General features: G+C 33.0%; 56 protein-coding genes, 1 tRNA gene and 1 other annotated feature (2 of these 58 only partly in view). Of the genes, 42 read left to right on the top strand and 15 right to left on the bottom strand.

Features of this window, described 5'->3' with window-relative positions; all coding sequences use genetic code 11:
* The 4 genes in view from metE to KA867_RS07575 are tightly spaced (each overlapping or abutting the next) and all read right to left on the bottom strand, a layout consistent with a single transcriptional unit that may run on beyond the window.
* Positions 1–1,988 carry the 5' portion of a 5-methyltetrahydropteroyltriglutamate--homocysteine S-methyltransferase gene (gene metE, locus KA867_RS07590; protein WP_210137708.1) on the bottom strand. It extends 259 nt beyond the left edge of the window, so the window shows 1,988 of its 2,247 coding nt (coding positions 1–1,988); it begins with the start codon at positions 1,986–1,988; the stop codon falls past the left edge of the window.
* Positions 1,982–3,823 carry a bifunctional homocysteine S-methyltransferase/methylenetetrahydrofolate reductase gene (locus tag KA867_RS07585; RefSeq protein WP_210137594.1) on the bottom strand — a complete coding sequence of 614 codons (1,842 nt, stop codon included), beginning with the start codon at positions 3,821–3,823 and terminating at the stop codon, positions 1,982–1,984. The genes metE and KA867_RS07585 overlap by 7 nt, the downstream gene beginning before the upstream one ends.
* Positions 3,777–4,952: a cystathionine beta-lyase MetC gene (gene metC, locus KA867_RS07580; protein ID WP_210137593.1), complete on the bottom strand. Its 1,176-nt coding sequence runs from the start codon at positions 4,950–4,952 to the stop codon at positions 3,777–3,779. The genes KA867_RS07585 and metC overlap by 47 nt, the downstream gene beginning before the upstream one ends.
* The gene (locus KA867_RS07575; RefSeq protein ID WP_210137592.1) at positions 4,949–6,052 is read right to left on the bottom strand and encodes a PLP-dependent transferase; all 1,104 of its coding nucleotides are present in this window, start codon (positions 6,050–6,052) and stop codon (positions 4,949–4,951) included. The genes metC and KA867_RS07575 overlap by 4 nt, the downstream gene beginning before the upstream one ends.
* Positions 6,053–6,117: 65 nt before the next feature.
* Positions 6,118–6,491: a binding site (T-box leader), on the bottom strand.
* 170 nt (positions 6,492–6,661) lie between these two features.
* Between KA867_RS07575 and KA867_RS07570 the strand changes: the two genes are divergently transcribed.
* From KA867_RS07570 to add, 17 genes are all read left to right on the top strand, one after another.
* The gene (locus tag KA867_RS07570) at positions 6,662–7,495 is read left to right on the top strand and encodes a ParB/RepB/Spo0J family partition protein (protein WP_210137591.1); all 834 of its coding nucleotides are present in this window, start codon (positions 6,662–6,664) and stop codon (positions 7,493–7,495) included.
* Positions 7,496–7,847: 352 nt separating this feature from the next.
* Positions 7,848–8,993, top strand: a complete 1,146-nt coding sequence (locus tag KA867_RS07565) for a globin domain-containing protein (RefSeq protein ID WP_210137590.1) — start codon at positions 7,848–7,850, stop codon at positions 8,991–8,993.
* A gap of 424 nt (positions 8,994–9,417) precedes the next feature.
* Positions 9,418–10,599 (top strand): YhgE/Pip domain-containing protein, encoded by a 1,182-nt coding sequence (locus KA867_RS07560; protein ID WP_245355939.1) that lies wholly within the window; start codon positions 9,418–9,420, stop codon positions 10,597–10,599.
* A gap of 55 nt (positions 10,600–10,654) precedes the next feature.
* Positions 10,655–11,194, top strand: a complete 540-nt coding sequence (locus KA867_RS07555) for a PadR family transcriptional regulator (RefSeq protein ID WP_210137589.1) — start codon at positions 10,655–10,657, stop codon at positions 11,192–11,194.
* 176 nt (positions 11,195–11,370) lie between these two features.
* Positions 11,371–11,462, top strand: a tRNA-OTHER gene (locus KA867_RS07550).
* Between the two features lie 97 nt (positions 11,463–11,559).
* The gene (locus tag KA867_RS07545; RefSeq protein ID WP_210137588.1) at positions 11,560–12,798 is read left to right on the top strand and encodes an aminoacyltransferase; all 1,239 of its coding nucleotides are present in this window, start codon (positions 11,560–11,562) and stop codon (positions 12,796–12,798) included.
* Between the two features lie 718 nt (positions 12,799–13,516).
* Positions 13,517–14,251, top strand: coding sequence for a phosphoadenylyl-sulfate reductase (locus KA867_RS07540; protein ID WP_210137587.1), 735 nt, complete (start codon positions 13,517–13,519; stop codon positions 14,249–14,251).
* 177 nt (positions 14,252–14,428) lie between these two features.
* The gene (locus KA867_RS07535; protein WP_210137586.1) at positions 14,429–16,258 is read left to right on the top strand and encodes an assimilatory sulfite reductase (NADPH) flavoprotein subunit; all 1,830 of its coding nucleotides are present in this window, start codon (positions 14,429–14,431) and stop codon (positions 16,256–16,258) included.
* Between the two features lie 58 nt (positions 16,259–16,316).
* Entirely contained in the window at positions 16,317–17,984 is a 1,668-nt protein-coding gene (locus KA867_RS07530) for an NADPH-dependent assimilatory sulfite reductase hemoprotein subunit (RefSeq protein ID WP_245355955.1), read from the top strand.
* Between the two features lie 23 nt (positions 17,985–18,007).
* Positions 18,008–18,763 carry a uroporphyrinogen-III C-methyltransferase gene (cobA, locus tag KA867_RS07525; RefSeq protein ID WP_210137584.1) on the top strand — a complete coding sequence of 252 codons (756 nt, stop codon included), beginning with the start codon at positions 18,008–18,010 and terminating at the stop codon, positions 18,761–18,763.
* A 22-nt stretch (positions 18,764–18,785) separates the two neighbouring features.
* Complete coding sequence (locus KA867_RS07520) at positions 18,786–19,520, top strand: sirohydrochlorin chelatase (RefSeq protein ID WP_210137583.1); 735 nt, start codon at positions 18,786–18,788, stop codon at positions 19,518–19,520.
* Positions 19,521–19,564: 44 nt separating this feature from the next.
* Positions 19,565–20,176 (top strand): NAD(P)-binding protein, encoded by a 612-nt coding sequence (locus tag KA867_RS07515; protein ID WP_210137582.1) that lies wholly within the window; start codon positions 19,565–19,567, stop codon positions 20,174–20,176.
* A 23-nt stretch (positions 20,177–20,199) separates the two neighbouring features.
* A complete protein-coding gene (locus KA867_RS07510) occupies positions 20,200–21,105 on the top strand; it encodes a sulfite exporter TauE/SafE family protein (protein WP_210137581.1) in 906 nt (301 codons plus the stop codon).
* Positions 21,106–21,126: 21 nt separating this feature from the next.
* Positions 21,127–22,308: a sulfate adenylyltransferase gene (gene sat, locus KA867_RS07505; protein WP_210137580.1), complete on the top strand. Its 1,182-nt coding sequence runs from the start codon at positions 21,127–21,129 to the stop codon at positions 22,306–22,308.
* Positions 22,309–22,326: 18 nt separating this feature from the next.
* Positions 22,327–22,935, top strand: a complete 609-nt coding sequence (gene cysC, locus KA867_RS07500) for an adenylyl-sulfate kinase (protein ID WP_210137579.1) — start codon at positions 22,327–22,329, stop codon at positions 22,933–22,935.
* 32 nt (positions 22,936–22,967) lie between these two features.
* Positions 22,968–23,168, top strand: a complete 201-nt coding sequence (locus KA867_RS07495; protein ID WP_210137578.1) for a hypothetical protein — start codon at positions 22,968–22,970, stop codon at positions 23,166–23,168.
* Between the two features lie 258 nt (positions 23,169–23,426).
* The gene (add, locus tag KA867_RS07490; RefSeq protein WP_210137577.1) at positions 23,427–24,404 is read left to right on the top strand and encodes an adenosine deaminase; all 978 of its coding nucleotides are present in this window, start codon (positions 23,427–23,429) and stop codon (positions 24,402–24,404) included.
* Positions 24,405–24,489: 85 nt separating this feature from the next.
* On the opposite strand, the gene KA867_RS07485 is transcribed toward add, so the two are convergent.
* The 3 genes from KA867_RS07485 to solA form a co-directional block, all read right to left on the bottom strand.
* On the bottom strand, positions 24,490–25,350 hold the full coding sequence (locus KA867_RS07485) for a LysR family transcriptional regulator (RefSeq protein WP_210137576.1): 861 nt from the start codon (positions 25,348–25,350) through the stop codon (positions 24,490–24,492).
* Positions 25,351–25,442: 92 nt separating this feature from the next.
* A complete protein-coding gene (locus tag KA867_RS07480; protein ID WP_210137575.1) occupies positions 25,443–26,576 on the bottom strand; it encodes a M20 family metallopeptidase in 1,134 nt (377 codons plus the stop codon).
* Positions 26,577–26,578: 2 nt separating this feature from the next.
* Positions 26,579–27,763, bottom strand: a complete 1,185-nt coding sequence (gene solA, locus KA867_RS07475; protein ID WP_210137574.1) for an N-methyl-L-tryptophan oxidase — start codon at positions 27,761–27,763, stop codon at positions 26,579–26,581.
* A gap of 385 nt (positions 27,764–28,148) precedes the next feature.
* On the opposite strand from solA, the gene KA867_RS07470 reads away from it, so the two are divergent.
* Positions 28,149–28,280 carry a beta-class phenol-soluble modulin gene (locus KA867_RS07470; protein ID WP_046207113.1) on the top strand — a complete coding sequence of 44 codons (132 nt, stop codon included), beginning with the start codon at positions 28,149–28,151 and terminating at the stop codon, positions 28,278–28,280.
* 174 nt (positions 28,281–28,454) lie between these two features.
* Here KA867_RS07470 and KA867_RS07465 read toward each other — a convergent pair whose 3' ends face one another.
* On the bottom strand, positions 28,455–29,063 hold the full coding sequence (locus KA867_RS07465; protein ID WP_210137573.1) for a methyltransferase domain-containing protein: 609 nt from the start codon (positions 29,061–29,063) through the stop codon (positions 28,455–28,457).
* Between the two features lie 323 nt (positions 29,064–29,386).
* On the opposite strand from KA867_RS07465, the gene KA867_RS07460 reads away from it, so the two are divergent.
* The 5 genes from KA867_RS07460 to KA867_RS07440 all read left to right on the top strand — a co-directional run bounded on the left by KA867_RS07460 (position 29,387) and on the right by KA867_RS07440 (position 32,679).
* Positions 29,387–30,574 carry an FtsW/RodA/SpoVE family cell cycle protein gene (locus tag KA867_RS07460; protein ID WP_210137572.1) on the top strand — a complete coding sequence of 396 codons (1,188 nt, stop codon included), beginning with the start codon at positions 29,387–29,389 and terminating at the stop codon, positions 30,572–30,574.
* Complete coding sequence (locus KA867_RS07455) at positions 30,571–31,155, top strand: phosphatase PAP2 family protein (RefSeq protein ID WP_210137571.1); 585 nt, start codon at positions 30,571–30,573, stop codon at positions 31,153–31,155. Before KA867_RS07460 ends, KA867_RS07455 begins: the two co-directional genes overlap by 4 nt.
* A 72-nt stretch (positions 31,156–31,227) precedes the next feature.
* Positions 31,228–31,695, top strand: coding sequence for a nucleoside deaminase (locus KA867_RS07450; RefSeq protein WP_210137570.1), 468 nt, complete (start codon positions 31,228–31,230; stop codon positions 31,693–31,695).
* A 207-nt stretch (positions 31,696–31,902) separates the two neighbouring features.
* The gene (locus KA867_RS07445) at positions 31,903–32,301 is read left to right on the top strand and encodes a hypothetical protein (RefSeq protein WP_210137569.1); all 399 of its coding nucleotides are present in this window, start codon (positions 31,903–31,905) and stop codon (positions 32,299–32,301) included.
* 60 nt (positions 32,302–32,361) lie between these two features.
* Entirely contained in the window at positions 32,362–32,679 is a 318-nt protein-coding gene (locus tag KA867_RS07440; RefSeq protein WP_210137568.1) for a YflT domain-containing protein, read from the top strand.
* A 579-nt stretch (positions 32,680–33,258) separates the two neighbouring features.
* On the opposite strand, the gene KA867_RS07435 is transcribed toward KA867_RS07440, so the two are convergent.
* A complete protein-coding gene (locus KA867_RS07435; RefSeq protein WP_210137567.1) occupies positions 33,259–34,662 on the bottom strand; it encodes an MDR family MFS transporter in 1,404 nt (467 codons plus the stop codon).
* Between the two features lie 301 nt (positions 34,663–34,963).
* Positions 34,964–35,827, bottom strand: coding sequence for a DUF5996 family protein (locus KA867_RS07430; RefSeq protein WP_245355936.1), 864 nt, complete (start codon positions 35,825–35,827; stop codon positions 34,964–34,966).
* A gap of 267 nt (positions 35,828–36,094) precedes the next feature.
* Between KA867_RS07430 and mbcS the strand changes: the two genes are divergently transcribed.
* Positions 36,095–37,672, top strand: coding sequence for an acyl-CoA synthetase MbcS (gene mbcS, locus KA867_RS07425; protein WP_210137566.1), 1,578 nt, complete (start codon positions 36,095–36,097; stop codon positions 37,670–37,672).
* A 141-nt stretch (positions 37,673–37,813) separates the two neighbouring features.
* Here mbcS and KA867_RS07420 read toward each other — a convergent pair whose 3' ends face one another.
* The gene (locus tag KA867_RS07420; protein ID WP_210137565.1) at positions 37,814–38,425 is read right to left on the bottom strand and encodes a YIP1 family protein; all 612 of its coding nucleotides are present in this window, start codon (positions 38,423–38,425) and stop codon (positions 37,814–37,816) included.
* Between the two features lie 256 nt (positions 38,426–38,681).
* Between KA867_RS07420 and KA867_RS07415 the strand changes: the two genes are divergently transcribed.
* The 11 genes from KA867_RS07415 (at position 38,682) to ychF (ending at position 51,150) form a co-directional block, all read left to right on the top strand.
* On the top strand, positions 38,682–39,710 hold the full coding sequence (locus KA867_RS07415) for an efflux RND transporter periplasmic adaptor subunit (RefSeq protein ID WP_210137564.1): 1,029 nt from the start codon (positions 38,682–38,684) through the stop codon (positions 39,708–39,710).
* On the top strand, positions 39,707–40,387 hold the full coding sequence (locus KA867_RS07410; protein WP_040030361.1) for an ABC transporter ATP-binding protein: 681 nt from the start codon (positions 39,707–39,709) through the stop codon (positions 40,385–40,387). Before KA867_RS07415 ends, KA867_RS07410 begins: the two co-directional genes overlap by 4 nt.
* Positions 40,384–41,559, top strand: a complete 1,176-nt coding sequence (locus KA867_RS07405; RefSeq protein ID WP_210137563.1) for an ABC transporter permease — start codon at positions 40,384–40,386, stop codon at positions 41,557–41,559. The genes KA867_RS07410 and KA867_RS07405 overlap by 4 nt, the downstream gene beginning before the upstream one ends.
* 389 nt (positions 41,560–41,948) lie before the next feature.
* Entirely contained in the window at positions 41,949–42,794 is an 846-nt protein-coding gene (locus tag KA867_RS07400; RefSeq protein WP_210137562.1) for an ABC transporter ATP-binding protein, read from the top strand.
* Positions 42,791–43,417, top strand: coding sequence for an ABC-2 transporter permease (locus tag KA867_RS07395; RefSeq protein WP_210137561.1), 627 nt, complete (start codon positions 42,791–42,793; stop codon positions 43,415–43,417). Before KA867_RS07400 ends, KA867_RS07395 begins: the two co-directional genes overlap by 4 nt.
* 416 nt (positions 43,418–43,833) lie before the next feature.
* The gene (locus KA867_RS07390; RefSeq protein ID WP_210137560.1) at positions 43,834–45,363 is read left to right on the top strand and encodes an NADH dehydrogenase subunit 5; all 1,530 of its coding nucleotides are present in this window, start codon (positions 43,834–43,836) and stop codon (positions 45,361–45,363) included.
* A complete protein-coding gene (locus tag KA867_RS07385; protein WP_210137559.1) occupies positions 45,364–47,970 on the top strand; it encodes a DUF2309 domain-containing protein in 2,607 nt (868 codons plus the stop codon).
* 181 nt (positions 47,971–48,151) lie between these two features.
* On the top strand, positions 48,152–48,520 hold the full coding sequence (locus KA867_RS07380) for a Na-translocating system protein MpsC family protein (protein ID WP_026034821.1): 369 nt from the start codon (positions 48,152–48,154) through the stop codon (positions 48,518–48,520).
* A 410-nt stretch (positions 48,521–48,930) separates the two neighbouring features.
* Positions 48,931–49,815 (top strand): mechanosensitive ion channel family protein, encoded by an 885-nt coding sequence (locus tag KA867_RS07375; RefSeq protein ID WP_210137558.1) that lies wholly within the window; start codon positions 48,931–48,933, stop codon positions 49,813–49,815.
* 20 nt (positions 49,816–49,835) lie between these two features.
* Positions 49,836–50,039 carry a DUF951 domain-containing protein gene (locus KA867_RS07370; protein WP_019469840.1) on the top strand — a complete coding sequence of 68 codons (204 nt, stop codon included), beginning with the start codon at positions 49,836–49,838 and terminating at the stop codon, positions 50,037–50,039.
* A gap of 13 nt (positions 50,040–50,052) precedes the next feature.
* On the top strand, positions 50,053–51,150 hold the full coding sequence (ychF, locus tag KA867_RS07365) for a redox-regulated ATPase YchF (RefSeq protein WP_019469841.1): 1,098 nt from the start codon (positions 50,053–50,055) through the stop codon (positions 51,148–51,150).
* A gap of 285 nt (positions 51,151–51,435) precedes the next feature.
* On the opposite strand, the gene KA867_RS07360 is transcribed toward ychF, so the two are convergent.
* The gene (locus tag KA867_RS07360) at positions 51,436–52,233 is read right to left on the bottom strand and encodes a GH25 family lysozyme (RefSeq protein ID WP_210137557.1); all 798 of its coding nucleotides are present in this window, start codon (positions 52,231–52,233) and stop codon (positions 51,436–51,438) included.
* 389 nt (positions 52,234–52,622) lie between these two features.
* Between KA867_RS07360 and rpsF the strand changes: the two genes are divergently transcribed.
* The 3 genes from rpsF to rpsR are packed head-to-tail and all read left to right on the top strand — an operon-like array spanning position 52,623 to position 53,751.
* A complete protein-coding gene (rpsF, locus tag KA867_RS07355; RefSeq protein WP_019469843.1) occupies positions 52,623–52,928 on the top strand; it encodes a 30S ribosomal protein S6 in 306 nt (101 codons plus the stop codon).
* A gap of 18 nt (positions 52,929–52,946) precedes the next feature.
* Positions 52,947–53,459 (top strand): single-stranded DNA-binding protein, encoded by a 513-nt coding sequence (gene ssb / locus KA867_RS07350; protein ID WP_107385199.1) that lies wholly within the window; start codon positions 52,947–52,949, stop codon positions 53,457–53,459.
* Positions 53,460–53,508: 49 nt separating this feature from the next.
* Entirely contained in the window at positions 53,509–53,751 is a 243-nt protein-coding gene (gene rpsR, locus KA867_RS07345) for a 30S ribosomal protein S18 (RefSeq protein ID WP_002484306.1), read from the top strand.
* 481 nt (positions 53,752–54,232) lie between these two features.
* Here rpsR and KA867_RS07335 read toward each other — a convergent pair whose 3' ends face one another.
* The 3 genes from KA867_RS07335 to KA867_RS07325 all read right to left on the bottom strand — a co-directional run bounded on the left by KA867_RS07335 (position 54,233) and on the right by KA867_RS07325 (position 55,743).
* Positions 54,233–54,370, bottom strand: a complete 138-nt coding sequence (locus KA867_RS07335; RefSeq protein ID WP_210137556.1) for a hypothetical protein — start codon at positions 54,368–54,370, stop codon at positions 54,233–54,235.
* 13 nt (positions 54,371–54,383) lie between these two features.
* On the bottom strand, positions 54,384–54,773 hold the full coding sequence (locus KA867_RS07330; protein ID WP_210137555.1) for a hypothetical protein: 390 nt from the start codon (positions 54,771–54,773) through the stop codon (positions 54,384–54,386).
* Between the two features lie 754 nt (positions 54,774–55,527).
* Positions 55,528–55,743 carry a hypothetical protein gene (locus KA867_RS07325; RefSeq protein WP_210137554.1) on the bottom strand — a complete coding sequence of 72 codons (216 nt, stop codon included), beginning with the start codon at positions 55,741–55,743 and terminating at the stop codon, positions 55,528–55,530.
* Positions 55,744–56,019: 276 nt separating this feature from the next.
* Here KA867_RS07325 and KA867_RS07320 point away from each other — a divergent pair, with 276 nt between their 5' ends.
* From KA867_RS07320 to KA867_RS07305, 4 genes are all read left to right on the top strand, one after another.
* Entirely contained in the window at positions 56,020–56,565 is a 546-nt protein-coding gene (locus KA867_RS07320) for a hypothetical protein (RefSeq protein WP_210137553.1), read from the top strand.
* A 591-nt stretch (positions 56,566–57,156) separates the two neighbouring features.
* Complete coding sequence (locus tag KA867_RS07315; RefSeq protein WP_019469855.1) at positions 57,157–57,324, top strand: hypothetical protein; 168 nt, start codon at positions 57,157–57,159, stop codon at positions 57,322–57,324.
* Positions 57,321–57,461, top strand: a complete 141-nt coding sequence (locus KA867_RS07310) for a hypothetical protein (protein ID WP_019469856.1) — start codon at positions 57,321–57,323, stop codon at positions 57,459–57,461. Before KA867_RS07315 ends, KA867_RS07310 begins: the two co-directional genes overlap by 4 nt.
* A gap of 114 nt (positions 57,462–57,575) precedes the next feature.
* A protein-coding gene (locus KA867_RS07305) for a stage II sporulation protein M (protein WP_210137552.1) crosses the window boundary here: on the top strand, positions 57,576–57,671 show its 5' end (the start). It continues 519 nt past the right edge of the window; 96 of the gene's 615 nt are visible here — the first part of the coding sequence; the start codon lies at positions 57,576–57,578; its stop codon lies off the right edge, out of view.

The following is a 57,671-nucleotide window of genomic DNA, read 5'->3' as shown; positions in this document are numbered from 1 at the left end:
ATTAAGTCACCATGGCTACGAGATGTCTCTATTGAAATAACATCTGCATCTAAATCATAGATAGCATGAATGATTTGTCCAAATTGAGAATAGCACATATGTGTATGAATTTGCGTTTCATCAGCAACAGATGATGTAGCTAATTTAAATGAATGCACAGCTTTATTAAGATAATCTTCATGGTATTCTGAACGTAATGGCAAACCTTCTCTCAATGCAGGTTCATCAACTTGAATAATTTGGATACCAGCTTTTTCTAAAGCTAAAACTTCTTCATTAATCGCTAATGCAATTTGGTCCTGTACAGTTTCACGTGGTAAGTCTACACGTTCAAATGACCAATTCAAGATCGTCACTGGTCCTGTAAGCATACCTTTTACTGGTCTATCCGTTAAACTTTGTGCATAAAGCGTCTCTTTGACCGTTAAAGGCTCTGTCCATTTTACATCACCATAAATGATTGGTGGTTTTACCGCACGTGAACCGTATGATTGTACCCATCCATACTTCGTCACTAAGAAGCCTTGTAATTTTTCTCCGAAGAATTCTACCATGTCATTTCGCTCAAATTCGCCATGTACTAAGACATCTAAGCCGATATCTTCTTGGATTTTAATCCAGCGCGCAATTTCATTTTTTAAGAATGTTTTATAATCTTCATCTGTAATTCGATTATTTTTCCAATCTGCACGGAATTTTCTTACTTCTTGTGATTGCGGGAATGATCCAATCGTTGTTGTTGGTAAATCAGGTAAGTTAAGACGTGCATCTTGTGCTTTTTTACGTACTTTAAATGGTGACTGACGTGTAGTGCGTACACTGTCGAAATCATACTCTAGATTTTTGAATGATTGATTTTGGAAGCGATCATAACGTGCTTTCAATTCATCAAATTTTTGGCTGTCATTGTCATTAAATAATCGTCTTAATGCATCTAATTCATCTAATTTTTCAGTGGCAAAACTCAAGCCCTCTGCGATAGATTCATCTAATGTTTCATCGTCTAATGATACCGGCACATGTAATAGAGAAGAAGATGGTTGAATGACAAGGTTATTTGTAGCATTTTGTAATGTGTCGATTAATGATTTTTTAGCTTCAATATCTGCTGCCCACACATTACGACCATCTATAATACCTGCATAAAGTGATTTGTTTTTGTCTAAGTCTCCATCTTTAATTTGTTTTAAGTTATAGCCATTATCATGTACAAAATCTAAACCTAATCCTTTTACAGGTAAGCTGTTTAGGAATTTTAAGTTTACACGTTCAAAATAAGTTTGAATCACAAGTTGATTACTTAAGCCTGCTTCCTCAAAATAGTTATAAGCAGTACGTGTAATATCTTCAAATGACGCACTATCATCTTCCACAAGTACAGGTTCATCGATTTGAATGTATTCCGCGCCTGCATCTACTAAAGACTGTAAAACTTCTTTATATAAAGGCAATAATGTATTTACTTTTTCTTCAAATGATTGTGAACCTCCCTTAGAGAGTTTTACGAATGTTATTGGGCCCACGATTACTGGGTGTGCATTCACGTTAATAGATTGTGCATATTTGAAACGCTCTAATAATACATTGTCATTCAATTTTGGCTCTACGTTGTCCCATTCAGGTACAATATAATGATAATTTGTGTTGAACCATTTGATCAATGCACTTGCAACATGCTCTTTGTTACCTCTAGCAATGTCGAATAATAAATCATTGTCTAATGCTCTGCCTTGGAAACGTTCTGGAATAAAATTGAATAATAATGATGTATCAAGAATATGATCATAAAGAGAGAAATCTCCGACAGGGACACTTGTTAAATTATAGTTCTTTTGTAGCAATAAATTCTCTTTATGCAAGTCTGTTAATTGTTGATTTAATGTAGGGGCATCTATTTTATTAGCCCAGTAACTTTCTATTGCTTTTTTCCACTCTCTTTTTCTACCTAATCTTGGGAAACCTAAATTTGATGTTTGAATTGTCATAATATTGCCTCCTGTTTACTTGAAGTAATTGATTGTGAATATGATGCAAGTGCTAAAGTGTAATCTACTTTCTGGAACGGTGTAATTAAATATAAACCGTTAAAATATTTATGAACGGTATCTATAAGTTCCTTAGAAAGTTTAAGGCTTAATGCTTTCGTTTTTTCTTTATCATCTTTAACAGCTTCAAATTGTTCTAAAATGTCTTCGGACAGTTTAATACCAGGCACTTCGTTGTGTAAAAATAGTGCATTATTATAGCTAGTGACTGGCATAATGCCAATAAAGAATGGTACGTCTAAATGTTTGGTTGCTTCATATATTTCTTCGATTTTTTCGGTGCTATAAACTGGCTGTGTTATAAAGTAATGCGTGCCACTTTCTATTTTTTTCTCAGCACGTTTGACTGAACCTTCGAGTTTACGAACATTCGGATCAAAAGCACCTGCGATGTTGAAATTGGTTTTCTTCTTCAGCGCATCACCATCAGTGTTAATACCTTCGTTAAAGCGTAATGCAATTTCTGTTAAACCTTTGGAATTCACATCATAAACATTCGTTGCTCCTGGCAAGTGACCAATTTTTGATGGATCTCCTGTGATGGCTAATATTTCATTCACATTTAGTAAGGATAAGCCTAATAAATGTGATTGCAATCCAATGAGATTACGGTCGCGGCAAGTGATGTGAACGAGCGGTTCAATATCATATTGTTGTTTGATAATACTCGCTGCTGCAACATTACTGATACGCACAGTTGCTAAGGAGTTATCTGCTAAGGTCACCGCATCAATTTGAGCATCGTCAAGTTTTTTGATATTTCTGAAAAATGTTTCTGTATCTAAGTGCTTTGGCGTGTCTAATTCTACTATAATTGTAGGTCGTGCTTTAACTTTAGTTGTTAAATTTTGTTGCTGTGTATTGGCATGTGAAGGGCTATTGTATTTTTTTATAGGGATTACATTTTTACTGGATACCGGTTTGAGATTGGCTACTGAGGACTTAATGTATTGAATATGTTCTGGTGTAGTCCCGCAACATCCTCCGATAATCCTAACGCCTTCTTGAATCAATTGTTCCGCCACTTTACCAAAGTATTCGGCATTGTCACTATATTTAAATCGACTATTTTCAATATCTAATAAACTTGCATTGGGATAGCAAGATAGATACGCATTGTCAGGTAATTCAATATGTGAAAAAGATTGCTGCATGTGATGAGGACCATGGTGACAATTGAGTCCAACGATATCAGCACCACTATCAACAACGCGTTGTAAAGCTGTATTAATTTCCGTACCATCTCTTAAATAATTTGTGTTTAAAGCAGTTAATTGAGCAATGATAGGAATACGATGTTTCCGTTTTGTAGCTTGAATAATATTAGTAAGTTCTTCTAAATCATAATAGGTTTCGAAAAGTAAACCATCGACACCTTCTTCAATCAAAGTATCCACTTGGATTTCTGTATGATATTGAATGGCTTCTAAACCTAAATCTTCCTGTTTCACACCTCTAAACCCACCAACAGTACCTAATATAAATGTTTCATCATTAGCTGCTTTTTTGGCAATTTGTACTGCGGCTTTGTGTATTTCTTTAACTTTGTGTTCTAAACCAAATACTTTTAATTTTTCAAAGTTGGCACCATAAGTATTGGTCTGAATAATATCAGCACCAGATTCAATGTAGGAGCGGTGTATCCGTTCTATTTTGTCAGGATGGGTTAAATTATATGCTTCTGGACAAGTATCTAGACCATCAGAATATAGAATGGTTCCCATTGCACCATCAGCGACTAAAATGTTCTGTTTCAGTTTGTTGATGAGTTGACTCATTGAAAGCCTCCTTCAGTGCGTAGTTTAAATCAGCAATTAATTCGTCAGCATTTTCTAAGCCCACACTTAATCTGAATAATCCAAACGTGATATTGCGTGCTTCACGAACTTCTTTTGGTACAGCAGCATGAGACATAGTAGCAGGATGAGATAAAATAGTCTCTACACCACCCAAACTTACAGAAACAAGTGGCAGTGTGAGTGCATCTACAAAGGCTTGTGCTTTCGATTCATCTTTAAGTCTTAAACCTAAAACAGCACCACCATGTTTTGCTTGAGACAAGTGTAACTTGTCATTTCCCGGGTAATAAACTTCTGCAATTTCTTCGCGCTGCGCTAAGAAATCATAAACTTGCTGTGCATTTTCCACAGATTGATTGAAACGTACAGACAATGTTTTTAAATGTTGTGCTAATGTCCAGCAATCATGTGCAGATAGTGCAGTTCCAGTACCATTTTGTAATAGATAAAGTGCATCTGCTACTGCTTTATTGTTTGTGATAGCAGCGCCAGCAATAATGTCACTATGGCCACCCAAGAATTTTGTAGCGCTATGTACGACGATATCTGCACCTAAAGCTAAAGGTGACTGACCAAGTGGCGTCATAAATGTATTATCAACAGCGAGTAATAGTTTGTGTTGCTGTGTGATACGAGAGACGCCTTTAATATCAGTGATTTTAAATAATGGATTAGATGGCGTTTCAATATAAACTAGTTTTGTATTTGATTGAATCGCTTCCTCGATTTCTTGTAATCGTGTTGTGTCTACCGTCGTAAATTGAATATTAAAACGTGTTAAGATTTGTTCTGTTAATCTGAAAGTACCACCATAGACATCATCGGGTAGAATGACATGATCACCTGCATTTAATGTAAGTAGTACAGCTGAAATAGCTGCAATACCTGATGCGTAAGCAAATGCGTAATCGCCGCCTTCAAGTGCTGCTAATTTTTCTTCTAACAAAGCACGATTGGGGTTGCCACTTCGCGCATAATCATATTTAGCGTCGCCACCTAAAACTTTTTGATGAAATGTTGAAGAAGCATATAATGGTGGGTTAGCTGAATCGTAATCAACACCTCTTTGTGCGTCAAATATCACTTCTGTTTCTTTTGATAAACTCATATAATCACGCTTTCTTTAGATTTTTCTAATGCTTGTATAATGTCTTGTTCAATATCTTCGTAATCTTCCACACCGATGGATAATCTTAGTAAATGTTCATCAATGCCGCGTTTTTCTTTTTCTTCATCTGGCATATCAACGTGTGTTTGTGTATATGGAAATGTTATAAATGTTTCTGTTCCGCCCAAACTTTCTGCAAAAATACATACTTTTAAGTTTTCTAAAAATTTATCGGCTTTATAATTTTTATTTAAACGTAGACTCATCATTCCTGTTCGACCACAATATAAGACTTGGTCAATGCCTTTTAAGTTATAACATCGTTTGGCTAATAATTGAGCATTATATTCTGAACGATCCATTCTTAAATGCAATGTCTTTAAACCACGTTGCAGTAAGTAGCTGTCAAAAGGTGATAAAGTCGCACCAATCATATTATGAAATTCACCTAATTTTTCAGCTAAATTTGCATCTTTAACTGTCACTACACCAGCAAGTACATCATTATGACCACCTATGTATTTTGTAGCAGAATGTAGTACAATATCTGCACCATCTTCAAGTGGTGTTGAGAGATAAGGTGTTAAAAAAGTGTTGTCTATAATTGTTAATAAGTGATGTTTTTTACTTAAAATATAATATGGATCAACATCTACTTCTTGCATTTGTGGGTTTGAAATCGTTTCTATAAATAGTGCTTTGGTATTTTCTGTAATGCTTTCTTTGACTGTTTCATAGTTTAAGAAATCTACATATTTGAAATGTATACCGTATTGTTGCTCATAAAAATCAAATAGTCTAAATGTGCCACCATAAAGGTCGAATGAAACGAGTATTTCATCACCAGCTTTAAATAAATTACATATTAATTGTATGGCTGCCATGCCACTTGCAGTTGCAAATGAAGCAGTACCACGTTCTAACTTAGCAAATGATTCTTCAAAAGCTGAACGGGTAGGGTTTTTAGTTCTTGTATAATCAAAACCAGTTGATGTTCCTAAATGAGGATGCTGATATGCTGTTGATAAATAGATTGGATTTGCAATCGCTCCGGTTGCATCTTGTGTTAGTGCAATTTGTGATAACTCAGTATTTTTCATAATACAGATAACCTCCTTTAAAAAATAAAAAAAGCTTCCGTCCTTTAAACCCGATTCAATCGGATGTAAAGGACGAAAGCTTAGCTCGCGGTACCACCTTTGTTTATTACTTTATCACTAAAGTAACCTTGTCCAGTACGCCAAATTGCATTAATTACTTGTACTGAACTTGCGCTACCGTAATATGTTCAAATAAAAAACTCACTGTCACTGAAAGTGAAATGAGTATTAACGACATATACAACGCTTGGAATAATCCAGTACGCCATTAAACAAAATGTTAATACTGTATCGCTATAACGGGCGATCCCGTTGATACCTCATATTGGCATCAACACTCAAAGGCCATTTTCAAACTTTCTTTCTGTGTCTTCTTTCAGCAGGTGAAGACTCTCTGTGTCAGCAGTGTAAGTTCTACTTTCCTTATTACTGTGTGTTGCTATTTCGAATTTGTTATCACTTAGATTACACATTAAAATAGCTTTTGTCAACAACTTATCTGAAAATTTTGATTTAACCGATAATTAAAAATAATATTTTTCATTGTTACTGTGATGATATACTATGTTTAACTAAAAAATATTTTATTTAAAAAAGTAGGTGTAAAAAATGAATGATTCTATAGATGAACGACTCAAAGTAGATCACAATGCGCACGTAAAAGAAATTGCAATTAACAGCATTAAACCTAATCCTTATCAACCCAGAAAAACATTTGATCAAGAACGTTTAGAAGATTTAGCTGAGTCGATAAAACTTCATGGTATTTTACAGCCTATCGTGTTACGAAAAACAATATCTGGTTATAACATTGTAGTTGGAGAGCGACGTTATCGAGCTTCAAAGCTAGTAGGGGAAACGACAATACCAGCTATTGTTAAAGTGCTATCTGATGAAGACATGATGGAACTCGCTGTGATTGAAAATTTGCAGCGCGAAGATTTAAATGCGATTGAGGAAGCAGAAAGTTATCGTAAACTAATTGATGATTTAGAGCTGACTCAGCAAGAAGTTGCACAGCGATTAAGTAAATCTAGACCTTATATTGCCAACATGTTGCGTTTACTACAATTGCCTAAGGAAATTACTCAAATGGTTAAAGATAATAAATTATCGGGTGCACATGGACGTACGTTATTAGGGATAAAAGATAAAAGAAAGATGAAAAGCATAGCTGAGCAAGCCTTTCAGGAGTCTTGGAGTGTACGCACATTAGAACAGTATGTAAATGAAAACAATGAAGATAAACAAAAGATTACAGATAAACAACAAGCAACTAAAAAACCAAAGTTTATTCAACAGCAAGAGCGACAATTAAAAGAACAATATGGTTCAGCCGTGACGATTTCTAACAAAAATAAAAAAGGTTATATCACTTTTGAATTTAAATCCGAAACTGAGTTCAGAAGGTTGATACACCAATTGAATGAGAAATATAATTAAAACAGAATTTTTATCTGTTAATTAATAAGTGTAAAGCATTTTTAAAACATATTAATCATCGTAAATAAAAAAGTTAAAACCGCAAGCCAAGCCATTTAACAGCAGGTGCATGTGGTTTTTTAATTTTTTCTTAAAACTAATTTCCAAAAAATATATTTCATTTTAAATTATATTACAGATGAAAGTAAGCGATAATTTCCTATATGTTGTTTTTTAAAAAATTGTTAATCATAAAATAGTTACAAATTAATGAATATTGAATGTGAAAATTATGTGAAATAAAACACATTCTCTTGTAAGTAAACGAATGGCGTACAATAATGGAGGTGAAGGAATAACTAGGAGGGGTTTTATGTTAAATCAAGAAGAAATACAAACTATAAGAGAAACGGTGCCATTATTAAAAGATAAAGGACAGACAATAACATCAACATTCTATAAAAGATTATTTGAACAACATCCTGAATTGAAAAATATATTTAATCAAACTAACCAAAAAAGAGGATTACAATCTTCTGCATTGGCAATGGCAGTTTTAGCGGCAGCAGAAAATATCGAAGACTTATCACCAATTGTTCCCGCAATAATGCCTGTGGTGTACAAACATTGTGCTTTACAAGTAAAAGCTGAGCATTATCCAATTGTTGGTGAAAATTTAATTTGGGCAATTCAACAAGTGACTGGTTTAAAAGAAGAAGATCCTATTATCCAAACTTGGATTAAAGCATATGGAGAAATCGCTGATGCATTTATCGGCTTAGAAAAAGAAGTATACAGTAAAATGGCTTGGGATGGTTTTAAACCATTTACTGTAACAAATATCACTAATGAAACTGAAATAATTAAATCATTCACAGTAACTTCAGACGACATTGATTTAAGTCAATTTGTACCTGGACAATATATTACAGTAGATATATCTAGTGAGAAGTTGCCATACAGAGCTAAAAGACATTACTCTATTGTAGATGGTGACAAAGATTTCTTAACATTCGGTGTACGAAGAGACGTTACAGAAGAACATGAAGGTGAAGTATCTACAGTGCTACACGATGAAGTGAACGTTGGAGACACGCTATTGCTATCTGCACCAGTAGGTGGATTCGGATTGGCAAACAAAGATAATAAACAATTATTCTTAGGCTCTGGCGTAGGTGTTACACCTCTTGTTTCAATGTATAAAGAAGCGGTTGATGCTGGTTTAACTTCAACATTCCTTCAGTCCACATCTGATGCTCAAAATGTAGCATTTGAAGAAAATTTAGAAGCAATCACAGCACAATCTTCAGTAGCACAATTTGATAAACATTTCCGTGATCAAGACGGATTTATAGACGCTGAACAATTAAAACAATATCTTGATGGTGAAACAGAAGTTTATGTATGTGGTGGTAATTCATTCTTAAAAGCTATGATTCAAGAATTACAAAAATTAGAAGTACCAATGGAGCATATTCATTTTGAAACATTTATACCAAGATTGAGTTTTTCAGTGTAATTTAACTCGGTTTACACATTTTATATAGATTCAAAAAATAGTATAAAATAGACATAGTATTTTATTTATCTGAAGACCTTTCATTCTTATTAATTAAAACCCTCGACTAATAGCTTAGTCGAGGGTTTTTTTACACTGCGTAATATTTTTAAATAAATCAAAAATATAAAGACATAGTGTCAGTTAAATATACTTTGCAATTAATAAAACAATATGAACATAAAATGTATGTATAAAAAGCACTTTATCCCCTCTATACACATAAAAATAGTCATTAAGTTGTCTTATAATGTTTCGTAAAAAATAATGGAAATTTCAGGTTTATATAATTGACCTATTAAATCCAAAAGTGTAGTATAAACAAAGTACTTTGTTAAAAGTACTTTTATAAAACTATATTTGTGTATTAGAGAGGATAATTAAGATGAAATTTAGTGCTTTTTTAAAAACAAAAGGGGCAGTTGGCGCAATATTCATGGGGATTTTTTATGGATTAGTGATGTTGGCCATCTTTTTACCTGGTTACAAAGCGATGCCAGGTAATATTGATAAATTACCGATTGCGATTGTTAACGATGATAAAGGGGATTACGGTAACCAAATATCAAAACAATTGAACAAGAGTTTACCGTTTGATCATATTAAAAAAGATATTTCTAATTCGAAAGCAAATAATCAGTTGGAACATAATGAATTAAATCTTGTTATTCATATACCTCAAGATTTTTCAAGTAATTTAAAATCTGAAAAAGGTACGCCAGGCCTAGATTTTAAAGTGAATGACGCTTCCCCAACGATGATTAGTCAATCTATGGATTCAATCGGAAGTGAAATTAATAGTCAGCTTAGTAAACAATTTTCTAATCAAACTACTGAAGGAGTTTTACAACAAGTAAAAATACCTGATGAACAAATGGACGGCTTAATCAAGCAAATAAATACTTCATATTCTGGTGACATTACTCATATGAATAAAATGCCATCAAGCATGAATTTTAAAATGTTACCTATGTTTTTAACTTTAGCTGGATATGTAGGAGCAATGATTGGAGCGATGCAATTAGTTAGTGCATTTAAAGAAAACAGAAACAAAGCGAGTAAAACTAAATTGTTCATCTATGTTCAACTAACAGCTTTAATCATTGGACTAGCTTCTTCTGTAATTTCGTTAGGTATTGCTTATCTAGTAAATGATTTAGAAGCAGATAAATTCTTAAGTATTTTTGGTCAATTAGTCTTGAATTACTGGGTTTCCTTTAACTTTACTGCAATTGTCGTATTCTTAATAGGACAGGCAGGTATGATTTTAAATATTCCTATTTTACTCATACAAACAATTGCAAATGGAGCAACAATGAGTCGTGATATGATGCCTACAGTTTATAACTGGATGAGTCATATTTCACCGATGTATTATTCAGTTCAGGGTCATTTTGCAAACATTTTTGGAAGTGTGTCACAAACACCATATATTTTATCTATGGTAGCTGTAGGTGTCGTTGCCATGTTCGTTAATATTGTTATCGTAACTTTTGTTTATAAAAAAGAACCCGATGTTGTTTTTGAGCATTATAAAAATACTAACGAAACACTTGCAAACTATTAATACCTTCTTTGATTCTGTTAAAATAAGGATATTATGAGAAAAGGAGACTTTAATAATGTCTATCCAAATATTTATATTAGGGAAACTAATGGAAAAAAACAGTTATCCTTATTTATTAAAAAAGCAGCTATCAGAACCAATACCTTTTGATAAAATGAGCGGACTAACAGAAAGTAAACTTTATTATAATTTTGAAGCATTATCCAAAAAAGGCCTTGTAGAAATAGTGGAGACAATTAAAGAAGAAAATCGTCCAGATAAGCAAGTATTTCAAATTACTGAAAAAGGTAAACAAACTTTGCCTAAATTGATATATAAGTTATTCGAGAACACTAAGGAAATTAGTGAAATGTATGTTGGTGTTGCTTACCTTAAATTTGTAGATAATCAAAAAGTAATCAATATCTTGGAAAGCAAGATTCAAGATAATAAACAAATGTTAATAGAAGCACAAGAGATAAAGCACAAAATTCAAGTAACTCCTGAAAATGAAGCACTTTTAAATTTTATGTCGGATCATTTTACCACTAAAACAAATAATAAAATTCATTTTTTAGAAAAACTAATAGCACTTATTGAAAATGATAAGGTATGATATTAAAGAAGGAACAAGTAACGTAAGAACAGTTACTTGTTCCATTTTTGTTATTTTTAAAAGATGGTGCTTTATAGATATGAACTTGCAATGAAAAAAAGTTCCTAATATATTTTGGGCAACTCTTTTAATTTTTATAAAGGAATAGTACAATATAATAGAAGAATTAAAATTTTGGAGGGATACCCAAGTCTGGCTTAAGGGAAATTAATAGTTAATATTAATTAGAAGCATCTTGCTTGCGTTGGTTCGAATCCTTCTCCCTCCGTTGAAATTATTTAGCCAAGCCTTCTTAGTGCTTGGTTTTTTTTATGATATATAAATATTGTCCAATGCATTATAAATTAAGAGAAAGTAGGTTTACAATGTATTTCACTCACTTGAAAGTTGATGAATTTGAAAGTTTCACTCATAATTATGCCTCACATTACACACAAAGTGCCAACCATTTTCATTATAGAAACCAACATAAAAATGATGTGCATATTGTAGGTGTTAAAGATAACGAAGATAATGTTATAGCAGCATGCCTTTTAACTGAAGCACGTTCCTTTAAATTTTTTAAATATTTTTATACGCATCGAGGACCTGTTTTGGACTTTTCGGATTATCAGTTAGTAAGATTTTTCTACAAAAATTTAACGAAGTATTTAAAAAAGCAACGTGGTTTATATGTTTTAACAGATCCATACACGTTAGAAAATATAAGAAATGCTCAAGGTGAAATATTAGAAAGTTATAACAATAAACCACTTATTAAGACTATGGAAGATATCGGTTATAAACATCAAGGGTATACAGTAGGATATTCTCAAATAAGTCAAATTCGTTGGTTATCTGTTCTGGATTTGAAGAACAAAAATGAAGACGCTCTACTTAAAGAAATGGATTATCAAACACGTAGAAATATTAAGAAAACATACGAGATGGATGTACAAATATGTACACTCCCAATTGAGGAGACTAGTAGATTTTTTAAATTATTTAAAATGGCTGAAGAAAAACACGGTTTTAAATTTAGAGATCAGCATTATTTTGAAACAATGCAAAATATTTATCATGATAATAGCATGTTAAAATTAGCATATATCGATTTGTCAGAATTATTAGTAAAGCAAAATAAGCAATTAGAAAAGTTAAATAAGGACTTAGAAAATACCAAAGAAAGTTTAGAAAACAATCCTAACTCGAAAAAAAGTAAAAATAAGTATAATCAAGGATTGCAACAAATAAAAGCACAACAAAGAAAAATAACTGAAACAAAAGCATTAATCAAAACAGATGGAACCATATTGGATTTAGCAGCTGCGCTTTATATTTACAACAATCATGAAGTTTATTATCTTTCAAGTGGCTCCAACCCTAAATACAATACATATATGGGTGCCTACAGGTTGCAATGGGAAATGATCAAGTTTGCGAAAGCGCACAATATCCATCGCTATAATTTTTACGGTATAACAGGAGATTTCAGTGAAAATGCTGAAGATGCTGGTGTACAAAAATTCAAAGCAGGCTTCAACGCGCATATAGAAGAGTATATTGGAGATTTTATTAAACCAATAAGACCTTTACTTTATAAAATATATGCATTAATAAAATAGGATTGATTTACTTAACGCTTTCGTTTAATTTACTGAAACGAAGCACAATCAGCCACTTTAACATTGCATATTATTATATTTTAATTAATCAATGATTTGAATTTCTAAAAATTGAAATGAGAAAGCCACCTTTTTATAAAAGCTGGCTCAGACTGTCAACAAAGTCTCTGATTTTGTTGACAGTTTTTTTGTGCACGCTTTCCTCGAGCACTGCCTTAGCTAGTTGTCTTCGGCTAGTGCTATCCCTGCAGGAGTCGTCCGAGATTACTGCCAATAGCATACTAAAAATATTACTAATTCAGAAACTATTTTTCTCAAATCAATGAGACAAACCCTTCGCAAATTAATGCAAAGGATTTGTCTACGTTTTGAACCACTTTTTTACAAAAGATGGTTTTTAAATACAGCTAAAAATGAAAAACATAAAAAAATTCAGAAAAATGTGAAAAGGTGGTAGAAAAGGCGAAAATTCAATATAACAAGGTTGTTATAAAAATAAATTAACTTAGAAATTAAAAGTCTCTAAAATGCTATAACAATGCACTTTCTATACACATTTAATAAAAAATATAACTAATTCGCGCGTTCAAATATACACTTGACATAAAAATTTACAATGAGTAAAGTGTAAATCATAATTATTTTCAAATGATTCTAAATTTATAATAAATCTAATTATAATGTATTCATGAACGTTATGAGGGGGGCGAATAGATTAATGTTTGAACCAAAAGTTACATATGAACATTTTAATGCAAATCTCTTTGAGTCAATAGATATTGATGATGAAACAAAAGGCGCACGCGAAATCGTCGCATGGGCTTATCAAACCTATGGTGACTCGCTTGTTTATGCTTGTAGTTTTGGCGCGGAGGGCATGATTTTAATTGATTTGATTTATAGTGTTAAGAAGGATGCGCAAATTGTATTTTTAGATACAGGTCTTCACTTTCAAGAAACATATGATTTAATTGAGCGTGTTCAAAAACGCTACCCAGAACTACGTATTAAACTTAAAAAACCGGAATTAACTTTGGAAGAGCAAGCAACACAATATAATCCCGCACTTTGGAAAAACAATCCCAACCAATGTTGTTATATTAGAAAAATCAAACCATTGGAAGATGCTTTGTCTGGTGCTACTGCTTGGATTTCTGGTTTACGTAGAGCGCAATCGCCAAGTCGTCAAAATACACAGTTTATAAATAAAGACGAACGCTTCCAATCAGTTAAAATTTGTCCATTGATACATTGGACATGGGATGATGTATGGCAATATATTAAAAAATATGAATTACATTATAATGAATTACACGATTTTAACTATCCAAGTATAGGATGTATACCATGTACGACAGCTGTTGAAGGATCAGGAGATTCAAGAGCAGGAAGATGGACCAATTCAAACAAAACAGAATGCGGCCTTCATACCACAGACCATACATCTTTATAAGAATAATTTTTTTTGGTATTAAATCCTAGTATTCCCATCGGATAGATATATATCCGATGATTGCACAAAATAATCTTAGATAATGGTTAAAATTCTTGAAAAAGTATCGCGCCAATTATTGAGTAAATTTAAACAAGATGATTGTTAAATAAAAAATTAAAATGAGGTGAAATGGTTGTGAACTTATCCGTAATAAATAGTCCATTTGATGAAAATCAAGCCACACAATTAAACCAAATTATTCAAAATCTTACGATTGAACAGCAAGTTTGGTTGAGCGGTTATTTAACTGCAAATTTACAAAGTGTTACTACAAAACAAGAAACACCATCGGAAATAGCTCAGTTTGTACTAAATAAAGAAACCACTTCAAATAGTGAGAGTGAGAGACATATCACTGTATTGTATGGTTCAGAAACTGGTAATGCACAAGGATTGGCTGAAAAGTTAGCGGATCGTCTTGTCGAGCTCAATTTCAATGTGAAATTGAGTGCAATGGGTGATTATAAAACAAAAGATCTAAAAAAAGTAGAAGATTTATTTATTATTTCTTCTACTCATGGTGAAGGAAATCCGCCTGATAATGCCATTAGCTTTCACGAATTTTTACATGGTAGAAAAGCACCTAAGTTGGAAGGTGTACGTTTTTCAGTTTTATCACTCGGGGACGCATCATATGAATTCTTCTGTCAAACAGGTAAAGACTTTGATGCACGTCTAGAAGATTTAGGAGCTTCCCGCTTAGTTGATAGACGAGATTGTGACTTGGATTTTGATGATATGGCTGAATCTTGGATGGATCAAATTATTGAACAGTTAAGCGAAGCCTCGTTGAGTGAAGAAAAGGTGACAACAACGAACGTAGTGCAGTTAACAAATGAAAAACGATATTCCAAAACACAACCTTATGAAGCTGAAATATTAGAAAATATTAACTTGAATGGTAGAGGCTCTAATAAAGAGGTTAGACATATCGAATTACAATTTGAAGATTATGGTGAAGATTATGAGCCAGGTGATTGCTTGGTGGTGATTCCAGAAAATGATGAAAAATTAGTAGAAGTCTTATTGGATAAATTAGATTGGGATGCCCAAACAGAAATACCAATCAACGACAAAGGAGATGTGCTTTCATTAAAGGATGCACTACAACATCATTTTGAAATCACTAAATTAACTAAACCACTACTACAAAAAGCCGCTGAGTTGTTTGGAAATGAAGCGTTGGCAGAAAACGTCTTAGATCAAGCGTGGGTTAAATCTTATGTTTATGGTCGAGATTTAATTGATTTGATTCAAGACTTTAAACCAGAAAACTTGGCGCCTGAAGTGCTATATCAATTTTTAAGAAAATTACCACCTAGAGAATATTCTATAGCGAGCAGTTATGAAGCAAATCCTGATGAAGTTCATATCACTGTAGGCGCTGTAAGATATCAAGCGCACCAACGTGAACGTCAAGGTGTTTGTTCAGTTCAATTAGCTGAACGCATGGAACCTGGTACGTCTATATCTGTATATCTAAAGAAAAACCCGAATTTTAAATTTCCATTTGATGAAGCTACACCCGTCATCATGATTGGTCCTGGAACAGGTGTCGCACCTTTTAGATCTTATTTACAAGCACGTGAAGAGTTAGATTTGTCAGGACAAACATGGTTGTTCTTTGGAGAACAACATTTTACAACAGACTTTTTATATCAAACAGAATGGCAAGATTGGCTTAAAGAAGGTGTGCTGAGTAAGTTGGACTTAGCATTTTCAAGAGATACAGATGAAAAAGTTTATGTTCAACATAAGATTGTGGAACAAAGTGAAACTTTTTATGAGTGGTTAAAAAATGGTGCATCTTTATATGTATGTGGTGATGAACAAAATATGGCTAAAGATGTACATAAAGCGATTCATCAAGTCTTAGTTAAAGAAGGTAATATGTCAGAGGAAGAAGCTGAGACTTATTTGACACAAATGAAAAAAGACAAACGATATCAAAGAGACGTTTATTAGAAAAGGAGCTGATCACGTGGCAGAGTCAAATTTAAATTTTTCTCAAAAACTTGAGGAAATGGAACGTATCAAAGCTGATAGTAACTACCTTCGTGGAACAATTGCTGAGGGGTTAGCAGACAGAATTACAGGTGCTATTTCAGAAGAAGATACTAAATTATTAAAGTTTCATGGGAGTTATATGCAAGATGACAGAGATCTTCGCGATGAACGCCGTAGACAGAAGTTAGAACCTGCATACAGTTTCATGATAAGAGTGCGTGCTCCGGGCGGTGCTTCGACTCCAGAACAATGGATTGCGATGGATGATATCGCGAATCAATATGCAAATCAAACGATTAAATTAACGACGAGACAAGCGTTTCAATTCCATGGGATTTTAAAAAGAAATTTAAAACAAACGATGTTTGATATAAACCAATCCTTATTAGACACGCTTGCAGCATGTGGAGATGTTAATCGTAACGTGATGTGTAATCCTAACCCTTATCAATCTGATGTACATGCAGAAATTAATCAAATTGCAAGTGATATTAGTCGTCATCTTTCACCTAAAACACAGGCTTATCATGAAATTTGGTTAGACGGAGAGAAAGTGTTAGATACGAGTGATCAAGAACCAGAACCAATGTACGGTAAAACTTATTTACCACGTAAATTTAAAATTGGTATTGCAGTTCCGCCCTCTAATGATATCGACGTGTTTTCGCAAGATATCGGGTTAATTTCAATCATTGAAGACGGTGAATTGGTCGGATTTAATCTCACAGTTGGTGGCGGAATGGGTATGAAACATGGAAATACTGCGACATACCCGCAAGTTGGACGGTTGATTGGCTATTTCCCAAAATCACAAGTCATTGATGTTTGTGAAAAAATCCTTACGATTCAGAGAGATTATGGAAATCGTGAAGATAGAATGAATGCACGTTTTAAATATACTGTGGATCGTAAAGGGGTAGCATGGATCACGGATGAACTGAATCGTCGTTTAGGTTGGGAATTAGAGTCCAAGCGTGCATTTCACTTTGAAGATAATGGCGATCGATATGGTTGGACTGAAGGCAGTGGTAAACATCATTTCACTTTATTTATTCAAAATGGACGTGTTAAAGATACGGAAGAATATAAATTGAAAACAGCGTTAAGAGCGATTGCTGAAGTGCATACTGGAGATTTTAGACTTTCACCTAACCAAAATTTAGTAATTGCGAATGTTGAGACCGAGAAAAAACCAGAAATTGAAGCACTCATAAAACAATATGGCTTAACAGATGGTGAAAATTATACTGGATTGCGGAAAAATTCCATGGCTTGTGTCGCTTTTCCTACTTGTGGCTTAGCAATGGCAGAATCTGAACGGTATTTACCTTCACTAATTACCAAAATAGAAGCCTTGTTAGATGAAGCGGGCTTAAATGAAGAAGAAATAACTATTAGAATGACGGGATGCCCTAACGGTTGTGCGCGTCCGGCATTAGCTGAAATTGCATTTATTGGTAAAGCACCAGGTAAGTACAATATGTACCTAGGTGGCGGTTTCGCTGGTGATCGTTTAAATAAATTATATAAAGAAAATATTGATGAAGCGGAAATATTAGAAAGTTTGAGACCTATTTTATTGCAATATGCACAAGAAAGAACAGCTGGTGAGCGCTTTGGTAATTTTGTAGTCAGAGAAGGAATTGTAGAAGCAGTCACAGATGGTCAATTATTCCATAGTTAATCAATTAAAAAGGTGGTGTTAGGATGGGAAAAGTTTTTTTAGTAGGTGCAGGACCTGGTGATCCTGATTTAATTACAGTTAAAGGTAAAAAATCGATTGAAGCGGCTGACATTATTTTATATGACCGTCTAGTTAACCCTGAGTTATTGGAGTACGCATCTATAACTGCTCAGTTAATATATTGTGGTAAAAATCCTAACCATAAATCTGTTTCGCAAGTAGATACCAACCAACTACTCGTTGATTTGGCTCAAGAAGGTCACACGATTACACGTTTGAAAGGTGGAGATCCTTTCGTTTACGGCAGAGGTGGCGAGGAAGCAGAAGTATTAGCCGCCAATAATATTTCATTTGAAATCGTACCAGGTATAACTGCAGGTATTGCAGCACCTGCATACGCAGGGATCCCTGTAACACATCGAGATTACAGCTCTTCTGTTGCATTTGTTACGGGTGTTATTGACAAGGATGAATATTGGAGACATCTAGCGTTAGGGCCGGAAACGTTATGTATCTATATGGGCGTTAAAAAGCTGCCTGAAATTGTTGAGTTGCTAACTAAAAATGGACGTAATAAAAATACGCCAGTAGCACTTGTACATATGGGTACTTCTAAATTACAAAAAACCGTTGTTGGCACATTAGACACCATTGTCCACGGTGCAAAAGATATTGAAAACCCAGCGATGATTATTGTGGGTGAGGTCGTGAAATTGCGTAATCGCATTAGTTGGTTTGAAGAAACATATAAAAATGAATTATTAACACAACTCACATAATAGTGGCTGGAGGGATAATTATATGCAAGGTGTCTTATATGTTAGTCATGGTAGCCGTGTAGCAGAAGCAGTTGAAGAAGCAACGTCATTGATTGAGCGTGTTCAAGCAAAAGTTAATATTCCTTTACAAGAAACATGCTTTTTAGAACTTGCAGAACCAGATATATTTGAAGGTTTTAGGAAATTAGTGCATCAAGGTGCAACTGAAATTTCCGTGATCCCTGTATTACTGCTCAGCGCAGGTCATTACTACAAAGATATACCTGTAGAAATTGAACATATTAAAACTCAATTTCCCAACATAAAGATCAATTACGGCAAGCCTTTGGGTGTACAAAAACGATTAACTGAAATTCTCAAGCAACGTTTGGAAGAGTGTAAAATCACACCTAATGCTGACGCTAAATTATTAGTTATTGGAAGGGGTAGTTATAATCCACAAACGAAGCAAGATTTTTCGATAATAAAGTCACAATTATCAGAAATGTTTCCCTCTCAAAGCATAGAAGTGTGTTATTTGGCAGCTTGTGAACCGTTATTTGAAGATGCATTGGACCGTTTAGTAAACGCAGGTCATTCGCAAATATTTATTTTACCGTATATCTGGTTTACAGGTATTTTAGACCAACATATTGCTGATGTTGTGCATGCATACCAATTAAAAAGTGACATTATTTTAGCAGCGCATCTAAGCCATCATGAGCAATTACAAATTGCATTAAAAGAACGTGTTGAAGAGACGTTTGATACAGTTTAGTCATTTTTATCAAAGTGGAAAGTACTTATCTGAGGAGTGACATCATGTCTTACATCCCTTTAGTGGTTGATATTTCACAAAAACAAGTCGTTGTTATAGGTGGCGGAAAAATAGCTGAAAGACGTATTAATGTTTTAAAAACATATACAAAACAAATTCAAATTATTAGCCCCACGCTAACAAATAGCTTAGAACATCTCGTTGATAAACAAGTCATTCAATGGCGGAATAAAACATTTGAAAGCAGTGATGTGCAAGACGCGGATTTAATTATTGCTGCGACAAACGATAAAGCCGTAAATCAATCTATATTACAAGCTAAGCCAGACAAGGCATTAATTAATATGGCAGGTCAAGCATTAGCTGGTGATGTATTCATTCCAAGTATATTACGACGTGGAAAGTTAATGATCAGTGTTTCAACTCAAGGTGCCAGTCCTAAACTGACAAGCCAAATTTTAGCTGAGTTACAACAACATTTTAATAGTGCATATGGTGATTATGTTGATTTTCTATATGAATGCAGGCAACAAGTTAAACGTAGCTCACTTTCACCTGAGGAAAAAGAACGATTTTTGAAGCAAATCTTAAATGAAAAATATTTGGATATAAGTAAGCAAAATGAAGTTAGAAAGTGGTTATCAACGCTGGAATAAATTGAAAAGAAAGGGGACATCATATGTATAAATTATTTGTTTTTGCATTGGCTGGTTTTCTCGCTCAGTTAATTGATGGTTCATTAGGTATGGGGTTTGGCGCATCGTCTTCTTCGATATTATTGACATTTGGTGTGGCGCCAGCAATCGTATCAGCTACAATTCATTTTTCAGAAATTGCTACTACAGCTGCGTCAGGAACGTCGCACTGGAAGTTTGAAAACGTACATAAACCTACGATGATCAAATTAGCGATTCCTGGAGCGATAACAGCATTTATTGGTGCTGCTATATTGAGCCATATACACAGTGATTTTATTAAACCATTTATTGCTATTTTCTTGTTATCAATGGGACTCTATATTTTATATCAATTTTTATTTACCAAAGAAAAACCATTATCGAAAGCGAATGAAAAGACATCTCGGCTTGTATTGATACCACAAGGTGCAGTGGCAGGATTTTTAGATTCAATTGGTGGTGGGGGCTGGGGACCAGTCAATACGCCATTAATACTTGCGCAAAAGAAATTAGAACCTAGATATGCGATTGGTACGGTATCCGCAAGTGAGTTTTTCGTAACGGTGTCAGCGTCTCTAAGCTTTATTATTTTTCTTGGCTGGAGTCAAATTAATTGGTGGCTTGTCGTGTCATTAAGTGTCGGTGGCATGATTGCAGCACCATTTGCAGCATGGTTAGTTAGACTATTACCGATGAATATTTTAGCTGTTTGTGTGAGTGGATTGATTATTTTTACAAATACAAATTCACTGATTAGTGTTGTTGAAATCAATCATGCTTTATCAATCGCAATAAAAATTGCATTAATTGTGATTTGGTTCGGATTAATTCTGTATGCTTTATACCAAAATAATAAATTACCGTTTGCTACTTTTAAAGATGAAACCAATGTAAATAAATTAGATTAATTCATTAAGGAGTGTGACGACATGTCATTAATAAACGAAAAAGAACAATCTACCATCCAACCTCATGGTGGTTCACTTATCAATAGAGAGGTCCACGGTGCAGCGCGAGAACAATTGCTTAAAGAAGCTGAAACGCTTGCATCTATCACATTAAATCCTTGGAGTTTATCGGATTTCGAATTAATTGCGATCGGCGGCTTTAGTCCACTGAAGGGATTTAGGAATGAAGCTGATTATTCTAAAGTTGTAGAAGACGTACATTTAGAAAATGGCTTGGTTTGGAGTATCCCAATCACATTACCTGTGACAACAGAGCAATCTCAAAATTTAAATGTTGGTTCTCGCGTTGCTTTGTATGGTGAAGATGGTGTTTTATATGGTGTGATTGACTTAGAAGAAAAGTATACGTATGACAAACAAAAAGAAGCGCAACTTGTATACGGAACTACGGATGTTGATCATCCTGGTGTCAAAAAGGTCTATGAAAAAGGAGATGTGTATCTCGCAGGTCCAATTTATTTATTAAACAGACCTAAACACGACGAATTTGTAGATTATCATTTAGACCCTAAAGAAACAAGACAACTCTTTACAGACTTAGGATGGCAAACTGTGGTAGGTTTTCAAACTAGAAATCCAGTGCATCGCGCACATGAATATATTCAAAAAGCAGCCCTAGAAGCAGTGGATGGCTTGTTGTTGAATCCTTTAGTAGGTGAAACAAAATCTGACGACATTCCAGCATCAGTGCGTATGGAAAGTTACAAAGTTATATTAGAAAATTATTACCCGGAAAATAAAACGCGTTTAGTTATTTATCCTGCTGCAATGAGATATGCAGGACCTAGAGAAGCAATATTACATGCTACAGTACGTAAAAACTATGGATGTACACATTTTATTGTTGGACGTGATCATGCAGGCGTAGGCGATTATTACGGCACCTATGAAGCGCAAGAACTGATTTCTAAATACGAAGCAGAATTGGGCATACAAATATTAAAATTCGAACACGCCTTTTATTGTAAAACGTGTGAAAATATGGCTACAGCAAAAACGTGTCCACATGATGCTTCGGAACATTTACATTTAAGTGGTACCAAAGTTCGTGAAAAATTGAAAAAAGGAGAATCGCTACCGAAAGAATTTTCGAGACCAGAAGTAGCTCAAGTCCTTATAAATGGATTGAAAGAACAGAAATAAAGGAGTGTAGATGTAGTAATGGGAGAATCTAAAAATATAACATGGCATGCTTCAGAGGTTACTAAGGATGAAAGATTACAGCGTAATCAACATAAGAGTGCAGTTATTTGGTTTACAGGACTTTCTGGCTCAGGAAAATCAACGATATCTGTAGAACTTGAAAAAGCATTGTTTAATCACCAAATCCATACATATCGTTTAGATGGAGATAATGTTAGACATGGATTGAATCGAAATCTAGGGTTTTCACCTGAAGATCGTAAAGAAAATATAAGACGTATAGGTGAAGTTAGTAAATTGATGGTAGATGCAGGTTTGATAACAGTCACGGCTTTCATCTCTCCTTATAAATCAGATAGAGAAGCAGTACGCCATTTATTAGATACAGATGATTTTATAGAAGTTTATACACAATGTAGTCTATCAGAATGTGAAAATAGAGATCCGAAAGGTTTATATAAAAAAGTAAGAAGTGGTGAAATCGCAGAATTTACTGGCGTAAATGCGCCATATGAAGCCCCTACACAACCAGAGATCACACTAGATACAGAAACACTTTCTGTGGAAGCATCAGTATCCAAAATTATGGATTATTTACAAAAACATAAATATATCGAGGACATTTAAGTTTAATAATAAAAAATTGAAGGGGCAATCGGATGGAGATATTAAATATCATTGCCATAATATTATTTATTATATTTATTTTAGTAGTATCGTGCGGATTGTTGCTTGTGCGTTTAGGTCAAAATAGAAAACATTTTTTTGTAGAATTGAAAGTGACGGTCACAATTATGGTAATATGTTTTATTGGTATAGGCGTATCACTCATAATACTAGGCCATTATCATCAATTATAAATTATATATGCATTGATAAACAGGGCTACGAAATCAAATGACAAGTTTGATTTCACCCTGTTTTTATATTTAAATAAGCGTATTTCTATTTGAAAATCGTTATTATATAGTGTTTTGTAGATAAGCAAACAGTATCAATGATACTTACATATTTTATAGTAAAGTGAAAATTAAAGTGTTATATTAAGTGAATCGAATTTATCTTATTGGCGTTTTAAACGTAATGAATACAATAAAAAGGTAGGGGCGTTGACCAAAATGGATCAAAGTATAAAGGATATTCCTAAAATAGAATTACATTGTCATTTAGATGGTTCAGTCAGCAAACATTTAATTCGACAATTGGCACAAGAACAACGCATACATTTAAACGAAGATTGTCTTACGGTGCAAGAAGATTGTGAAAGTTTAGAAGCGTATTTGAAGTGTTTTGATGAAGTATTAAAAGTATTACAAACGGCAGATAGTCTAAAGCGTGCAGTTATAGATGTTGCGCAACAAGCTTATGAGGATAATGTTAAATATATGGAGATTCGCTTTGCACCGTTGCTACATATGGAACAAGGTATGACGCTTTTAGATGTATTAAAAGCGGTAGAAGCAGGGGTTAATATCATACAAGACACATTGCATATGAAAGTGAATATACTCATTTGCGCAATGAGGCAGCATGCATCGTCTGTGAATAAACAATTATTTGATGATGTGTCTATATATAATAGCGACAAAGTATGTGGGATAGATTTTGCGGGGCCTGAAGTAGGATTTCCGCCATATGAAATTCAAGATACGATTCAATACGGATTAGAAAAAGGTATGAATTTAACACTCCATGCAGGTGAGTGTGGTTGTATACATAACGTTTTAGAAACGATAAAAATAGGGGCTAAGCGTATTGGTCATGGTGTTGCTGCCAACTTAGATGAAACTGTATTAAAGGAAGTTAAAGCGAAGGATGTATTGTTAGAAATATGTCCTAAAAGTAATTTGCAAACCAAAGCTATAGAGACACTGTCACAAATAAACATCCCCTACTTATTAAATAACGACATACCTTTTATCATCAATACAGATAATCGTATGGTGACACAAACTTCATTAAATGAAGAATATACGTTGTTATTAAAACATCAGTTAATAAATGTAAAACAGATTCAATACATTAATAAGCGTGCAGTTCAATATGCTTTTTTAACCGAAGAAGAAAAAGGTCAAGTGCTTCAATCAATGTCATAACACGTATACGCTTATACAATATGAAGCGGTTATCATTAACATTGGCATATTATAATACCAAAAAAGTATACACTACTGTATGTTTTTAGTATTCAAGTGCAGCAGATTTGATAGTTTGAATAAAATAAGTCATAGCAGGGCTTAAATGATAATTTTTATTCCAAATAAAATCTGTTGAGATATTACTATAGTTATCAGGCAATTGATAACTATATAATGACCCGTTTTCTAAGTCGTTTTGTACAGATGATTTTGGAACTAAGCTGATACCGATACCAGATTTGACACTACCAATAATTGTTTCCATCGTACCAAATTCTACAAGTAATGGCTTTTTAATATTTTCGGATTTTAACCAGGCTTCAAGATTTCTTCTATAATTACATCCATTTTTAAACACCAAAAATACAGCGGATGTGATATCTTCTAATTGCGTCATCTCTGTACTGGATATTAACACAAGTTTTTCTTTAAATAATTCCACTTTATTTATATTATGATGATGTTTGAAGTCTGTGACAAATCCACAATCCAAGTTTTGATTGACTATTTTTTTAGAAATATTGGCAGTAACATCTGTATGTAATGATAGAGAAATGTGAGGCGATTTTTTCCGGAAGATTGATAATAACATAGGTAATTTAGTAATCGTTTCAACAATCCCGATATCAATTTTCCCGTTAGATGATGCTTGGTTGTCAAAATCATGTTCTATTTCATTTAATGTAGCTAAAATTTTTTCAACATAGGTTTGGAATTTTTCACCATCTGTCGTCAAGGTTGTACCTTTGTTATGACGTAAAAAAAGTTGTGTGTTGAGTTCTTGCTCTAACTGTTTTATACGAAATGTAACATGGGATTGCACATAATTAAGTGACTTAGCAGCCTTACTGATGCTTTGATGTTGACTAACACTTTGAAAAATTTTAAAATCTTTGATTTCCATAATATCACCCGGTTTTTCGTTTGAGGCTATTATACATGAAACCATTTCATTTATGCTAAAAAAGTACTGCCGTCGCTATGACGGCAGTCTTATTATGTTGCATATTTTTTAATCAAAGTTTTGAAGAAGTCTATAGATCGTTCAAATGCTTCTATTTCTACATATTCGTTGGGTTGATGTGCTAATGTTTCTATTCCAGGTCCATAAATTAATGTAGGAATGTTGCTATTAGGGTTTAGCACAGAGCCATCGGTGTAATAAGCCATTCCAGTAAATTCATTTTCTTTAGAAGTGTCTAAGGCTTTTTGAATAATTTCAGTGTCCTCATCAGTTAGAACCGTAGCGCGATCAAGCAATATTTTGGTGCTTACTTTTGGGGCGTTCTTATCAGAAAATAGCTGGTTTAAACGTTGATTAAATTGCTTATACAGCTTGTCATGAATATTCGGTGTAACTGTTCGTATATCAACATTTAATACACATTTATCAGGTATCACGTTCGTTTGAATGCCACCATTGACCATATTTGCAGAGATACTACTTTTACCTAATGCTGCAGTTTCTTCTGACCATGCTTCTTTTAAATCATTTATCAATTGAATGACTTTGTTTATCCCTTCAACTGCATTAATGCCTTGTTCTGGCATCGCGCCATGTGCAGTTTTTCCAGTCAAAGTGACTTCTATCCATAATGCACCCTTATGTCCAATTGCAACTTTCTCAGTTGTGGGTTCAGCAATGATGATAGCAGCGACATTATCCATATTTGTGTTTTTGACGTAATGCTCCGCACCTATTGAATCTACTTCCTCTCCTGCAGTTGCTAAAAATTCGATATCTTTCTTTAATTCATAGTTTTCCTCAATTAAAGATTCTAATGCGAGATATAAAGCGGCCAAGCCACTTTTCATATCTGTTGTTCCTCTTCCATATAATTTTCCATGATCAATATCACCTTTAAAAGGGTCATAATCCCATTTTTGTGTACCTATCTTTACAGTGTCGGTATGACCAGATAATATGAGTTTGCTAGCGTTTGGCTGCTTGGATTTTAAAGTTACTGAAAAATTACTTCTATTATCACTTAAATTTGTAATGTTAAAAGGGATATTTCGAGACGCGCACCGCTGTTTAAAAAGTTGTACAATGTTATTTTCATTAGCGGGTGGGTTGGTGCTATCGACATTGATGAGAGATTGTAAGAATTCTAAATTTGATTGTGTCATGTTCAAACCCCCCTAGCTTTATTAAAAACTTTTTCTTTATTTTCAGGTTGTAAACTTGGACGTGTTATTTTAAACAGTGATATATCCTGTTTGGATTTACCTTTAGTGGTCAATTCGTATAATATTTCTCCGACTGCACTTGAAAATTTATAGCCATGTCCTGAAAAACCAGCAGCAATGACAATATGTTCATGTTCGGGATGTTTGTCTATCACAAAATGCTCGTCTAATGTATTTGTAAACATACACGTTTTACCAACATTGATATTGCCGTTCGCTTGTTGCATGTATCGGTTCAAAAATCCACTAATATCATTTTCATCTTTTTCATAAGAACCAAATGATTTATTGTAATAAGTTGGATCGATAGGGTCGCCATTGTCGTAGCGTCCAATTTTCAAACCAGTTCCATCAATAGAAGGGAAGCCATAATAAACACCACTTGGGACGTCGGCAAAAAAGCCCGGGAACCCATCTGACTTATATAAAATATCGTTGGAATCAAACCACGCAATCGTTTGTCTAGAAGGTTGGAGTTGAAGTTTTAAATCTAAATCGTCTAAAATTTTTTTATTCCAAGCGCCACCAGTGATAATTAATTTATTTGCTGTGAATGTTTCAGAATTGGTTTGAACTTCAACTGAGTCATTAAAAATATCAATATTCATGACTGGCGCATTGATTTTTAATTCAGCACCCTGATTTAAAGCAAGTCGTTTAAATGCGCGAATACAGTTTTGAGAAAATAGCACTCCTGCGTCAGGTTCATAACAACCAATTTGGCCATCAGGTATTGTAATACCTGGCCAAGTGTCATTAATTTGTTTAGCTGATAACGTTTCAGTATTTAGATTATACTTTTGAGCACCATTGATTGCGGTTTGTACAAACAATGAATCACTTGGGCCAAAAGTAACGACACCTGTATTTAAAAATATCCGTTCATTTGTTTGTTTTTGAAGTTCATACCAAAGTTCTTGTGCCCTCAAAGCAATAGGTACATACGCTAAACCTTCTCCACAAGCATGCCTTATTAATCTTGTATCACCACTATGACTACCATTTTCATGTGGTGGGTCAAAAGCATCTATCATTAAAGTTTTCCACCCATTTTTTGCCAAATGGTATCCAGCTGACATCCCCATAGAACCGGCACCGACAACGATGACATCGTAATGTTTTCCCATTTCCATCTCTCCTTAATTGAAACAAATTTAATCATTTGCCAAGTATTTCTTTCAAGTCTAATAGCAACTCATTTCCATGTAAAATTACAAAAAGAGATGGTTGATATCTCTAAAAGTGATATCGATATACGTATGTATTTTGCCTATATGTACTTTTTTTATTAAATTGAGACAGTTAGGAACTTAATTAAACGAATTGAGAAAAATTTAACATTTTAATTATTAATTCGCATACAATGTAATTACACAAACAAGTAAAGGGGTGTATTGACATGATGATTGCAGATATTATCGGTGGTATCATTAAATTAATCAAAACTTTAGTTGACACTTTCGCGTAATTTTTAAATAACTAATTAAATCAATTTAAAGGAGTGCTTACATTATGTCAGGTATCGTAGAAGCAATTTCAAACGCAGTAAAATCAGGTTTAGATCACGACTGGGTAAATATGGGAACTAGCATTGCAGATGTAGTAGCTAAAGGTGCAGACTTCATCGCTGGATTCTTTGGTTAATAAACATATTTTTAAATAAAAAGATACTTAAGCCAAAAACTACTGTTTCACACGTAAAGTGTTAGAAAGCAGTAGTTTTTTGTCGTTTAGTTAATTAAAAGAGCAATTCGTATTTTCGAATAACTATGCAAAAATTATACATTTCGGTTTGAATAATTATACATTTTCGAGCGTTTACTTGAATTGCCCAAATGCTAAAAATAGACTCGCATCTTTGTTCATAAATATATTTTTGCCTTGATAAAAAGTATGGCTATTTATATTTGAAAGTCCTATTTTACGTAATGCTTTGTGGATATCCTTTTGTTCGAATCCATTATATACATTTGGATGATTAACATTTTCATTTTTGTCGAAGTCTACTATGATCAGTATGCCATTACGATTTAATTGAGTAGCTAATTGTTGTAGTAAAGCCGTATAATTTCCACTATGAAGTAACACAAGTGAAAGTAATATCACATCATATGATTGGTGAAGTTCTGTTTTGTTTGGAGCTAGTAAATCACCTTCAATGGCTTTAATGTTTGTTTTATTTAATGATTCAATTTTGGCATTACATATTTCAGTCATTTTAGGTGATGCATCTAAAATAGTGATGTGATTGAAATGATGTGCGATATCGAATGCGACAAGTCCAGTGCCGCCACCGTAATCTAATAACGAATCATATGTACCTTTTTTAAACAGTGAATTTAATTCGGAAGAGATTGTTTTAGCTAAATTAATTCTTTCTTTATTATCATAATTTTGTGCTATTTGATTAAACTGAGATTGATTCAAGCTCATCATCCTTTTAGAATAGATTTTCGTTTTGTATTTTTAAAGTTATTACAGACTTATAAAGTCTGTAATTGAGTTTAGCATAATAGACAAATTCCTTTCAATTAAATGGCATTAAGTTATTTTGTCATATTTAAAATTACAGATAATTAATTGTTACTTTTTAAGCATAATACTTGTTCAATTTATGCATGAATAAAATATTTAAACATAATTACATAATATATTAATTACATATTAAGTTAGGTAAGCCTAAAGTCTGATTGAGAGTGCTTGTGATATTTGGTTTACTAGGTGGTGGACGTTTATAATGAGGTGCAGAGATGAAGAAGAATATGAAAGTAATTCGGAGACGGTTAAAAGGTCTAGATTACGGTATGCTATTTAGTTTTATTATATTAGGTGTTTTAGGTATCATCATGATATATAGTGCGAGTATGGTATCAGCATCTAAAGGTGCCTTGACTGGTGGCGTTCCAATTGAAAGTAATTATTTTATGAAAAGGCAGTTCATCTTTTTAATTGCGGGTATTTCAGCAGTAATATTTATTGCATTATGCATAAATATAAACTTCTTTAAAAACACGCATGTACAAAAATTGATGGTTTTCGGCACCTTATGCTTATTATTAATTACGATTTTAATAGGTAAAGAAATTAATGGTTCAAGAAACTGGATTAATTTAGGAATATTTAGTTTACAATCCTCGGAATTTCTAAAGTTAACTTCGATTTTTTATCTTTCTTATATTATTAATCAGCGTGTGAGGAGCCACAAAGATTACCAATTAAAGCATATGCTAGCTCCATTAGCCATATTAGGTATTGGTTTGCTGCTTGTGTTGATGCAAGGTGATTTGGGCGGAACATTACTGACAGTAGCTATTATTGGCTGTATATTAATATATTCCGATATAAAAAATAAAATCAAATTTCAAATTATGGGAATTACGCTTGTGCCATTAGTTATTTATGGTATTTATACATTGATTTTTGATTCTGAAAATTTATATAGGCTAAAAAGGATAAAAGTGATGCTAGACCCATTTAAATATGAAAATAATGATGGTTATCAGTTAACGAGCGCGTTAACCTCGATTGGTAATGGCGGCCTGACTGGTAAAGGTTTGGGAAATGGTCTAGCCAAGTTAGGTTATTTACCAGAACCGCACACTGATTTTATATTTACCGTTATTTCAGAAGAATTAGGGCTACTAGGTGTGCTATTTACGCTCACAATTTATGGTTATATCTTATTAAAAGGACTCATTTATGCGAATAAAACGGACAATCAATTTTATAAATTGATTTGTGTTGGCGTAGTCAGTTACATATTTATGCAAGTTTTCATTAATTTAGCAGGTGTATCTAGTATTATTCCATTAACTGGTGTGACTCTACCCTTATTGAGTTATGGTGGTTCTTCTATGTTAAGTATCAGTATAGCTTTTGGCGCACTTTTAGCAGTGGCTAGAAGAATTAACAACGACAGAAAGGAAACTTTAAAATGACCCGTATTTTAAAAATTACACTGCCAGTTATTTTGCTTATTGCTATTTTGATTACTATTGCAATAGGTATAGCAAAACCTATAGATCAAGCTATCTATAACATGTTACATACATATTTAAATATAGATGTTATAAAACAATATCTATATTTTGTTTCAACTATTTTTGACCCTAAAATTTGTTTGATTATAACGTTATGTGTTTTAGCTGGTTTGTTTTTCTATCATAAATTTAAGTTTTTGTGGTATGGCTTTTGGTGCTTTTCAGTATTTTTAATAGGTACTTTTATGAAATATGTCATTCAACGGGCGAGACCATCTGAACATTTTGACGGATATAGTTTTCCTAGCATGCATGTTTTAAGTGTATGCATATTAGTAAGTCTAATTTTATTAATAAAAAGGAATAAAACATTATATTGTATAGCAATTATTTTAGTAGCTTCAATCATAGTATCCCGTATTTATGTGGGCGCACATTATTTTACTGATACTATGGGAAGTTTATTAGTAATTTCAGTTATGATTCAATCACTCAATTACAATAATCATGCAAGCGAAAAACTAGATAAAATCGAATGATTTGTTAAGCTAAATGCTAATCTATAAATCATTTATTGATTTATACATGTGATGATGAAGGGAGTTATTTGATTGAATTATGAACAATATTTAAACAGAGCAGTCGAACTTGCTGAGAAAGCACTAAAATATGGTAATGAACCTTTTGGCTCACTTTTGGTGGATATTGAGGGTAATATTTTATTTGAAGATTATAATAGAATCAGTAGTGGTGATGCGACTGAACACCCTGAAATTGCTATTGCAAAATGGGCAGCAACTCATCTTACGCCTGACGAAAGAAAACATACTATTGTTTTCACATCAGGAGAACATTGTCCAATGTGCGCGACGGCACATGCACTCGTTGGGCTAGATAAAATTGTATATGCGAGTTCCTCGAAACAATTGAGTCAATGGTTGGAAGCTATGAATGTTGCGCCCGCAGCTTTTAAAAATTTACCTATTGAAAGTGTAATTAGAGATGCTCATGTTGAAGGACCTTTTGAAGCAGTGTCATCTAAAATTAAAAATTTGCAAATTCGTTATCATCAACAATAAGTGGAAATATGAAACCCCTCCGGTAGTCAAACTACTGAGGGGTTTCATATTTTTTAACATGTTTTCGTCTTTAAATGTTTATATAGTGAAAAGCTTTGGTGGTTGTGATAAAAGCATTTGTCATGTTTAAGAATATACAGAATGGGAAAATTATTCATAATATCGTAATAACACAACTAAGGTGTTTGTGATAAGGGGGACAATTAGATGAGTACATTAATTTTTCTTTTAATTCTAGCTGTAATCATTATTATTTATTTACTAGTGAAGCAAAACTTTGCTAAAGATTTTAAAGCTCAAAAGCATAAGCGTTATAGAGAGAAGCGAGTGATAGATTTTATTCAGAGCGCATATAAAATTGACAATATTGAAGCAATTCATCGCAAAAATAATCATTTAGAGCTCATTTATAATCGTAAAACGTTAGATGTAAAAAGTGAACAAGTTATTTTTGTCGACGAAGCAGATCAAGAAGATGTTGAGACTAACTTTAGCCTAACAGAAGATGATGAAAGAGAAGACTTATTTGATAAAATTTTAGAACATACGTATTTTTATATGACAAAGGAACGTTTTGATCATTTAATGATTCAGTCTAAAGCATAATGGTTGATGCGTATTTGTGAATAACGATGACGGATATTTTAAGAGGAGGAGGACTTTCCTATGAAACCAGTAGTTAAAGCTTATAAGAATGATAGTGAGTTAGAAGTAGATGTTACTGCATTACAAGATAAAGGTATAGGTAATCAGGACATTTACGTATTATCCTTGGATAAATCTCGAACAGAAAAAATTGTAGAAGATACAAATATTTTAGGTATAGATATTAAAAGAGAAAATGATTCTGAAAGAGAAGCTTTGAAAAGAAAGTTGATTGATTTAGGTGTAGATGAAAGTGAAATCGCTACTTTTAAAAGTGATATGGATGATGGCAAAGTTTATTTGATCGTCACTGATGTAAGAGTTAAAGGGCTATTGTAAAATTTTTTAGATGGTCGACATCGCTTCAAGATTTTAAGTGAACCAAATGCCTATGTAGTTCATGATTTGAATGAAGATGAAGTTGATGGATTAATCGTCTTAAAGTAGGTATAAATGCTTAGAACAATGATGCACTTAAGCGTAAACAAAGAACCTCTGAGAGACATAATCCCAGAAAAAGAGGCACTCAGATGATTTAATTCAATTCATCTGAGTGCCTCTTTTTTATTTAATATTTCGTATTATTGGCTCACTTTCTTAGGGGACAGCTTCAACTTGTCCTATTCCCTCAAGCGTCTCGCTGAAATACGTAATATTATTGAATACGAAAAATGTAGTATAGGTTAGGAAAACAAACAAGACAACTGCGAATCTGGTTTTGTATTAATAGCACTTAATATAAGAAAGTAGTAGTTCAACAAGTTAACTATAATCAAAACAATAATGAAAAAGACAATTTCTATATTATTTCAATAGAAATTGCCTTTTTTCACTTGCCCAAGAACTTTATATCCCAAAGTCTTTTTTCATCAATAATATATATTGATGTTCTAAAAATTAATTGTTATTTATGCGTGTTTATAAGGTGCGGCGTTTTGGTTTACTATCGTCTGAAAGTTTAAATGATAATAGTAATCCAATTGCTGAGATAACTGTAGCAATGATAAACGTTACGTTAACACCATGAATAATACCAGTAATGCCATCTTGAGGTATTGCGGAAACTGACATTATAGTAATAAAGACTGCAGTACCAATAGCACCTGCCATTTGTCTGAATGTATTGTTCATGGCAGTACCATGTGCGATTAAATCATTTGGCAGTTGGTTAATCGCTAATGTCGTCATAGGCATCATAACCATGGCAATCGAAACCATTCTCAATGCATTAGAAGTAGCGAGATACGTAAATGTTGTATGCTCTGTTAACATTGTAAATGGTAATGTCGAAACGACTAGGACGAATAAGCCAATTCGAGCGAGCCATTTACCACCAAATTTATCGAATAAGTAACCAGTTATTGGGTTCATCATACCCATAATAATTGCACCTGGTAATAATACTAAACCAGATTTTAAGGCTGAGTATTGTAGCATGTTTTGCATATAAAGTGGCAAGATAATATTTGTTGCAATAAGTACACCAAATACAAACATACTTAGTACCGTGCCTAATGTATAAATACTGTAATTAAATACCCTGAACTCAAGCATAGGTTCTTTTAAGTTTAATTGACGACGGATAAATATAACGAGTGAAACGATACCAACAACGAGTGGTGCAATAAATTGTACGCTAGTCCAACCTGCTTCACCAACAGAACTGAAACTATATAGCAAGCCACCAAATCCTAATGTAGATAAGATAACTGAAGCAATATCTAATTTTGGATGTGTTGTTTCTGTAACGTTCTTCAATAGGAATATAGAAGCAATGATGATAATAATCGCGATAGGGAATACAACATAGAAGACACTTCTCCATGATAGGTGTTCGACTAATATACCTGATAAAGTAGGTCCGATAGCTGGAGCAAATGCGATAACAAGTCCAAATAGACCCATTGCAGTACCGCGTTTTTCTTTAGGGAAAGTTAAAAATAGTATTGTTTGCATTAATGGCATCATTATACCTGCGCCTGCTGCTTGTAAGACACGTCCGATTAATAGCATTGAAAAATCAATACCGACGGCACAAAGCAATGTACCTGCTGCAAAAATACTCATTGCAGTTAAGAATAACTGCCTCGATGTAAAGCGTTCAATTAAAAATGCAGTTACAGGAATCATAATCCCGTTTACTAACATAAATATAGATTGTAACCATTGTACTGTACTTTCTGACACTTGGAGATCTTTCATTATTGGAGGTAAAGCTGTTCCAAGTAAAGTTTGGTTTAAAATAGTTATAAAAGCCCCTGATAATAGAACTATAAACAGAGGTATTCTTTTTTCAACATGGAAATTTCCAGTTTCTGTCAATGTACTCACTTCTTTCTTAACAAATTACACATCTAAATATTATATCACTCTAAACGTTGTAAATCTAAAAGTTGAACTTATTTTTTAAAATTTATCTGTGAGAAGTTTGAAATATTGTCATGAAAGGGGTTTCTTAGATTGAGTATATAGCAATTTAGTTCTGTTATGCGTCTAAAGGTTGTATGAAAATATAAATGAGGGTGAGACATGATAGGTGTCTCATACCCTCGATATAATTAAAATAACTGCATTCATAGATTTATAAATTAAGGTGTACTATTTAAATGGTTTGGTCTCATTTTCAGAGGAGAAAAGCGTAATCGACGTTATCCCAATTTAGAAAATCCGCAAATTGTAAATAAGACGCTTTGAAAAATTGAGTTATTGTATCGATATCATGATGCTGTTGATATTCGATTAGATATTCCATTAATTGTTGATCAAAATAACAATCTTTAGGAAATCGATGGTCAGTATCAAAAGGTTGATCTGCAAAAGGATACGGTAAGACAAAGAATGTCGGTCCTTCAAACTGGTCATCACCAAACCAAAAGCCAAATTCAATCATTTCTTCATCAAAAGCCGCACGTTCAATGACCATGCGATCATTTTCAAATGGTGCTGGTTTATCTTTGACGATAATACAAGAAATATCAAATGTTCCCCAAAATAGGCCAGGTTTAGATTTTCTTACTCTTAATCCATTAATGAACTTTGCTTCAGCATGGTAGGCAAATTTCATCAATGCTAATGCCGCTTTTGCAATTTTTTCATCGTAATGATGATGTTCTACGTCATTTTCAAACGGTATCGGATTTGGTACTTCTTGTGGCAATGTGTTAACTTTTAAATGAATATCTGACTGACTTAATAGTTTTTCAATTTCATTATAATAATATTGTATAGTTCTTCCATTTTTCAAGGTAATATCATGTACATGTTGGTCAATGACGATTTCAATATGGTGTTGCCTCAGGTTAACACTTAACGCAAATGTATGTGTTCCATAGCTTAACATACCAGTCGAAAAGCCTTGGACATCTATATTTAGTGTCACGTGTGACCATTGAGGTTCTTGATAACTTGCCTCTAATTTATATTTACCTAGAATCTGTGATAATAAATGTAGCGTATCTTTTTCATTTTCCCAATCCTTGAAATTCATATTATGAATACCACCTCATATATTATTTACTATAAATTTTATACCACCAATACTAAAGATAAAACACAATATAAAAATGCTTGTACCAAGTATCATTTGTTATAATGATAAAATGATGTAAATATATGAACTAATCAAGTATGTGTTAAGATGTAGTTCATAACAAAAACGAATGTGAACGCAATGCTATTTTCTGAATAATCAAAATACAACTTGATACTGTTCTGTATATTGTAAAATTAATCACCGAAATAAGGAGAGTAACCAATGAATAAAGCAGATTTAATTGCTCCAGAAACATATAACATCGTTAGCGAAATTGAAAAATATGCAAATGATCCGTCAAAAAAAGCGATTATTTTTAATGATCAAACTGGTAAAGAACGGGATATAACGTATAATCAATTAATAAAAAATGCAAACAAAGTTGGCCATATGTTTTTAAAATATGGTCTGAAAAAAGGTGATAAGTTATTAATCATGATGCCACGTGCGATTGAGACATATGAAGTATATTTAGCCGCATGGAAATTAGGTATGATTATTGTGCCTAGTTCTGAAATGTTGCGTACTAAAGACTTACAATATCGTATAACACATGGTGAAATTAAGGCAGTTGTAGCCACAGGTGATAGCATCGAAGAGTTCAAAGGTGTTAAAGAATATGACTCATTACTTAAATTTTTAATTGGCAGCAAGGAAGATAATTGGATTAACGTTGAAGACGCGCAAACTGATGCCTCAGATACGCTGGATACAGAAGCAACTTCAAGAGAAGATATTGCTTTATTATCGTATACTTCAGGAACAACAGGTAATCCAAAAGTAGTTGTCCACTCTCATGGTTGGGGATATGCGCATTTACAGATGGCTCCCAAACATTGGCTAAGTATAAATGAAGATGACATCGTATGGGCAACAGCAGCACCAGGTTGGCAAAAATGGGTATGGAGTCCATTTTTATCAATTATGGGTTCAGGCGCAACAGCATTTGTTTATAACGGTAAATTTAATGCTGAGAAGTATCTTGAATTATTAGAAACGTATCAAATCAATGTGCTTTGCTGTACGCCAACAGAATATCGTTTAATGGCAAAATCTCCTGATTTAACAAAATATAATTTGTCACATTTACATAGTGCTGTATCTGCTGGAGAACCATTAAATAAAGAAGTTGTTAATAAATTTCAACAAAACTTTGACTTAACGGTTAGAGATGGCTATGGTCAGACAGAAAGTACGTTGTTAATCGGTTTCTTAAAGGATACAAAAGGACGTCCTGGCTCAATGGGTAAAGCTATTCCAGGTAGTTATGTAACAGTAATCGATGAAGATGGTAATCCTGCACAACCCAATGAAGTAGGAAATATTGCAGTGCCGTTAGACTTACCTGCATTATTTAAAGGCTATTATAAAGATGAAGCACGTACTGCAGATCCACAAGTTGGTGAATACTTTATTACTGGAGATTTAGCAAAAATGGATGAAGATGGTTACTTTTGGTTTGAAGGTAGAAGAGATGATATCATCATAAGTTCTGGCTATACCATAGGACCATTTGAAGTAGAAGATTCACTGACGAAACACCCATATGTAAAAGAATGTGCAGTCGTGGCGAGTCCACATGAAATTAGAGGGAATATCGTCAAAGCGTTTGTCATCTTGCAAGATGATGTTACAGGTGATGAAACTATTGTTAAAGAATTACAAAATTTTGTTAAACAAGATGTAGCACCTTATAAATATCCAAGAGCGATTGAATTTGTAGAAGATTTACCTAAAACAAATTCAGGTAAGATTAGACGCATTGAATTAAGAGAAGCGGAAAAAGAAAAATATTTATAAATCAATGTTGATTCATTTGAAAGAAAGCGCCCATCATCATTATTGTCAGTATGATGGGCGCTTGTTTTGTGTGTGCGTCATGTTAAATCAAAATAAAAACATGGAACGGCATTGTTCCATGTTTTTTAGTAAATATATTTATTATTGGAAACTTGCTCCGATTAGGGCAAATCCAATTGATACAACGATGTATGCAATTGCCCAGATGATTGAAGCTTTTTTAGACAAGCGATTCGTTGCAAAGAGCATAATGCCAAATACATATGCACTGATTAGTGTTTGTAAGTTAAAGGCACCTAACATTTGGTTGCCTTTATCAAAGACATTTAAGCTTGCAATATTATAATCAGTAGGCGATAAACCAGCAATCCATTGGATTAATATAATAATTAAACCTACGATACCAGTAATGATAGTGAAACTTAATGTTGCAGAAAAGATAGGCTTTGCTGTTGCATCAGATTTCATTATTTTAGAAATAACTAAAAAGATTAAAAATGTAATACCAATACCAATAATGCCACCAATTAAACCACCGATGATGCCAGTAACTAAGCCAATTGTTTGCATATTACCCATATCTTGAGCGCTTGTACCTGCATCTTGATAAATTTCATTGTAATCAATAGATAATGCACCAACAGTTGTTGAGAGTGCAATGACGACTATTGCAATGATTAGTTTGAGTCCCCATTTAGGTTGTTCACGTAATTTTGAAAAATGTTGTGAGAATGGTAAGTTAGAATTTTCCATGAATCCCTTGCCCCCTATATATATTATTTTCCAAAGCATAACATTACCTACAATATTTTAAAACACTTTTAAGAAAAACTTTAAATAAAATTAAAAAAATAAAATCTTTTTGATTACTATTGCTAATATTACAATATTGTTAGGTATATATTCACTGAAAAATATTGTATATAAAATAATGTTATGCATTATATTTTTTGTTGTGTGATTATGATAGTATCTAAAATGAATAATAATTTAAAGGAGTGTTTTAATATTGAAGAAAAAGTGGATGTGGATTATCGGTGTTATTGTCGTTATCGTATTAATTGCAATTGCATTAATTTTAAAGCAAGCGAATAGTAGCTCAGACAAAAAAGATGGTTATGATACATATAAAGTGGAGAAAGAAAGTCCACTCAATTTAGAAGGTAAAGCTTCACCTAAATCAGTTAAAACATATAATAACAACAGTCAATTGGGAACGTATGTAAGTACACAAGTTGACGATGGTCAATCAGTTAAACAAGGTGATCCACTCATCAATTATGAAATTAATAATAATAAACGCCAACAATTAGTTGATAAAGTGGACAATGCAAAAGATGAAAATGAGAGAGCGGAAGCACAACAACAGCTTAACCAATATGATCGTCAAGTGAACGACAGTATTTATGCTGCTTTTGACGGTAAAATTGATATTAAAAATAGAGAAAACGTTTCTGATGGAGAGCCTATTTTACAACTTGTTGCAGATGAACCACAAATTAAAGCAACGGTGACTGAATTTGATCTAGGAAAGATTAAAGAAGGCGACAAAGTAGACGTTAAAGTAACAAGTACTGGTAAAAAAGGTAAAGGCGAAATCAAGAAAATTTCAGAGTTGCCAAAAAGTTACGAAGAAAGTTTAAGTAAATCTGGAGGCGGAGCGGCAGCTGGTTCAGGTAGTGAAGAAGACGGCGGTGCTCAAGCTTCTAATCCAGTTTCTGACCCAAGCAGTGATAGTGATTCAGATTCATCGAAATATACAATTGTCATTAGTGATATTGATATTCCTGTACGTGCAGGCTATTCCATGGAAGTTGAAGTGCCATTAGATGCAATCAAGTTACCAAAATCAGTATTAACGAAAGACAATAATGTTTTTGTATTAGGTAAAGACAATAAAGTTGAAAAACGTGATATTAAAATTGATAAAGTAAACGGTGAAATTTTTGTAAAAGAGGGTCTGAAAAAAGGTGACAAATTAATTAAAAACCCTAAAAAATCTATGAATGATGGAGACAAAGTTGAGGTGTCATCATGATAGAACTTGTAGATATCAATAGACATTTCAAAAACGGCGATGAAGAAAATCACATTTTGAAAGATATCAATATCAACATTAAAGAAGGAGAATTCATAGCGATCATGGGGCCTTCGGGTTCTGGTAAAAGTACACTTATTAATATATTAGGGTTTATTGATCGAGGCTATGAAGGCGATTATTTGTTTAATAATGAGAATTATAAAAAAAGTTCGGATAATGAATTAGCAGAAATTAGAAATAAAACAGTAGGCTTCGTTTTCCAGAACTTTAAATTAATTCAAAACAATACGATATTGGAAAATGTGAGTATTCCGTTAGTTTATGCAGGATTAGGGTCGCAAGCACGTAAAGAAAAAGTAATCAATACATTACACGATGTAGGATTATATGATAAAGAGAATTTAGTACCTAACAAATTGTCAGGTGGGCAACAACAGCGTGTAGCCATTGCGCGTGCGATCATCAATAACCCAAAATTTATCATTGCTGACGAACCTACAGGGGCACTTGATTCTAAAACATCTGAAGATATTATTAATTTATTTATGAAATTAAATAAAGAACATCGCACAACGATGATTCTCGTAACACATGATCGCAAAGTAGCAGATAAGGCAGATCGCATTATTCACATATTAGATGGTCGTGTCCAAAGAGAAGAGGTGGTTGAATGAAGAATTTATCGAATATCATCGCCATTTCATTCAAATCCATTTTAAAGAATAAGCGTCGTAATATTTTTACAATGATTGGTATCATCATTGGTATTGCTGCAGTCATTACGATTATGTCTCTAGGTAATGGGTTTAAACAAACGGCATCAGAACAATTTGAAGATACAGGCGCAGGCAAAGATTCTGCTACGGTTAACTATATGACGAGTAGTGGTGAGGGAGCGAAAGATAATCCGTTTAGCCAGCAAGATTTGGATATTGCTAAACAAGTAAATGGTGTTACAGATGCAAAAATCAAAGAAAGTGACGATCAAGGTTATTCTGCAAAAATGACGAATGCTCAGAAAAAAGGCGACGTCAGTATTTTAAAGAAAAAAGAAATGACTAGCCCAGAAAAAGGTAAAGGCTTTAATGAAGACGATAATGAACTGAACAAAAAAGTCGTTACAGTCGATGACAAAATTGCCAAAGATGTATTCAATAACGATGCGATAGGTAAAACGTTATATATTGATGATCAGGGGTTCGAAGTTGTAGGCATTGTAAACGACGCTATGAATCCATCTGCTGTTAATATGCCTGCAAATACATTTGATAGATATATGGGACAATTAACGCAAGATTTTCCATCACTCCAATTATCATTAGCAGATGGCGCTGACAAGAAAGAAGTCGCAGACAAAGTCGCTAAAGAATTGAATAAAAAAGGTTCAGGCGCAGGTGATGGTAACTATAGTTACACAGATATGGAAGAATTCATGAAAAATATTAATAAAGTATTTGATGGTATTACTTACTTTGTGGCTGCTGTTGCAGGTATTTCATTATTTATCGCCGGAATCGGTGTTATGAATGTGATGTACATTTCAGTAACAGAGCGTACAGAAGAAATTGCCATTCGTCGTGCATTTGGTGCAAAAGCGCGAGATATTGAAATCCAGTTCTTGGTAGAAAGTGTGGTACTGTGTGTGATTGGCGGTATCATTGGTTTAATCATAGGCATACTCGTCGCAAGCCTGGTAGATGCAGTAACGCCAGATTATATTAAGAGTGCGGTTAGTCTAAGCTCAGTACTCATTGCTGTAGGTGTTTCTACATTAATTGGTATCGTATTTGGTTGGATTCCAGCACGTTCAGCAGCTAAGAAAGAACTCATTGATATTATTAAGTAATATTTTAAAAAGATGTAAAAAGAAACATTATCTTTATTAAAAAGTTTCGTCAGTTCATGCTATTCAAGTTGGCTAGAAAAGCGTAAACATTTTAGCTCATGTATAAATATGTCATGCAATAGGCTGGGACAAAAGAATTGTCTCAGCCTTTTATCCCATTCAACCCCAATTATCTTTGTTGGATGGAACCATGTAGCCATTTTAAATACAATTAACGGTTAATGACTTTAGTTATTGTTTTTTTAGATATGCATTTAATTAAAAATAATAATAATAAATATTTTTGAAAAATGTATTGTGTATTATAGCGAGGTGTATTATGTTAATTTAGAAAGTGATTTAATGTGAAAGCTTAAGATTTTATCAAAAAATGAAATGCGGGGGTTATCATGGAATATTTGCTCAATGTACAAAATTTAAATAAAACTTACGTTGATTCAGATTTTAATTTAAATCAAATTAATCTATCCATCGAACCCAATACAGTGGTAGGACTTATTGGGAAAAACGGTTCTGGTAAATCTACATTGATTAATACATTAGTGGGGAATCGCTTTGCAGATGCTGGGGACATTCAATTTTTTGATACACAGATTTCTCGCGATGACTATGCGTATAAAGAACATCTAGGTGTTGTATTTGATGATCTTCGACTGCCTAATAAACTTAACGCAAAACAAATTAGTAAAGTGTTTTCTAATATTTATCGCACATGGGATGAACAACATTTTTTTGAAATGTTGGAGAATTTTGAATTACCAAAAGAACGTCAAATTAAGACCTTCTCTCGTGGTATGAGTATGAAAATTTCAATATCCATTGCACTGTCTCACGATAGTAAACTTTTAATCCTTGACGAAGCCACAGCAGGAATGGATGTTTCGGGCCGTGAAGAAGTACTAGAAATATTAGAAGATTTTGTTGATAAAGGTAATGGTATATTAATTTCATCACATATTTCGGAAGATATAGAAACCCTTGCAGATAAGCTAATATTTATGAAAAATGGACGTATTTTATTACAAGAGCACAAAGATACATTATTAAAGGATTATGGCATTGTTTCGTTTGAAGAAGGGGAATTTGATGTTAATCATAGTAATGTTGTTGCTTATCGCCTACATAAAGGAACAGGAAAAGCACTTGTAAACCAAAATAAAGATATAGAGTTAGCACAACCATTAAAAAATATTGATGATGCCACAAAAATATTAATGAGAGGAGAATTAGCATGAAGGGTTACTTACTGAGTTATTATTTTACAAACCAAAAATCAATATATACATATTTATTGATAAGTATTCCAATTTGTTTATTTTTCTCTTTTACCAATCCATTAATGGCTAGTTTCATGCCTATGATATTTTTAGTTTCACCTGCTACAGATAATTTAAAAAATGAAAAAGACTCAAAGTGGATGTATTTTGTTTCTACATTACCCTATAGCAGAAACACTTACGTGAGTAGTCATTTTGCATTTTATAGCTTATTAGCATTAACAGGTATGGTGGTTTCACTTGTGATTAATGCAATTGTTGCGAGTAGTATTGTAAGTGGAGTGAATTCAGCGTTACTTGGTACAGGATTTATCGCGTTGTATTCGCTTATTTTTCCGTTTACTTTTAAAATGGGTGCAGAAAAATCAAATGTCATATTTATGATTGTATCCATTATCGTAGTTATTTTATTCTTTATTTATTATTTTGTAGGTATGGCCATATTATCAAATACAGATAATTTTATGGGAGAAATGACTAAAAACCTATGGTATGGTGGCGTTTTTGCTTTAATTGGCTTAATCGTTATGGCGCTTTCATTTATTGCTTCTAAGCAAGCATTTAAATATAAAGAGCTATAATGAACAAAGCTTAACATACTGTCTATCTTGACAAACACGAATAATCGTTATATCTTGATAATATTAAAAGTTAAAAATTCAGGCATACTTTTCTATGTTTTCTATGTAATTAAAGCTTTAGCAAGTTGTTAATCAGTGTGTATTGGCAAATTGAAAAAGTGAATAAATAGTAGTAGAAATAAGAAATTGTACGTCTTAACGTATAAAATGTAAAATCAACATATTTGAAAATAAATGAATATATAATAGGTAGCAAAGCAAAACACTCATCATATGTGCGTTGTAATGAAGCCGACAATGATAATAAGTCAGTATCGATTTATTGTTAATTGTCGGCTTTTTTCGTGGAAAATATAAATTTAAATTGAGTGCTTTATTACTATTATAAATTTAAATGTCGTATTGCAGAAAGTAAGGTGATAATTGTGATTGACGCGCATATTTTTATAACATTATTATTTTTAACTTTAATTATTTCAATTTTAAGTAGTCTCTTTTTCTTAATAAAAAAAATATCGCCTAAATATGCACGAATACATATTTATATTGTAGTATTACCGGCAATTGTGGCTAGCTCAGGTCTTATATTGTCACAAAAAAATATAGAGATAGGTATATGGCGCTCTGACGTATTATCTTGGCTTATGGTTGGTTTTGTCCTCGTCATTGGTGTGATCATCCAACGTTACTGTATTCGTTATTTAGCTGGTGATAAAAGCTATAAAAAATATTTCACTTTATTTACTTTTACGACTACCTTTGCATCATTGGCTTGGTTAACTGCGGATATGAGAATTATGGTGATCAGCTGGGGATGTACGTTATTAGGACTTACGATTTTGATCAGTTTAACAAGTGCCTGGAAAGTTACACGTGAAGCAGCGAAGGTAACAGGTAGATTATTCTTGTTAAGTTGGGTTGCGTTATTAAGTGCTGTTTTGTGGATTGGATTATCTACCGGTGAATGGCATTATTCTGTAGCTTTAAATGAAGCGCATTTGTCCATGATTAATGGTTTGGCACAATTTGGTATTAATTTACTCATTGTACTAGCTGTTATGATTCCAGCTGCACAATGGCCCTTTCAACGTTGGTTAATCGAATCTGTAGCAGCACCTACACCAGTTTCTGCGATTATGCATGCTGGTATCGTTAATGCGGGTGGTATTATGTTAACCAGATTTTCAGGCATTTTTAGTGGCGACATTGCATCTGTAATTTTATTAATTTTTGCTAGTGTCTCCGTATTACTTGGTGCAGGCATTAGTTTAGTCCATGTGGATTATAAAAGATTATTGGTGGGTTCTACGATAGGCCAAATGGGCTTTATGTTGATTCAATGTGCATTAGGTGCTTATATTCCTGCAATCATTCACTTGATTTTACATGGTTTATTCAAAGCGACTTTATTTTTACGCTCTGGATCGGCAGTGCGTCATTTTAGTGTACCGAGTCGTGCAAATGAAAGAATGTCATATGTATGGATAATCAGTGGTCGTATTTTAGCGTTCTTGATTGGATTAGGCTTTTGGTTGAGTGCGCCAGAAGAAAGTTATCGTCTAGTGAGCGGTCTTATTTTAGCATGGTCCTTATCTGTCTCATGGACACAGTTAGTAGCTTTTGGTGAAGGCAACTTTGGCCGTGTGATAGGTATGACGATACTCATTGTTGTAGGTGCAGTTTATTTTGTGGTGCATCATTATTTTTCAGGTGCATTACATACTCTGACAATTCACAGCGTACAACCACCTACTTTTATCGTTATTGCCGTAGCAATCATTTTATTGTTGGGTAGTTTAATTAGTACCTGGGTAGCACGTCACCGGTCTTCTGTCGTATTTTCAATTCTGTATATGTGGATTGTTCGTTTAGGAGATGCAAAGGTTGAAACGGTTGAACGTCATCCTAATTATTTAAAATCTTATTTGTCAAAAGGAGGGCACTAAATGGGAAAGCATAAAGAAATGACAAACCAAAATCAGCACAAAGATGATATCGATCAAATAATTTCTAAAGCGAGTAGGGTTATCGTTCCTTTATCTCCTATTTCTGTGTTTGCCGCAAGAAACCCTTGGTCAAATTTAGAGGAATATGAATTTAAAAATGTGGCACAATGGTTAAAAAATGTCCGTGACGTAGATATCTATCCTACAATGTATATGTTTGAACAAGCATATCAACGTGACGAAATTGATAAAGATATGATTGAAGTTAAATTACAAGAATGGTTAAATCAATCGGTAGTCTCGATAGATAGACAGTTTGCTGAAAGTTATGCTAGAGCGATGTTAGATTTGTCTAATATTGTAGATGTAACGTGTCATTCTGAAAATAAAAGACAAGTCAATCAACATAATGAAAAAATTAATTTAGACGATGAAACTAATAGTGTGCCATTAGTAAGTACATATATTACGGATAAAAATGATAGACGATTGATAGATGTTGTAGATTATCACGTTATTAAATGGTGTAAATTATTTTTAGATGATGCACAATCAGGATGGACGATGCCTAATAGAGAAAAGGGATTATTCTTTGCATGGCAACGTTTGGTACAACATGATCCAGCATTGACCAAGCAACAACGTTCACGCTTGAAAACATTGCCAAACCAAGCTGAAACCCTCATTCATATGGTCTTACAAAAGCTTGGTATTGCTGACGCACAGTATCAAACATATTTGGAAAATCATTTACTATCATTACCTGGATGGGCTGGTATGATGCTATGGCAAGATGAACAAGCATCTAATACTGATCAAATGTTATTGTCTTATTTAGCCATTCGTCTTGGTATAGAATGGGCCATTGTTGAACCTTATTTACCTGTGAATTCAGCAGAGAATCCAACAACATATGAACGCGATGAATTCGCAGAATATTGGATTGCTATTGATATGTTTACGACAGAGCAATGGCAACAACTATCTAAATCTGAAAAAAACGCTTATATAGATTTTGCATTACAATTTGAAAAACAAGGTCGTAGACAAATTTTATTAACGGCTTGGGAAGCAACATACGCGCATCAATTGGAAGGTACAATGACCACACATAGAATTAATGCACAAGAAAGACAAAAGCTGCAAGTACAAATGGCATTTTGTATAGATGTACGCTCGGAACCTTTTCGACGTCAAATAGAAGCGGCTGGTGCATTTGAAACAATCGGTATTGCAGGATTTTTTGGTTTACCAATTGTCAAAGAAGAGTTGGGTCAATCACATAGTCACCCGTCTTTACCTGTGATGAATCCGCCACAACATAAAATTAAAGAATACACAAATGAGCAAGAACCTACAACCTTTCGACAGCATCAACATATACTAAAATCGATTACGTATACATTTAAAAAAATGAAACAAAATGCTTTGCCGAGTCTACTATTACCAGAATTAAGTGGCCCTTGGTTATCGCTTCAAATGTTTTCGCGAAGTTTCGCACCGAGACCAATAGGTCAATTGATACGAAAATTTTATGATAGTTGGTTACAAAAACCACATGACACAGCGTTATCCTTAGAGCATCGTAATATTAATGAAGAGGGTATACCAGTCGGTTTTACAAATGAAGAAAAAGTAGATTATGTGCAACAAGCACTGCGCTTAATGGGATTGACTTTAGATTTTGCGCCGTTAATCGTATTGTGTGGGCATGGTAGTCAAAGTGCGAATAATCCATATGCTTCTTCATTGGACTGTGGTGCGTGTGGTGGTGCTGCGAGCGGATTTAACGCGAAGGTATTAGCCCAGCTTTGTAACTTAACTGAAGTTAGAACAGCGTTAAATGAGAGAGATATTGTCATTCCAGAAGACACTGTCTTTGCAGCAGCAGAACACCAAACATCAACCGATGAATTAAATTGGATATACTTACCAACAATGTCAAAATCTGCGCAAAATGCTTTGAACCAAATTCAAACTGCAATGTCTGATATTACCTATAGAGCAAATGCGCAACGATTGAAAGCATTACCAGACAATCATATCTTAAAACAAGATCCAATCAAAGAAGCACATCGTTTATCAAACGATTGGAGTGAGATTAGACCTGAATGGGGCTTAGCGAAAAATGCTTCATTTATTATAGGTCCACGTGATTTAACAAAAAATAGCGACTTAAAAGGACGAGCATTTTTACACAATTATGATTGGCAACAAGATAATGATGGCAGCCTCTTAGCGAATATCATCAGCGGCCCAGCTACCGTGGCCCAATGGATTAATTTACAGTATTACGCCTCAACTGTCGCACCCCATTATTATGGTAGCGGCAGTAAAACAACACAGACAATTACGGCAGGCATAGGTGTTATGCAAGGTAATGCAAGTGATTTGTTGACGGGTCTGCCTTGGCAATCTGTAATGTCGTCAGACAATAAAATGTATCATTCTCCCATTAGGCTACTCATTGTCGTGCACGCGCCCAATGATTACATTAAACAGCTATTAAATGGACATCAGGATTTTTATCAAAAGGTACACAATGGCTGGGTTAAATTAGCAAGTATTGATGAATTTGGTAATTGGCAACATTGGTCAGTTGATTAACTTAATCAGCGTTGTTTAGATTTGTTCATGGACAGAATAAGTAAATGATTTTTATATGATTTATCCAATTATTTTCTAGGTAATTGCGCATAACTATGGAGAAAAATTTATAAAAATGATAATGTTAGCATTATTAAATAATACAACAATTAATTTTGATTCTATGGGAGATGCATTCGACATGAAAACAACAAAAGGTACCTATGAGTCTGAAATCAGTAAAGCAATTACGCAATGGGAAAAAGACTTTCTTGGTCGTGGCTCACTGTCTGTGAAAACTGATATTTTGCGTGATATGATTATTGTTACTTTACAGGGTGTGTTGACACAAGCTGAATATAAAGTTTGTGAGACACATGAAGGATTATTAACAATTAAACGTACGAGATCTAAACTCGTAGAATCTGGTATAGAGGCACTTGACGATATTGTTTTTTCAGTTACTGGTGAAGCAGTCAAAGGATTTCACACGGATTTAAGTTCTAAAACAGGTGAACGTGTCATGATATTTAAACTTTATAATAATCTTGAGAAAAAAATAGTAGAATAAAGAAAATAATTGATGAAAGTGATATCTAAAAACTGAGGAAGTGCTTTATTTCAAGAGACGTTTGTAGTAATATTACTTACTGAGTGTGAAGGAATCATAATTTTAAATTATGGTTCTTTTTCTTTTGTCTTTTTTAAATTACATAATTTAAATTTAATTAAACGTAAAAATTATATAAACTATATTTAAAAATTGATAGTATAAAGTGAGTAATGATAATATGGGAGCTTCTGGTTATAATCATACAAGCTGTAGCATGCTTTCTATGTAAATAAAAGTAGATATATACCCAAAATGATACGTTTATTCGTCAGACAAATTTTAAAATTTAGTCGGAAGTTGGATGTGTTTAACAGTTTAAATAATTATAATAGAATAAGAAGAGTCTTTGATTAAGGGAGGAAATATTATTGGATCAAATCAAAAGTATCATGTATTCCTTAATAGAACCTTTAACTAAACCCGAAACATATCAAACGCTAATTTCCAATCTCATTATGATTGTGATATATATCATAGTAGCGTGGATAGTATTGCGTTTTATTAATAAAGGAATAGAACAATTTTTCAAAATACAAAATAAAGGCAAAAAAGCGAATAAAAAACGTTCAGCAACACTCGTATCATTAGTTCAAAATATCGTATCGTATGTGGTATGGTTTATAGTGTTAACAACCATTTTAAGCAAGTTTGGTATTAGTGTTGAAGGTATTATTGCAAGTGCTGGGGTTGTTGGTTTAGCTGTTGGTTTTGGTGCACAAACAGTTGTTAAAGATATTATCACTGGTTTCTTCATTATATTCGAAAATCAATTTGATGTAGGAGATTATGTTAAAATAAATAATGGTGGTACAACTGTTGCAGAAGGTACAGTTAAAGTCATCGGTTTAAGATCAACAAAAATAAATACCATTACAGGTGAATTAACGACATTACCAAATGGCAGCATGGGTGAGATTACAAATTATTCAGTGACTAACGGTGAAGCAATTGTCGAAATCCCAGTTTCAGTAGAGGAAGATATTGATCAAGTAGAAAATGTCTTAACAGACCATTTTCAATCGATACAAACAAATTATTATTTGTTTATCTCTACACCGCAAGTTGTTGGTATCAATTCAATCAGTCGAGATGAAATTGTATTGAGTGTATCTGCTGAAACAATTCCGGGCGAAGGTGCTTCCGGAGCGCGTATATTAAGAAAAGAAATATTGAAATTGTTTAAGCAAAAAGATATTAAAACACCTAAGCCGATGATGTTACAATATGATCCTAATCAACAAAATAATGCTTAAATATTCGGAGGAGTGACAGAATGACATCAAATTACGGTTTAAATGACATTGTAGAGATGAAAAAGCAACACGCCTGTGGTACGAATCGTTTTAAAATCATTCGTGTAGGGGCAGATATCCGAATAAAATGTGAAAATTGTCAAAGAAGCATTATGATTCCGCGACAAACATTTAATAAGAAACTGAAAAAAATATTAGTATCTCATCAAGATACTGAAAAATAAGGAGAATGAATAAATGGCTCTAACAGCAGGTATCGTTGGGCTTCCAAACGTAGGGAAGTCAACACTTTTCAATGCAATTACTAAAGCGGGTGCGCTCGCAGCGAATTACCCATTCGCAACGATTGATCCTAACGTGGGGATTGTCGAAGTTCCAGATAGTAGATTAGATGTATTGACAGATATGGTACAACCAAAGAAAACAATCCCAACAACTTTTGAATTCACTGATATTGCAGGTATTGTTAAAGGAGCTTCAAAAGGAGAAGGGTTAGGAAATAAATTCCTATCTCATATTCGTGAAGTTGATGCAATTTGCCAAGTTGTACGTGCATTCGATGATGATAATGTGACACATGTTTCTGGTCGTGTTAATCCTATTGATGATATAGAAGTTATCAATATGGAACTTGTATTGGCAGACTTGGAATCAGTTGAAAAACGTCTACCAAAATTAGAAAAAATGGCAAGACAAAAAGATAAAGATGCGGTTAATGAAGTTCGCATTTTATCAAGAATTAAAGAAGCTTTAGAAGAAGGTAATCCAGTAAGAAGTTTAGAATTTACGGAAGAAGATCAAAAATTTGTAAATCAAGCACAATTGTTAACATCTAAAGAAATGTTATATATTGCTAATGTCGGAGAAGACGAAATTGGCGATGAAGATAATGAAAAAGTTCAAGCTATTCGTGAATATGCTGATAAAGAAAGTTCAGAAGTCATTGTCATCAGTGCTAAGATTGAAGAAGAAATTGCTACATTGGATGATGATGATAGAGCAATGTTCTTAGAAGATTTAGGCATTGAAGAACCTGGTTTAGATCGTTTAATTCGCACAACTTATGACTTGTTAGGTTTGGCAACTTACTTTACAGCGGGTGTACAAGAAGTACGTGCTTGGACATTCATTAAAGGCATGACAGCTCCGCAATGTGCAGGGATTATCCATACAGACTTTGAGCGCGGCTTCATTCGTGCAGAAGTAACGAGCTATGATGACTATGTAGAATTTAATGGTGAAAATGGTGCTAAAGAAGCTGGAAAACAAAGATTAGAAGGTAAAGAATATATCATGAAAGATGGAGACATCGTTCACTTTAGATTTAATGTATAAAATAAAAGCTTACGTGTTACTTAAATTGTAACGCGTAAGCTTTTTTCAGAAATTTGGAAAGTAAGTATGCCGGGAGTCTAGAATATCCATTTGATTCATAGACATGCTTGTAATAAATTTAGCTAGCATTAGGTTGAAATTTGAACTATATATACTTCTTAATCCTTGATGTATGAATAAATACATACGGTGATACGAATATAGGTTAGAGGTGAAAATGACATGACTTTAGTTGTGCTAAGTTTTACATATCAAAATAGCATTGTGAATGCTGCGATGAAAAACTTAAGATGTAAACCATGATGTGTCTACACCAGGTCCCGTATAATTGGCGTCGACATTTTGGTTTAATTCAGGTGAAGCATAGCTATCTGTATATTGCCATAACACATGCTCTTGTGTTGGTTGTTCTTGGTTATAGTTAGCGAGCCAATAACCATCATATTGTCCCACTGATTCTGACGCATGTTCTTTCATAAAGTTCTCATATGAATAAAATAAGATTTTTTTATTTCCAGCAAGGCTGCGCATTTTGTCATACCAGGCAGTTGTACTTTCATCAGCTGTACCCGATGTCACAGTATTTTCTTCAAAATCATTAATATAAAAACTGGCTTTAGGTGCACGATTGTACAAGGTTTGTGCTTCATATCTAGCATCATCAGGGTTTTCATACATACTATAAGAGTAAACGCCAAAATCCAAATTATATTTATCTAATAGATTTGAGTTATGCTCTAATGTCGCATCGACTTTTTCGGAACCATATTGCGCACGAATAATAATGAAATCATAATTTGCTTTTAAATCTTTGACTTGTTGCGCTGAAAGCTTACCTTGCCATTCAGAAATGTCTAAGACACGTTCACCAGAAGCTGTTGTACTGGCATTAGAACGAAAGGCACTTTCTTGAGTTTCATTATTTTTTTCTTCTGGATGCTTTTCAATATATTTTTGATAACCATATCCCATTGTGCCTTTTTGATTTGCTGTATTTTCAGCTGCGTGTACAGTATTAAATGTTATTGTAGTTGCAAACAGGACACTCATGGACAGCAATCCTTTTTTAATAACTGAAGTCATATAAATCTCCTTTGATTAATTTTGAGTTATGTAAATACGCCCGTAATTGTAATGATACAAATCAAGAACGTACATGATATGCTATTAGAATTAAAATGATTTATCAAGCTTATCTGGGATAGTTTTTAAATTTATTTATAATCATTTGTAAATGAATATAATATATAATTTTTTATATAGAGCATTGTATGAATTTGTGAGCTGTAGATGCCGAGTTGATAAAATGTTTCATATGAAACATGATGCAAAAATGTCATTTTGAACGTCTGATAATCATTGTAAAATGTAAAGCGTTGTGCTATAATTCTTGATTGTGAGTAATGAAAATTATTCCTTGCTTACCACAATGATGGTGAGCCGCATAGACCACAAGGAGGTGCAATTATAAAATGAGAACATATGAAGTTATGTACATCGTTCGTCCGAACATTGAAGAAGATGCTAAAAAAGCTGTCGTTGAACGTTTCAACGGTATCTTAGCTTCTCACGGATCAGAGGTTTTAGAAACTAAAGATTGGGGCAAACGTCGTTTAGCTTACGAAATTAATGATTTCAGTGAAGGTTACTACAACATCGTACGTATCCAAACTGAAGATAATGAAGCGACTGACGAATTCCAACGTTTAGCTAAAATCACAGACGATATCATCCGTTATATCGTAATTCGTGAAGACGAAGATAAGACAAGAAAATAATAAATGGGGGTCGTTTAAATGATAAATAGAGTTGTTTTAGTCGGTCGTTTAACGAAAGATCCAGAATATAGAACAACACCCTCAGGCGTGAGTGTTGCGACTTTTACTCTAGCAGTAAATCGTACGTTTACAAATGCGCAAGGGGAACGCGAAGCTGATTTCATTAACTGCGTTGTTTTTAGAAAACAAGCAGAAAATGTAAATAACTACTTATTCAAAGGTAGTCTAGCTGGCGTTGACGGTCGCATTCAATCACGTAGCTACGAAAACCAAGAAGGTCGTCGTATATTTGTAACTGAAGTTGTCTGTGATAGTGTTCAATTCCTTGAACCTAAAAACCAAAATCAGCGTCATGCTCAAGAAGGAAATAATAATTTCCAGAATTTTGGTGGACAACAATCCGGACAAAATACGTCATCTTATCAAAACAATAACAATAATAATAATTCATCAAACAATAATCAATCAGATAACCCATTTGCAAATGCAAACGGCCCTATTGATATTAGTGATGATGATCTACCATTCTAATTATAATGAACGTATAAAATTAAAAAACTATTAAAAGGAGGCAGTTACCATGGCAGGTGGACCAAGAAGAGGCGGACGTCGTCGTAAAAAAGTTTGTTATTTCACAGCAAACGGAATTACACACATCGACTATAAAGATACAGAATTATTAAAACGTTTTATCTCAGAACGCGGTAAAATTTTACCACGTCGTGTAACAGGTACTTCAGCTAAATATCAACGTATGTTGACATTAGCTATTAAACGTTCTCGTCATATGGCTTTATTACCATATGTTAAAGAAGAACAATAATAGATATTGTATCTGAAAACCCCGTAGGCATATACCTACGGGGTTATTTTTGTGGATTTGGAATCGAAAAAGGGCAGGATGTGAAAATTTTAACTTCCAAAATACATAGTTAAGAACAAACCAATTAATTACATAATTACTACCCTAGATTCATTTGTTATCTCTACATATAAAAAAACATGATAAAGGGAAACACGATCTACCCATGAAGAAAATTATTTGTCATTTAATAGACCAAGATTTGACTTCTTCATTTATTCAGAACTATTCATCATCTTCCAATAAATTAGCGACAATAACAGTTATATCTTTTGTAACAGGGTTGATACTTACATCTTCGTTGTAGCCTAAAGAATATACTTGCATTGAAAATTAATAATGTATCTTCATTAACAACAACATCATGTGAACCTTTTCCATTTATAGTGACATTCTAATCATTAAATTTAAATTGCATGATAAATTTCTCCTTTGTTATATATTATTCTTCTTTCTCAAATCCGCATATTAAACAAATTAGAAACGCTACAAAAACTGCTGGTACAAATATAGATACTACTAAAAGTGGTATTGACATCAGTAAGTAGTTATAATCGTATTTATATTTACCTATTTTCATAATATCCCTCCCTTTATTTACTATCCTTATCATTTCTTCTGCGTTTTAAATATGATTTGATTTCTAATATTAGAATAAGTATAAAAACAATTAAACTAAGTATTGAAAAGCTCAAAAAAATTGTACTATCCTTAGTTAATATATTATGAATTGATAAAATGATAAAAAATATAATTATAGGCAAAGGTGATAAGTCTTCTGATTCGAACGTTTTAGAATTTTTGTTTATCACTGTATCTTCTTTTTTTCTGGAAACTTTTAATAATAAAATAGAATTTATTAAAATTAAAAGGATAAGTAATATTGCCACAGTCAAATTAATAGTATTGAAATAATCTAATATTAACAGGAGTATCAATAGGCCAAGATTAATTATGTAATGTATTTTCAATGGCTTGTTCATTACCTCCCTCCCTTTTCAGGACTACTTAATTAAAATATTACTATGTATCTCGCAACCTTAAAACAGGGCGTACATGTACAAAGACACGTAGTGGGTGTTGCTATTCCTTATTCTTCTTTCTCTCTTTAATAAACTCCTTAATATACAAGTAACTATCGAGCATTATACTGAATATAAAATCTATTACTTTAATTACCATACCTATAATATACTCCACAGCGATACCCCTTTGTAAACGTAATAGGTATTAATATACTTTATGAACGTATGAAAGGACACAGTTATTGTTCCTATTCTTTTATCTCATCTTCTTTTTTATTTTTACGTCTAAACATCTTACTCAATAACTTTGATGTTTCCTGTTCAAATAAGCTTACTATAGTTACAATTATATCTATTATTTTGATTATGATTCCTATAAGTATATCCACAATGATGCTCCTTTATGTAAGTAAGTAATGAGTACGATTTATTGAATTTTTGTTTGATCGTTGAATTTTATAATCCTTAAATTTGAAAAGGTGAAAAAACGTTCCCAACCATTTTTGTTAATTTAAGAGCTAATGCACTAAATTGGTGCATCTGTTTATTATCAGAGTAAGACTATATAACAAAAAGTCCGATTGCATTAGTAAAAAAATTAATAATTGCCAATATCAAAAATGTAATAGCTCAAGTTTATCAAAATATCATTCCAAAAAGTTAGTATTTATAGAAACATCTTGTTTAATCAATAATATGGTTTTAAAGTAACTTATTTAAAATAACTTAAGTAGATTGCAATAATAACAAAGATTGCTGCACAAATAGCGTGTACTATTAAGATTAAATTAAATTGTTTCTTAGTCATAGGTTTAAAATTGTTACGTCTTACTCTTCTATTATTTTCCCAACGATATATGGATGCCCAAAAATAAGCGTAAATAGGTATAATGATGATTCCTAATATTATCGCAACAGGTAAACTCATTGTTAATCACCTTTTTGTATAAGGATAGCATGGAAATAATTAATTGTTAACAATGTAAAAATGAACGTTAGTTCTTGGAATGATACTGTGTTATTACTGTTTAATGGATGTAGTGTTAGAGGTTTATAAATGCTGTGGAGCTATCATTCATACATAACAAAAAACTAATTTTTACACCACCTTAATTGAAATGAATTTTAATTTTGTTAAACTTATTTTGGAGATGTTATTTATATAGTAATTTGGGAGAATTATTATATAAAAGGAGATTTAATATTGAATAAGCAAATTAAAAAAATATTAACTGCTAGTGTAGCTACAGCGATTTTATCTGGTCCTGTATATTTTACTATTGATTCTGGTAAAGCGAATGCTGAAACTAGAAGTGAAATAGATAAAGAAATGAATCAAAGAAAAGAGATTGGTGATGCACTATTAAAAGAGATTGATAATAGTAAAAGTGATTTTAAAGATCCAGCAGTTGCTGAAAGGCTAAAAGGTCAAGTGAAAAATTATAGAGATGGTATAGCTGAAAGAGGCAAAGCCACAATGACGGCAAAAGCAGGAGCTCAAGCAATTAGAGCTACTGTAAATAAAGTCGGTGAAAAGGCATGGAATAAATTGGTAAAGAAAATAGAAAATACAACTGGTACTAAGCTCGTTATGTTCCATTATCAAAGTATTAATAAATTTTGTGATATTTTAACAGGTTTTGAAGGCAACTTAGCAGATGGCATAGCGAATGGGTTAACTAATAAGTTTGGTTTTAATAATCAATTTGCATATGTCGTTGCTAGAGCATTTATAGCAATTGTTTTGTAGGTTTTACATATGAGTAATAATAAAAAAATTTATCTAATATTTTTAGTAATAACATTTATAATTTATATTTCTTTGCCAATTATTTTTGATGATAATTCTTTTAACATACGTTTATTTGCCATATTCCCATTATTATTTTTTGGTGCATTTTTATTTTCTTCTAACTCTAATAATAAGAAGTAATGAAAATAATTGTGTACAATATTTTTTTACACTAATGTAATTTAATATAAAAAGGAAGTAGATATTATTCCTAAATCTCAACAAATAATATTAGCCATTTTGCTATTTTTTATGAGTTTTAATTTTTTGTTACCTATAATAGGAGCAATTTTTCAAATTGAAATTTTAGAGTTTGGTTCAACTTTTATAAAGCTAATTGATAGCATTACTTTAATAGTTGCAATCATCTTTGTATACAGACAAATTAAACGTAAAGGTTTATGAATAGAAGTATGTAACCCAATACTTTTGATATGAGGAGTGGTATGTAGGATAAACATCTATTACTTGATCTATTTTTTATATTTATATTCTGAATAAGATTAAATAAACTGAAATAAAGATTTCTAGAAGGGAGTATTTTAGTCTATGAAATTAAGTCAATGGATAATTTGTATAGTGACTGGAGGATTAATTTTTTTAGTTTCCTTTTATATGGGAGATATGAATTTTTGGCCATCTTTGATTAATGGGTTAATAGGGTTTGTAGGATCTGTTTTTGTAGGAGAAGGTTTAAAAAAAGGTGGAAAATTATGAAGAAAAAAGATTTGAAAATTTTAAAGATTACTTTCTCTGGGTTAACAGCTATTTTATTTTATATTTCTGGATTATGGATTGTTAGTGCTTTCTTTGCTTTACTGTCATTGTATTTTATGGATGAAAAAAAGAAATGAGTTATATGTATAATACAATTCTAAACATCAATACGTGCTGCTGTAGGTTGTTCATATTTCTAATATGTTAGTTTGTGTTTGGTTGTGAACTACACAAAATGCAAGGAGAAGTCTATGTTTGTTATTGATAAAGGTTTTATTATTAGAACTTTAAAAATATTTTTATTTAGTCTGAGTATAATGATCTTAACAATTGTAATTACATATAGT

The organism is Staphylococcus sp. GDH8C109P, from assembly GCF_017893405.1.
Taxonomy (GTDB): Bacteria; Bacillota; Bacilli; order Staphylococcales; family Staphylococcaceae; genus Staphylococcus; species Staphylococcus cohnii.
This window is presented reverse-complemented; position numbering and strand designations above follow the sequence as displayed.

Excerpts from the sequence above, each read along its gene's own strand:
- KA867_RS07585 (WP_210137594.1), bottom strand. The coding sequence starts at position 3,823 with ATGAGTCAACTCATCAACAAACTGAAACAGAACATTTTAGTCGCTGAT.
- metC (WP_210137593.1), bottom strand. The coding sequence starts at position 4,952 with ATGAGTTTATCAAAAGAAACAGAAGTGATATTTGACGCACAAAGAGGT.
- KA867_RS07575 (WP_210137592.1), bottom strand. The coding sequence starts at position 6,052 with ATGAAAAATACTGAGTTATCACAAATTGCACTAACACAAGATGCAACC.
- KA867_RS07570 (WP_210137591.1), top strand. The coding sequence starts at position 6,662 with ATGAATGATTCTATAGATGAACGACTCAAAGTAGATCACAATGCGCAC.
- KA867_RS07565 (WP_210137590.1), top strand. The coding sequence starts at position 7,848 with ATGTTAAATCAAGAAGAAATACAAACTATAAGAGAAACGGTGCCATTA.
- KA867_RS07560 (WP_245355939.1), top strand. The coding sequence starts at position 9,418 with ATGAAATTTAGTGCTTTTTTAAAAACAAAAGGGGCAGTTGGCGCAATA.
- KA867_RS07555 (WP_210137589.1), top strand. The coding sequence starts at position 10,655 with ATGTCTATCCAAATATTTATATTAGGGAAACTAATGGAAAAAAACAGT.
- KA867_RS07545 (WP_210137588.1), top strand. The coding sequence starts at position 11,560 with ATGTATTTCACTCACTTGAAAGTTGATGAATTTGAAAGTTTCACTCAT.
- KA867_RS07540 (WP_210137587.1), top strand. The coding sequence starts at position 13,517 with ATGTTTGAACCAAAAGTTACATATGAACATTTTAATGCAAATCTCTTT.
- KA867_RS07530 (WP_245355955.1), top strand. The coding sequence starts at position 16,317 with ATGGAACGTATCAAAGCTGATAGTAACTACCTTCGTGGAACAATTGCT.
- cobA (WP_210137584.1), top strand. The coding sequence starts at position 18,008 with ATGGGAAAAGTTTTTTTAGTAGGTGCAGGACCTGGTGATCCTGATTTA.
- KA867_RS07520 (WP_210137583.1), top strand. The coding sequence starts at position 18,786 with ATGCAAGGTGTCTTATATGTTAGTCATGGTAGCCGTGTAGCAGAAGCA.
- KA867_RS07515 (WP_210137582.1), top strand. The coding sequence starts at position 19,565 with ATGTCTTACATCCCTTTAGTGGTTGATATTTCACAAAAACAAGTCGTT.
- KA867_RS07510 (WP_210137581.1), top strand. The coding sequence starts at position 20,200 with ATGTATAAATTATTTGTTTTTGCATTGGCTGGTTTTCTCGCTCAGTTA.
- sat (WP_210137580.1), top strand. The coding sequence starts at position 21,127 with ATGTCATTAATAAACGAAAAAGAACAATCTACCATCCAACCTCATGGT.
- cysC (WP_210137579.1), top strand. The coding sequence starts at position 22,327 with ATGGGAGAATCTAAAAATATAACATGGCATGCTTCAGAGGTTACTAAG.
- KA867_RS07495 (WP_210137578.1), top strand. The coding sequence starts at position 22,968 with ATGGAGATATTAAATATCATTGCCATAATATTATTTATTATATTTATT.
- add (WP_210137577.1), top strand. The coding sequence starts at position 23,427 with ATGGATCAAAGTATAAAGGATATTCCTAAAATAGAATTACATTGTCAT.
- KA867_RS07485 (WP_210137576.1), bottom strand. The coding sequence starts at position 25,350 with ATGGAAATCAAAGATTTTAAAATTTTTCAAAGTGTTAGTCAACATCAA.
- KA867_RS07480 (WP_210137575.1), bottom strand. The coding sequence starts at position 26,576 with ATGACACAATCAAATTTAGAATTCTTACAATCTCTCATCAATGTCGAT.
- solA (WP_210137574.1), bottom strand. The coding sequence starts at position 27,763 with ATGGGAAAACATTACGATGTCATCGTTGTCGGTGCCGGTTCTATGGGG.
- KA867_RS07470 (WP_046207113.1), top strand. The coding sequence starts at position 28,149 with ATGTCAGGTATCGTAGAAGCAATTTCAAACGCAGTAAAATCAGGTTTA.
- KA867_RS07460 (WP_210137572.1), top strand. The coding sequence starts at position 29,387 with ATGAAGAAGAATATGAAAGTAATTCGGAGACGGTTAAAAGGTCTAGAT.
- KA867_RS07455 (WP_210137571.1), top strand. The coding sequence starts at position 30,571 with ATGACCCGTATTTTAAAAATTACACTGCCAGTTATTTTGCTTATTGCT.
- KA867_RS07445 (WP_210137569.1), top strand. The coding sequence starts at position 31,903 with ATGAGTACATTAATTTTTCTTTTAATTCTAGCTGTAATCATTATTATT.
- KA867_RS07440 (WP_210137568.1), top strand. The coding sequence starts at position 32,362 with ATGAAACCAGTAGTTAAAGCTTATAAGAATGATAGTGAGTTAGAAGTA.
- KA867_RS07430 (WP_245355936.1), bottom strand. The coding sequence starts at position 35,827 with ATGAATTTCAAGGATTGGGAAAATGAAAAAGATACGCTACATTTATTA.
- mbcS (WP_210137566.1), top strand. The coding sequence starts at position 36,095 with ATGAATAAAGCAGATTTAATTGCTCCAGAAACATATAACATCGTTAGC.
- KA867_RS07420 (WP_210137565.1), bottom strand. The coding sequence starts at position 38,425 with ATGGAAAATTCTAACTTACCATTCTCACAACATTTTTCAAAATTACGT.
- KA867_RS07410 (WP_040030361.1), top strand. The coding sequence starts at position 39,707 with ATGATAGAACTTGTAGATATCAATAGACATTTCAAAAACGGCGATGAA.
- KA867_RS07405 (WP_210137563.1), top strand. The coding sequence starts at position 40,384 with ATGAAGAATTTATCGAATATCATCGCCATTTCATTCAAATCCATTTTA.
- KA867_RS07400 (WP_210137562.1), top strand. The coding sequence starts at position 41,949 with ATGGAATATTTGCTCAATGTACAAAATTTAAATAAAACTTACGTTGAT.
- KA867_RS07395 (WP_210137561.1), top strand. The coding sequence starts at position 42,791 with ATGAAGGGTTACTTACTGAGTTATTATTTTACAAACCAAAAATCAATA.
- KA867_RS07385 (WP_210137559.1), top strand. The coding sequence starts at position 45,364 with ATGGGAAAGCATAAAGAAATGACAAACCAAAATCAGCACAAAGATGAT.
- KA867_RS07380 (WP_026034821.1), top strand. The coding sequence starts at position 48,152 with ATGAAAACAACAAAAGGTACCTATGAGTCTGAAATCAGTAAAGCAATT.
- KA867_RS07370 (WP_019469840.1), top strand. The coding sequence starts at position 49,836 with ATGACATCAAATTACGGTTTAAATGACATTGTAGAGATGAAAAAGCAA.
- ychF (WP_019469841.1), top strand. The coding sequence starts at position 50,053 with ATGGCTCTAACAGCAGGTATCGTTGGGCTTCCAAACGTAGGGAAGTCA.
- KA867_RS07360 (WP_210137557.1), bottom strand. The coding sequence starts at position 52,233 with ATGACTTCAGTTATTAAAAAAGGATTGCTGTCCATGAGTGTCCTGTTT.
- rpsF (WP_019469843.1), top strand. The coding sequence starts at position 52,623 with ATGAGAACATATGAAGTTATGTACATCGTTCGTCCGAACATTGAAGAA.
- ssb (WP_107385199.1), top strand. The coding sequence starts at position 52,947 with ATGATAAATAGAGTTGTTTTAGTCGGTCGTTTAACGAAAGATCCAGAA.
- rpsR (WP_002484306.1), top strand. The coding sequence starts at position 53,509 with ATGGCAGGTGGACCAAGAAGAGGCGGACGTCGTCGTAAAAAAGTTTGT.
- KA867_RS07335 (WP_210137556.1), bottom strand. The coding sequence starts at position 54,370 with ATGAAAATAGGTAAATATAAATACGATTATAACTACTTACTGATGTCA.
- KA867_RS07330 (WP_210137555.1), bottom strand. The coding sequence starts at position 54,773 with ATGAACAAGCCATTGAAAATACATTACATAATTAATCTTGGCCTATTG.
- KA867_RS07325 (WP_210137554.1), bottom strand. The coding sequence starts at position 55,743 with ATGAGTTTACCTGTTGCGATAATATTAGGAATCATCATTATACCTATT.
- KA867_RS07315 (WP_019469855.1), top strand. The coding sequence starts at position 57,157 with ATGAAATTAAGTCAATGGATAATTTGTATAGTGACTGGAGGATTAATT.
- KA867_RS07310 (WP_019469856.1), top strand. The coding sequence starts at position 57,321 with ATGAAGAAAAAAGATTTGAAAATTTTAAAGATTACTTTCTCTGGGTTA.